Genomic DNA, 56,871 nt, shown 5'->3' on the forward strand with positions numbered 1-56,871 from the left:
GCCGCGTCAAGAACTACATCCTGAAGCATCCGGACTACGTGCGCCTCGACGAACCCTTCGTCGTCTCGCACACGCGCATCTTCACCCGCGCCGACAAGGGCATTACGAGTTGGGCGACGCTGGCGAAAAACGCCAGAACGGTCAGCTACAAGCGAGGCGTCTATCTGTACCAGCAACGGTTGGAGGCGCTGCAGCCGGCGGTCCAGCCGCATGACGTGCAGAGCGAGTCCGCCTGCCTGCAAATGGTGCTGTCCGCGCGCGACGACGCCTGCGTATTCGACGACGGCGGCATCAGTACCGAGGCCAGGCCGCTGCTGGCGCAAGGGCACAGCAGCGCCTCGGTGGAGGACCTGCCGCTGTACATCTACCTTGGGAAGGACAGCGCCGCGTTGGCGCCCGCGCTGTCGGACGCCGCCAGGCGGTTGGCGGCGCGCGGCGTACCGGGCCGGCTGCACCGCAAATTCTACGAGGCGCGCTAGCCTACTTGATGCTGGTGTTGAGTTCCTGGAAGTCCGCCGTCTTCCCCAGCGACTGCCAGGTGGCCAGCAGATTGGCCGGCGGCGCGATCAGCTTGCGGGCCGCCAGATCGAGCCAGCCGCCGGTGCTGGTCACGCGCGCGGCCAGCTTGCCGTCGGCGCGGATGATGTCGGTGCTGAGCGACCAGCGGCTGCCGTCCGCCGACAGGCCGGCCACGCCCAGCGTGACGGTGATCTCTTCGAGCAGCATCACTTCCTTGAAGTAGGCGATTTCGTCCTTCATCACCACCGGGCCGATATTGAGGCGCATGAACTCACTCATGGGGAAGCCGTTCTCCGACAGGAACAGCATGCGCACATCGCCCGCCTTGTCCAGGAAGGCCGTGTTGCGCATATGGCTGTTGAAGTCCATATCGCCCCAGCCGGCCATCATCTTCTTCTCAAACATCTCACTCTCCAAGGAAATCCAGAAGCGTGCATGCTACCACCTTGGTCGCCTTGCGCAGGTCTTCCAGCAGCAGGCGCTCGTCGGCCTTCTTGGCGTTGGACTCGGGCACCGTGCGCGGGCCGGCGCCGTACAACACCGCCGGAATGCCATGTTCGCCGTACAGGCGCGCATCCGCATACAGCGGCGTGCCCTGCGCCGGGATCTTCTCGCCGATGAAGGTTTGCGCGTTCTGCTGCAGGCTCGCCACCAGCTTCTCCGTGCCCGGCTGCTCGCGCAGCGCGTGCGACAGCAGCAGGCGCTTGATCTCGATGCGGATGCCGGGCTGCCCTTCCACCGCCTTTTCGATCAGCGCGCGCACTTGCGCTTCCACCACCACCGGGTCTTCTTCGGGGATCATGCGGCGGTCCATCTTCAGCACCACTTTGCCCGGCACCACGTTGGTGTTGGTGCCGCCGTCGATGCGGCCCACCAGCATGGTCGGCGAATCGATGCCGGGGATTTTCGATTTGACCTTCTTCAGCTCCGGCAGCTGGTCGTAGATCGCGTTCAGGATGCGTGTGGCCGCCTGCAGCGCATCGTGGCCGGTCTCCGGCATCGCGCCGTGGCCGGACTTGCCGTGCACCGTGATCTCCAGCTGCAGGCAGGCGTTGTGCGCGGTGACGATGTTGTAGCTGAAGCCCGCCGCGATGACGAAGTCCGGCTTGGTCAGCTTCTGCTCCAGCAGCCAACCGGGACCCAGCAGGCCGCCGAATTCCTCGTCGTAGGTGAAGTGCAGTTCCAGCCCGCCCTTGAGCGGCACACCCAGCGCCTCCAGCGCGCGCGTGGCGAAGATGTAGGTGGCGAAGTCGCACTTGGAGACAGCCGCCGCGCGGCCGTAGATGTAGCCATTTACCACCACGCCGCCGTATGGCGGATAGGTCCAGTTGTCGCCCGGAGGCACCACGTCGCCGTGGGCGTTGAGCGCCACCGTCGGGCCGCCTTTTTGATAAGGGCGGCGCACGATCAGGTTGGTGATGGTCTCCATGCCATAGTCGTGAACCACCTGCGCCGGCACGGCGTGCTTCTCGGCGGTCCAGCCAAAGGCCTTGACCAGGTCGGCCACCAGGTCCGCATGCGGCGCGTTGTTGCCGGGCGGGGTATCGGTCGGCACGCGCAGCAACTGCTGCAGTACGCCGACTTCCTCATCGAAGTGCGCGTCGATCCATTGCGCCAGTTGTTCCTTGTTCGTCGTCATGGCTGTTCTCTCACTTGGCGCCGGATTCGAACCAGGCCGCGATCTGCGCCCGTTCGGCATCCGTCATATTGGTCAGGTTCGCAAGCGGCATGGCTTTGAGCTGCACCGATTGCTTGTAGATTTTTTCCGCGTTCTGATGCACCTGCTCCGCGCTGTCGAGCATCACGCCAGCGGGCGCCGTCGCAAAGCCGGCCTGCGAAGGATGCGCGGAGTGGCAGGCCACACAGCGCTGGTCGATGACGGTCTTCACCTTGGCGAATTGGGCCGCCGGATCGGCCGCAGCAGCCGTCGCCACAGGACGCGGCGGCGCGATCGCCACCGCCACGCCGATCAGCAGCGCCACGCCGAGCGCCGGATAGCGCCACTCCACGCGGCCCTTGTGGCGCAGGTTGAAGAAGTGGCGAATGAACACGCCAGCCGCCATGATGAAGGCCAGCACCAGCCAGGCGTGGTCGTTCCGGTAGGTCATCGCGTAGTGGTTGCTGATCATGATGAACAGCACCGGCAGCGTGAAGTAGTTATTGTGGACGCTGCGCTGCTTGGCCTTCTGGCCGTGCACAGGATCAGGCAGGCGGCCGGCCGACATGGCCTCCACCATCTTGCGCTGGCCGGGAATAATCAGCATCAGCACATTGCCGACCATGATGGTGCCGATCAGCGCACCGACGTGGATGTAGGCTGCGCGGCCGCTGAGCACATGCGTGAGTCCATACGCGGCGCCGACGATCAGCGCGAACACCACCACGCCGAACCACAGATCGCGCTTGCCCAGCGGGGAGCGGCACAGCAGGTCGTACACGGTCCAGCCGACGACCAGTGTGCCGACGCCGATGCCGATCGCCTGCCAGCTGCCGATATCTGCCACCGATTTATCGATCATCATCGCCTGCGCGTTGAAGTAGTAGGCGATGGTCAGCAGCGCGATGCCGGACATCCAGGTTGTGTAGGCCTCCCATTTGAACCAGTGCAGCTCTTTCGGCAGTTCGGCCGGCGCCACCAGGTATTTTTGCGGGTTGTAGAAACCGCCGCCGTGCACCGCCCACAGTTCGCCGGACACGCCCTTCTTCGCCAGCTCCGAACCGGGAGCGGGCGGACGGATCGAGTTATCCAGCCAGACGAAGTAGAACGAGGCGCCGATCCAGGCGATGCCGGTGATGACGTGCAGCCAGCGCACGATCAGGTTCAGCCACTCAAGGCCGTACGGGATCAGATAGGCGAATAATTCCATGGGTGCTTTCAGGGTAAAGAGTGTGGCTAATTTACAGAAGATAAACGGATTTGGCGCCGACCACATGAACATTAGAGTATATTAAACATATCCGATTCCGTATAACAGAAATACTCACATGGCCGCCCTGCCGCAACACCTGGATCTGCATCTGATCCGCATCCTCTACCTGCTGCTGGTTGAGAAGAACGTCTCACGCGTCGCCCTCAAACTGAATCAGCCGCAGCCCTCGATCTCCGCCTCGCTGCGCAAGCTGCGCGAGCTGACCGGCGATCCGCTGCTGGTGCGCGGCGCGCGCGGCATGGTGCCGACCCAGCACGGCGAGAGCCTGCTGATTCCGGCCAAGCGCATCCTCGACGAAACCGAGAACCTGTTCCTGAAGAAGACGCCCTTCGTGCCGCAGAACGAAGCGCGCACCTTCCACATCGCCGCGCCGGATTACCTGGACAGCCAGTTCCTGCCCAACCTGGTGGCGATGCTGCGGCGCGGATCGCCCAACAGCCGCGTGAAGATCCACAGCCTGGGGCCGGGCGTGGACTACGTGCGCCTGCTGTCGGATGGCGACATGGACCTGGTCATCGCCAACTGGGACGAGCCGCCCGAGCACCTGCACATGTCCAAGCTGTTCGAAGACCCAATCATCTGCGTGATGCGCTCCGACTGCCCATACGCGCTGCGCACCGGCAGCGAGGACATGACGCTGGGCGACTACCTGTCGCTACCCCACGTGGCGCCGACGCAGATCCTGCCCGGCTACCACGGCGTCATCGACGACTTCCTGGAGCGCCAGGGCCTGCAGCGCAACGTCGCCGTGGAATCGGCCTACTTCGGCCTTATCCCCTACATGCTCACGCAGACGGACCTCGTGCTGACCACCGGCCGCCAGTTCGTGCGCTACTACGAGCGCAATATGCCTTTGAAGACGTACACGGTGCCGGTCAAGTTCCCGGCGATGCGCTTCTACCAGCTGTGGCACGAGCGCGTGCACCAAGCGCCGGAGCACAAATGGCTACGCGAGCAGGTCTCGACGGCGGCCAAATCGCTGGGGAAGTAAATGCGGTAAAAGTGATAATATTGGCATTCTTTACATTACAAGGAAAACAAGATGCCCATATCGCGATACGCTTTGCTGCTCGGGGTTTTCGGGCTTTCATATCTCGCGCAAGGCGCGGCACAGGCAAGCACCGACCATCCCGCCCAACTGAGCGACATCCAAGGCCTGACCAACAGCACCTTCCCAGCAACCTACCAGTTCCAGGCTCGCGGCAGCGGCGCCATGAGCTTTGTAACGTATCCCATGGGCGAATCCACCAAGAGCTTCGTTCAGGTTGGCCTGAGCAGTGGCGCCGATCCACAGCAGGCGATGATTGCGCCGTTGTCCGACCCCTACGCCACCGAGCCGATGCGATTTTATGGCTTCAGTATTTTCCTGCCCTCCGACTGGAATTTTGACTCCAGCCCAGTGACGGTCGCGCGTATCGCATCGAACAATCCGGCTCTACCACCGCCGTTGGCTCTGGTTGTCGATGCTCACGATTTGAAGATCGTATTGAACGCCAACCATCGCGATCCAGCGAGCAGCGAACCGCCAACCGCGGCCAACACGCAGACGCGCAGCTTCGTGCTCTCGCCCGCGGTCAAAGGCCAATGGCACTGCGTGGTGATCAAGGCTCGCTGGAGCGGTAATATCCGCGATGGAGAAACCCATATCTGGGTGAATGGCCAGGCAACCGCCGCCTATGACGCAGTGCGGACTCATAACAGCTACCAAGGCGCCGTGTTGATGCCACAAGTCGGGCTGAGTACGGAGGCCAACGCGCAAGCCACGCCGCGCACGGCGGTGGTCGACGCCGTCATTCTCGGCAACAGCACATCCTATCCTGCCTTCCTTCAAAAATACATGCCTTGCCCAATCTCCGCACAATGAGGACACAGACCATGACCACCGCTCGAATCCTCCTGTCCCTGCTGGCACTATCCGCAGCAAGTGCGGCGCACGCCCAGTTCGATACAGTCCTGGGGGGCACCATTGATACCGATGTCTCCAACCCGGCACCGCCGGCCACCATGAAGGACGCGATTACCTACTACTCGACCGCCGGAAATCTACGCCACATCAACGACGTCTACTCGTTCAGCTCAGAAGGCGGCGGGCAGCTCACCTGGACCGATGATTTCGCAGGCAAAGCCCAAGCAGGGCATAAAGTATTCAAACTGCAGGTGTTCCGCCCTGAAGTAACCGTCACGCCGGATGGCAAGGCCGTCGTGTCGCGCGCCGAAGTCGTGCCAAGGTTTGATTATATTAAGACAGGGGTTCGCTGGTACGCCATCAGCGTGTTTGTCCCTCAAGAATGGCAATTCAACGATCTCGAAATGATAGTCGGGCAGCTGCACACCAGCCAGAACCAAGCTATCTTGTCGCCGCCGGCGGCACTGTTCATCCAAGGCAAATACCTGAAGCTGTCATTGCATGCCAGCGAGCTGTCGGATAGTGTGACGGTTCAGCCGCATCTGGAGAAACTCACCTCGTCAGAGCAGACGATCCGCCTCGCGCAAATTGACCAGCCCGAGGCCAGAAACAAGTGGTACTGCTTCGTCATGCGGGCAGACTGGTCGCCAACGCCAGGCGTTGGTGCGTTCAAGCTTTGGATGAACGGGGTTCTGAAATATCAAGCCGAAAACGCGTTCAATTCATACACGACCTGGCTGGGCAATTATCCGAAGGCCGGCCTGTATGTTCCAGGCACAACGGGCATGCCCGATAGTCAAACGATCTATACGGACTATATCTATATGGCGGGCGCCGCGACCTCGGCAAAGTCGGAGCTGGAAGCGAAGACACCATGCGGAGTGACACCGGATTAGCGTAGCCACTGTCTGGTAGCCACCGTTTAGTCCAGTCGCGGTTACACTAAGCGCCATGACTACACTTTCCGAATTAAACAGCTGCGACGCCGCCACCTTCACCGACCGCCTGCGCGGCATCTACGAGCACTCGCCGTGGATACCGGAACGGGCGGCGGCCGGGCGGCCTTTCGCCAACACCACCGCGCTCAAGCTGGCCTTGCAGGCGGTCGTCAGCTCTGCTTCGCTGGACGAGCAACTGGGCCTGATCCGCGCCCACCCCGAGTTGGCCGGCAAGGCCGCCGTCGCGGGACAGTTGACGGCCGAATCCACCAACGAGCAAGCCAAGTCCGGCCTGCACCTGTGCAGCGCCGAGGAATTCGCCATGCTGCACCAGTTGAACGCGGACTACAACGCCAAGTTCGGATTCCCGTTCATCCTCGCCGTCAAAGGCCCGGATGGACAGGGGCTCACGCGCCGCGCCATCATCGCCACCTTCACGCGCCGGCTGAAGAACCAGCGCGCCGACGAAATCGCCGAGTGCCTGCGCCAGATTAAACGCATCGCCGAACTGCGCCTGAACGACCTGCTGGGCGTGACGCTGGACTTCGGCCCCACGATCATGCAGTGGTGCGAGACCATAGCCGCGTGGAGCGACACCGACAACAGCGCCAACGCGGACTTCGACCTGACCTGCGCCTACATGACGCCAGCACACCGCAAGACCGCCGCGCAGCTGCTGGACTGGATGAGCGAAGCGGGCATGGACGCGCACATCGACGCCGTCGGCAACGTCGTCGGCGTCTACCGCTCGGACGCTCCGGGCGCGAAAACGCTGATGACAGGCTCGCACTACGATACGGTGCGCAACGGCGGCAAGTACGACGGCCGCCTGGGCATCCTGCTACCGATCGCCATCGTGCGCCACCTGCATCAGCGCGGCGAAAAGCTGCCCTTCCATTTCGAGATCGTCGGTTTCGCCGAGGAGGAAGGCGTGCGCTTCAAGAGCACTTTCCTGGGCAGTAACGCGGTCACTGGCCGCTTCGACCTGACGCTGCTGGACCAGACCGACGCCGACGGCATCACCATGCGCGACGCGCTGCTGGCCGCCGGCCATGACGTGGCGCGCATTCCCGGCATCGCGCGTGATCCGGCGCAGTTGCTGGGCTTTGTGGAAGTCCATATCGAACAAGGCCCGGTGCTGCTGGAGCGCGACCTGGCGCTGGGCGTGGTGACGGCGATCGCCGGCAGCTCGCGCTACCTGGTCGAGCTGACCGGCCTGGCCAGCCACGCAGGCACCACGCCGATGACGATGCGCAGGGATGCGGCGGCGGCGGCGGCGGAGATCGTGCTGCTGGTCGAACGCCGTTGCGCGCAGGGCGAATCGCTGGTCGGCACGGTGGGCCAGTTGCAGGTTCCCGGCGGCTCGGTCAACGTGATCCCCGGTGCGTGCAAGCTGTCGCTCGATATCCGCGCCGCCGACGACGCGGTGCGGCTGGCGGCGGTGAAGGATGTGTTGGACGGCATCGCGGCGATCTGCGCGCGGCGCCAGGTGGAGGTGAGCTGGCAGCAGATCGTCAACGCCTCGGCCGCGCCATGCGCACCGCGTTTGATGCGGCAGTTCGGCGCCGCCATCGAGCGCGCCGGCTTGCCGCGCTTCGACCTGCTGTCCGGCGCGGGTCACGATGCGATGGCGATGGCCGCGATCACCGACGTGGCCATGCTGTTCACGCGCTGCGGCAACGGCGGCATCAGCCACAATCCGCTGGAGACGATGACGGCGGATGATGCCGACATCGCCGCCCAGGTGCTGCTGGACTTCCTGCGCAGCTACGCCTGATTGCCGGCCGCCGGTGCGCGCCGCCGGCAAAGTTCGGCCAGGGCGGCGGCCACTTCAGCGATCACCGGCGCCCAGCCGCCGCCCTCGGGCTGACGGAACAGGCGCGTGGATGGATACCACTGCGTATCGCTGCGCTCCGTCATCCAACGCCAGTCGCAGCGATAGTCGGGCAGCAGCAGCCAGCACGGCTTGCCCATGGCGCCGGCCAGGTGCGCCACCGCCGTGTCCACGCTGATGACCAGATCGAGGTTGGCAATGACGGCCGCCGTATCGGCGAAGTCGCGCAGCTGGGAGCCGATAGCCTGAAGCGTCATGCCATCAGGTGGGGCTATTGCCTCGTCTTCGCCGGGCCCTTTTTGCAGGCTGACGAAATGCGCTTGCATGGCGGCTAGCGGCGACAGGGTTTGCAAAGACGGCAGCGAACGATCCGCGTCGTTCTCGAAATCCGGATTGCCCTTCCACGCCAGACCGATGCGCAAGCCCTGCGCCGGCAGTTGGGCGGCCCAATGCCGCACCAGATCCGGCTCCGCTGCGAGATAGGGGACCGCCGCAGCGCTGCACTGTGCGGGAAGGCGCATTGGATGCGTCCAGTAGTCCCAGCCATCGGCCGGCACCGCATCATCCAGCGCATACACCTCATCGACGCCGCCCGCCGTGGCGAACAGACGCTTTAACGGCGCGTGGCATATCACGGCGACGCGCGCGGCACCGCGCTCCTTCAGCGCCGGCGCGTAGCGGCAGAAGTGGATCATGTCCCCCTGCCCCGCCTCCAGCATGATCACGATGGACTTGCCCGGCAGCGCCTCGCCCTCCCAGCGTGGACAGGCGAAGGAATGCGTGAAGGAGTCGAACTGCCAGCGCGCCTCCAGCAGCGGCCAGCCTTCTTCAAACCGGCCCTGGCGCAGCAGCACGTAGGCCAGGTTGAAGCGCGTCCGCGCATGGCCGGGGTCCAGCGCAAGCGCGCGGCGGTAGCATTGCTCGGCCTCCCGTTCGCGCTTGACGCAGGCAAGCAGCACGCCCAGCTGGCTCCATGCCGACGGCGAGTCCGGCGCCAGCTCCACCGCCGCGCGCGCAGCCGCTTCCGCTTCACCGAAGCGCTTCGCCCTCAAGAGCAGCACGCCGAGATTCTGGTAGAGTTGCGCATGATCGGGCATCAGCGCCAGCGCCCGTCGATAATGGAACTCTGCCTCCGCGAGCGCACCTTGCCGCTCCTTCAGGTATCCGAGGTTGGCGCGCGCCGCGCCGTGCATGGGTTCCAGCACCAGCGCCTGCAAGTAGCAGTCCTCCGCTGCGGCGAAATCGCCGGCGGCCATGTGGTGGTTTGCATCGAGGTAGGCTTGCTGCGGATCTGAATGCATTAATTTACAGGCTGGCGATTAGCGCCAACAGTTCGGGTTCTGGCAGCGGCTTGCTGAACAAATAGCCTTGATAATACTGGCATCCTTCGGCGATGACAAAATCGAGCTGCTCCCGCGTCTCCACGCCCTCGGCCAGCACCGACATGTTCAGGGCCTTGCCCAGCGAGACGATGATGCGGACGATGGCGGCGCCGCTGTCCTCCCTGGCGGCGCCCCATATGAAAGAACGGTCTATCTTCAGCTGATCCAGCGGCAGCCGGTGCAGATACGACAGCGACGAGTAGCCGGTGCCGAAATCGTCCAGCGCGAAGCTGACGCCGGCGGCGCGCAGGCGCTGCATCTTCTCGACCGTGCCCTCGACATCCTTTAGCAGCAGGCTTTCCGTCAGTTCGAGCCGCAGCCTGTCGGCGCGCGCGCCGGTTTGCGCCAACGTCTCCAGCACATGCTCGACGAAGTCCGTCCGGTGGAACTGCGAGGCGCTGACGTTGACCGCCATCTCCAACCCTGCCGTGCGCGTATCGCCGGCCCAAGACGCCAGCCGCTGGCAGGCCTCAATCATCACCCAACGCCCCAACGGCAGGATCAGGTTCGACTCCTCCGCCACCGGTATGAACTCGGCGGGCGGCACCAGTCCGCGCTGTGGATGCCTCCAGCGTACCAGCGCTTCCGCGCCGGCCATGGCGCCGTCCACGCACATCAACGGCTGGTAGTGCAGCACGAATTCGCCGTTGCCCAGCGCACGCCGCATGTCCGCCTCCAGCACCGCCCGCGCGCTCACTCTGGCCTGCATCGCCGGATCGAAGAAGGCGACGGTGTTGCGTCCCGAAGCCTTGGCCTGGTACATGGCCAGGTCGGCGCGTCTCAGGACGTCGTCCACGCTGCCACTGGCGCCGTTGAAGAGCGTCACGCCGATGCTGGGCGTACTGTATTGGTCCAGGCCCTCGATCCCGAACGGTTCGCCAAACGCGCGGATGATCTTGAGCGCGATTTCCTGCGCGGCGGCGGCGGCGTCGTTCTCGGTTGCGCCCAGATCCTCCAGCAGCACGATGAACTCGTCGCCGCCGAAGCGGGCCACCGTATCGCAGCCGCGCACTGCTGCGCGCAACCGGGCAGCGGCCATCTGCAGCAGCATGTCGCCCTTGTCGTGGCCGCGCGTGTCGTTGATGATCTTGAAGTTATCCAGGTCGATGAAGAGCATCGCACCCAGGTGGCCCAACGACAGCGCGTGGCCGACGCGGTCCAGCAGCAATTGCCGGTTCGGCAAGCCGGTCAGCATGTCGTAGAAGGCCATGCTGTGGATCTGCGCCTCGGCGGCCTTGCGTTCGCTGATGTCGCGGAAGTAGATCGTCAGGCCGTCCTCCGACGGATAGGCGCGGATCTCGGTCCACAGGTCGAGCGGCACATAATGCTCCTCGAACGCAACGGCACTGTTGGTCTCCACCGCCTGGTGGTAGGCGCGGTGGTATGGGCCGTCGACCGCTTCAGGGAATACCAGCCACACGTTCCGGCCCATTACCTCCGGGCGCCGCACCTGCAGCAGGCGCTCCGCATTGCCATTCATGTAGCGGATATTCCAGCTACGGTCCAGCATCAGGACCGCATCGGAGATGCTTTCCAGCGTGACCGCAGGGCAGCCTGACTCCGGCGCCGCCTGGGATTGAGGTGGTTCTAGCATGTTGGAAGCCGGGAGAGCATGACGCGTTCTAGTTGGCTGGATAGCCTGTCACTAGTCAGTATGCTCTCCGGCCGGACGACGGTCAAACGATACGGGCGCGCTCCAGCATCGCATGCAACAGAACGTTGCAGCCAGCCTCCAGATGCTCGGACTTGGCGTCCTCGATTTCGTTATGGCTGATGCCATCCTTGCAAGGCACGAAGATCATGCCCGCTGGCGCCAGGCGCGCCGCGTAGATCGCATCGTGGCCCGCACCGGAGACCACGTCCATGGTCGAATATCCCAGCTTGGCGGTGGCGTTGCGCACCGCATTCACGCACTCCGGGTGGAACGGGCATGGCGGATAGTACGACACGCGCTCGATCGAAATCTTCAAGCCGGTTTCGCTGCGGGTCTTGTCGATAAAGGCCAACATCTCCTCGTGCATGGTGTTGAGCAGTTCATCGTTCACGTTGCGCAGATCGATGCTGAATTTGACTTCGCCCGGTATCACGTTGCGGCTGTTCGGGAACACCTGCACCATGCCCACTGTGCCGCGACCATACGGCGGATAGCGGTTGGCGATGGCCACCACCTCCTGCATGATTTTGGTGGACACCTGCAGCGCGTCCTTGCGCAGGCCCATGGGCGTGGGGCCGGCGTGTGCTTCCATGCCGCTCACCACGCAGTCGTACCAGGACAGGCCCATCACCGCAGGCACCACGCCGATCACCTTGTCGGCGTCTTCCAGCACCGGCCCTTGTTCGATATGGGTTTCGAAGTAGGCGCCGATCGGATGGTCGCCCGGCACCTGGGTGCCCTTGTAGCCGATGCGCGCCAGCTCGTCGCCGACGGTCTTGCCCTCGGTGTCCTTGGCGGCGTAGGCCGTCTCCAGGCTGAAGGCGCCGCAGAACACGCCGGAACCCATCATCACCGGCACGAAGCGCGAGCCTTCCTCGTTGGTCCAGAAGGCGACTTCGATCGGCGCCTCGGTCTTGATCTTCAAATCGTTCAGCGTGCGCACGACTTCCAGGCCGGCCAGCACGCCGTAGTTGCCGTCGAATTTACCGCCGGTGGGCTGGGTGTCGATATGACTGCCGGTCATCACCGGAGGCAGCGCGTTGTTGGTGCCGTCGCGGCGCATGAAGACATTGCCGATCTGATCGACCGTGATCGACATGCCGGCGGCCTTGCCCCAGCCGACCACCAGGTCGCGGCCCTGCTTGTCCAGGTCCGTGAGGGCCAGGCGCTTGACGCCGCCCTTGGCGGTGGCGCCTATTTGTGCCAGTTCCATCAGCGCCGTCCACAGACGGTCGCCATTGATGCGCAATTCGCTCATTACCCTGCTCCTCTTTGATTAACGCGCCGACATCGGCTTGAACGCCGGCCGGTCGATATGACGGCCCGCGCCCTCCACCGCCATCAGCACGCCGCGATGGAACACCACGTTGCCGGCGGCCAGCGTGGTGCTCGGGATGCCGCGCACGGTGCGGCCTTCGAATACGTTAAAGCCGCCCTTGGCGAACTGCGTCAGCGACGATATGGTGCGGCTGCCTTCCGGGTCCCATACCACGATGTCGGCATCGGCGCCGACGGCGATCACGCCCTTGCGCGGATACATATTGAAAATCTGCGCCGCGTTGGTCGACGTCACCTTGACGAATTCCGACGGCGTGAGCAAGCCGGTGTTGACGCCGGCATCCCACACCACGGACATGCGGTCTTCAACGCCGCCGCAGCCGTTGGGGATCTTGGTGAAATCGTCCTTGCCTGCGGCCTTCTGCTCGGCGCAGAAGGTGCAGTGGTCGGTCGCGGTGGTGTGCAGGTTGCCGCCTTGCAGACCATGCCACAACGCGGCCTGATGGTGCTTGCTGCGGAACGGAGGGCTCATCACATGGCCCGCCGCGTAATCCAGGTCCTCGCTCTGGTACACGCTGTCGTCGATGACCAGGTGGCCGGCCAGCGCCTCGCCATACACGCGCTGCCCGTTGGCGCGCGCGCGGGTGATGGCCTCCAGCGATTCAGCGCAGGAGACGTGGACAATGTACACCGGAGTGTTGAGCACATTGGCGATCGCGATGGCGCGGTTGGCCGCCTCCGCTTCCACTGCCGGTGGGCGCGACAACGGATGTGAACTTGGACCAGTCATGCCCTTCTTCAGCAAGTCCTGCTGCAGCTGATAAACCAGTTCGCCGTTCTCCGCATGCACGGTCGGAATCGCGCCCAGTTCCAGCGAGCGGCGGAAGCTTTTCACCAGCGTCTCGTCGTCGGCCATGATGGCGTTCTTGTACGCCATGAAGTGCTTGAAGCTGTTGACGCCATGATCGCGCACCAGGATGCCCATGTCGCGGTGCACCGTCTCGTCCCACCAGGTGATCGCCACGTGGAAGGTGTAGTCGCCGGCCGCCTTCTGCGCCCAGCCGCGCCACTGGTGATAGGCGTCGAGCAGGTTCTGTCTCGGCGCCGGTATCACAAAGTCCATGATGGTGGTGGTGCCACCAGCCAGGCCGGCGGCGGTGCCGGTATAGAAGTCGTCCTGCGTCACGGTGCCCATGAAGGGCAGGTTCATGTGGGTGTGCGTGTCTATCCCGCCCGGCATCACGTACTGGCCGCTGGCGTCGATCACCTTGGCCGATGCCGGCGCTTCCAGATTGTCGCCGACGGCGACGATCTTGTCGCCAAAGCACAGCACATCGGCACGAAAAGCGCGATCGGCATTAACGACGGTGCCGCCGCGGATGATAGTTGTCATAGACGTCTCCTGAATCTTCTTTAGGGATGAGCGGCCCGTATCGCAGGCACTGCCTTGCCCTTCATCATAACCCCATACACCAGCGCGGAAATAGCGATTCCGACAAACCAGGCGTAGGTGTAAATCGTTTTGAACCCGGACGCCACATCCTGGAAGGATGCAGGGAATGCGGCGTTGAGGAAGCCAGGAATATTGGGCAGCACGCCGGCCACGAAGGCCACCAGCGCAGCCATGTTCCAGCCATTGCCATATGAGTACTGGCCATCCTCGCGATACAGCTCGCCGACATTGAGCTCGGTCTTGCGCACCAGGTAGTAGTCGACGATCAGGATGCCGGCGATGGGGCCCAACAGCGCCGAGTATCCGATCAGCCACGTGAAGATGTAGCCCTGCGTCGACTCAAGTATCTTCCAGGGCATCATCAGGATCGCGATGGCGGCGGTGATGTAGCCGCCCACCTTGTACGAAATCTGCTTCGGCGCCAGCGAAGAAAAATCGTAGGCCGGGCCGACCAGGTTCGCGGCCAGGTTGACGGAGACGGTGTCGATCAACAGGATCAGCAACGCGATCAGCACGGCGGCGCCGGTCATGCGGGCGGACAGGTCGACCGGATCCCAGATCGCCTTGCCGTACAAGACCACCGTTGCCGAGGTGACGATCACCGCCATCATCGCCAGCAAGCCCATAGGCACCGGCAGGCCGACCGACTGGCCCAGCACCTGGTCGCGCTGCGATTTGGCGAAGCGGGTAAAGTCCGGAATGTTCAGCGCCAGCGTGGCCCAGAAGCCGACCATCGCCGTCAGCGAAGGCCAGAAGGTGGACCAGAACTGGCCGGCCTTCTTGCCGCCTTCAACGAACTGCGACGGCGCCGACAGCAGGTCACCAAAGCCGCCGGCCTTGTTGTAGACCCATCCCAGCAACACGAAGCAGATCAGGATCTTCAGCGGCGCGGTATAGGTTTCCAGCTTGCGGATCGCATCCATGCCATGCACGATATACCAGAACTGCACGCCCCAGAAAGCCAAAAAGCACAGCAGCTGCGCGCCGTTGATGCCCAGGCCCGCGATCTTGGCGCCGCCGATTTCGCCGCCCATCATCACGCCGAGCAGCGTGTAGATCATCTGCCCGCCGAACCAGGTCTGGATGCCGTACCAGCCGCAGGCGACGATGGCGCGCATCAGCGCCGGCAGACGCGCGCCGGCGGTGCCGAACGACGAGCGGGCCAGCACCGCGTACGGAATGCCGTACTTGGTGCCGGCATGGCCGATCAACAGCATCGGCAGCAAAACGATAGCGTTCGCGAGGAACACCGTGAGCACGGCCTGGTAGCCGGACATGCCCCCTTCAATCAAACTGGCGGACAGCGTGTAGGCCGGTATGCACATCACCATGCCGACCCACAGGGCGGCGAAGTGATACCAGCGCCAGGTACGTTGCGCCGCCGTGGTCGGGGCCAGGTCTTCGTTCCAGAGTTGCGTGCTGCCAGAGAGTTCTTTGCTCACGGGGCTTTCTCCAAAGGGTTATGTATCCTTCTATCGCTGCAAGTTCCGTACCCAATACCGTTTATACTGTTTCCGCCGCCTTGACGTTCTCCGCGCGCGGGTTGCGCGGGTCCTGAGTCCAGTTCATGTATGGCTTGCCTGTCTTCTGCGGCACCATCGTGATGCAGCCCTGCACCGGGCAGGTGATTTCACACAGGTTGCAGCCCACGCATTCCTCCTTGATCACCTCATACGTGCGCGTGCCGGTGGCCGCGTCGATCAGCTGCGCGATCGACTGGTGCGAGGTATCCTCGCAGGCCACGTAGCAACGGCCGCACTTGATGCAGTCGTCCTGGTTGATCTGCGCGATCACCTGATAGTTCATGTCCAGGTACTTCCAGTCCGTCGTATTCGGCACCGCCTTGCCGACGAATTCGCTGATGCTCTTGTAGCCCTTCTCGTCCATCCAGCGCGACAGGCCGTCCTTCATCTCTTCGACAATGCGGAAGCCATGCAGCATGGCCGCGGTGCAGACCTGCACGCAGCCCGAACCCAGCGCCATGAACTCGGCCGCGTCGCGCCAGTTGCCGATGCCGCCGATGCCGGAAATCGGCAAGCCCCTGGTCTGCGGATCGCGCGCGATCTCGGCCACCATGTTCAGCGCGATCGGCTTGACCGCCGAACCGCAGTAACCACCATGGGTGCTGGCGCCGCCCACGATGGGGAAGGCCACCATCTGGTCCAGGTCCAGGTGCGTGATTGAGTTGATGGTATTGATCAGCGAGACCGCATCCGCGCCGCCCGCCTTGGCCGCGCGCGCCGGTGCGCGCACATCGGTGATGTTTGGTGTGAGCTTGACGATGACCGGCAGCTTGGAGTGCGTCTTGCACCAGCGCGTGACCATCTCCACGTATTCCGGCACCTGGCCCACGGCCGCGCCCATGCCGCGTTCCGGCATGCCGTGCGGGCAGCCGAAATTGAGCTCGATGCCGTCGGCGCCGGTGGCTTCCACTTTCGGCAGGATGTCGGCCCACAGTTTTTCTTCGCACGGCAGCATCAGCGAAACGATGATCACGCGATCCGGCCAGTCCTTCTTCACCTGCGTGATTTCGGTCAGGTTGATTTCCAGCGAGCGGTCGGTAATCAGCTCGATGTTGTTGAAGCCGATGACTTCGCGGTTCTTGCCATAGTGCGCGGAGTAGCGCGACGACACGTTGACGGCGGCAGGGTCCTCGCCCAGCGTTTTCCACACCACGCCGCCCCAACCCGCCTCGAATGCGCGCACCACGTTGTAGGCCTTGTCGGTCGGCGGCGCGGAGGCCAGCCAGAACGGGTTGATGGACTTGATGCCGCAGAATTCTATGCTCAGGTCAGCCATTATGCAGCCTCCTTCAGACCGTTGATATCTTGGTGAATGGCGTGTGCCGCCAGTTTTCCGTGCTGTACCGCCTGCACGGTCAGGTCCTGTCCGGGCGCCACACAGTCGCCGCCGGCGTAGATGCGCGGCAGGACTGTGCGGAACTGATCATCGACGTGGATTTTGTCGCCGTCGCGTTTCAGCGTTTTCGCCAGTGGATCACTGATGCTCTTTTCGTCCAGGCCCTGACCGATGGCTTTGAAGATCGCGTCGGCCGCGATCTCGAAAGTCTCGCCGGTGCCGGCCAGACGGCCGTTGACGATCGCGGTTTTCTCGAAGCGCATGCCGCGCACGCGGCCCGCATCGTCCAGCAGCACCTGCTGCGGCTGGGCCCAGGTGCGCATGCGGACCTGATTTTCCTTCGCGATGTGTTGTTCGTGTTCGGTGGCGCTCATCGCGTCGAAGCCGCGCCGGTACACCAGCGTGACCTCGTCCGCGCCCAGGCGTTGGATCTGCACCGCCATGTCGATGGCGGTATTGCCGGCGCCGATGACAATGGCGCGCGCAGGCAGCGGCAGCTTGCTCAAGTCATCGGCCTGGCGCAGCGCGGCGATGTAGTCGACGGCGGCCAGCAGACCGGGGGCGTCCTCGCCGGTCAGGCCAAGCTGCTTGCTGGCGCCCAGGCCCAGGCCGAGGAACACGGCGTCGTACTGCGCGTGCAGGTCCTTCAGCTGCAGGTTGCCGCCCAGTGTCTGCCCATGTTTGATCTCGATGCCGCCGATTTGCAGCAGGAAGTCGACTTCCTTCTGCGCGAAGTTATCGGTCAGCTTGTACTTGGCGATGCCGTATTCATTCAGACCGCCGGATTTTTCCTTGGCTTCGTAGATCACCACGTCGTTGCCCAGCATCGCCAGGCGGTGCGCGCACGACAGGCCGGCGGGGCCCGCGCCGACCACGGCGATCTTCTTGCCGGTGGAGGCGGCGCGCTTGAACGGATGCTCGGTGATGGTCATGTTGTCGATGGCGTAGCGCTGCAGCAGGCCGATTTTCACCGGCTGGCCTTCTGCGTCGTGGTTGCGCACGCAGGCGTCTTCGCACAGGATCTCGGTGGGGCAGACGCGCGAGCAGCTGCCGCCCAGGATGTTCTGCTTCAGGATGCCGACGGCGGCGCCGTTGATGTTCTCATCGTGGATATTGCGGATGAAACTGGCGACGTCGATTTCGGACGGGCAGATGCGCGTGCACGGCGCGTCGTAGCAATACAGGCAGCGCGAGCTTTCGATCGCGGCCTGGCGCGCGTTCAGCGCGGGTGCCAGGTCGGTGAAGTGTTCCGCCAGTGCGGCATTGGCTTCCTTCGGCTGGGGCATGTATTTGAGAGATTCGATCATCATACGATTTCCTGGCTAACGTGGTGGCGATTACTTCATCTGAGGGAATGCAAATTCTGCGCCAGCGCTTGCGGTGTTCGGCCAGCGCTGCATCACCGCCTTGTGGCGCGTGTAGAAGCGCACACCCTCGGGACCATATGCGTGATGGTCGCCGAACAGGCTGCGCTTCCATCCGCCGAAACTGTTGAAGGCCATCGGCACCGGCAACGGCACGTTCACACCCACCATGCCGACCTGTATCTGCCGCACGAACTCGCGCGCCACGCCGCCGTCGCGCGTGTAGATCGCCACGCCGTTGCCGTACTCGTTACGGTTGATCAGCTCCACCGCGCTGCCCACATCGGGCGAGCGCAGCATGCACAGCACGGGGCCGAAAATCTCTTCCTTGTAGATCGTCATATCCGGCGTGACGTGATCGAACAACGTGCCGCCGATGAAGAAGCCGTTCTCGCGTCCCGCCACGACATGGTTGCGGCCATCGACCACCAGTTTCGCGCCCTGCTCCACGCCCTCGCCGATCAAGCGCTCTATACGCTGCTTGGCCGCGCTGGAAACGACCGGCCCCATTTCCGCATCCGAAGCCATACCGTCGCGCACTTTCAGTGCGGCGGTGCGCTTTGCCAGTGCGTCGACGATCTTGTCGCCCGCGTCGCCGACCGCCACCACCACGGAGATCGCCATGCAGCGCTCACCGGCCGAGCCATAGGCCGCGCCCATCAGCGCATCGACGGTCATCTCCATGTCCGCATCCGGCATGACGACCATGTGATTCTTGGCGCCGCCCAAGGCCTGCACGCGCTTGCCCGCCGCGCAGCCGCGCGCGTAGATGTATTCTGCGATCGGCGTCGAGCCGACGAAGCTTACCGCTTGCACCACCGGATGGTCGAGCAGCGCGTCGACGGTGACCTTGTCGCCCTGGATGACGTTGAACACGCCGTCCGGCAAACCGGCCTCCTTCAGCAGCCGCGCATGCAGCAGCGACGGCGACGGATCGCGCTCGGAAGGCTTGAGAACAAAGGTATTCCCGCATGCCAGCGCGACGGGGAACATCCACATCGGCACCATCACCGGGAAGTTGAACGGCGTGATGCCGGCCACCACGCCCAGCGCCTGGCGCATCGACCACGCGTCGATGCCGCGTGAAATCTGGTCGGTGAATTCGCCCTTCAGCATCTGCGGAATGCCGACCGCGAATTCCACCATCTCGATGCCGCGCGCCACTTCGCCCTGCGCGTCGGCAAAGGTCTTGCCGTGTTCACGCGTCAGCATCGCCGCGAATTCGTCGGTGTGCTGCTGGCACAGTTGCAGGTATTTGAACAGAACACGGGCGCGCGTCAGCGGCGGCGTGGCGGACCACGCCGGAAAAGCTTTTTCCGCCGCGCGCACGGCGGCATCGACTTCCTCCGTCGTCCCCAGGGCAACCCTGGCCACCGGCTCGCCCAGCGCGGGATTGAACACGTCCGCATAGCGGCCGCTTTGCGTATCGACTTTACTGCCGTTGATGTAGTGGGTGATGGTGTCCAGGTCGCTCATGATCTTCTTTCAAATTTCGGGATCAGCCCAGCAGGCTGTCCGCGTCAACATAGGTATAGCCAAGGCCGTGCGCCACCGCTTCGTAGGTGACGTGGCCGAGACAGACATTCAAACCGTTCTTCAAATGCGGATTGGCTTTCAGCGCTTTCTGCCAGCCCTTGTCGGCCAGCGCCAGCGCGTGGCCGATGGTTGCGTTGTTCAGCGCGAAGGTCGATGTGCGGGCGACCGCGCCCGGCATGTTGGCCACGCAGTAGTGGATCACGCCATCGACCACGTAGGTCGGCTTTTCATGTGTGGTGGCGTGCGAGGTTTCGAAGCATCCGCCCTGGTCGATGGCCACGTCCACCACCACCGCGCCAGGCTTCATGCGCGCTATCATTTCCTTGGTCACCAGCTTGGGCGCTGCCGCGCCGGGCACCAGCACGCCGCCGATCACCAGGTCCGCGTCCAGCACCGCTTCCTCGATCGAGTGCGCGTTCGAATACATGGTCGAGATGCGGTTGCCGTAGATGAGGTCCAGCTGGCGCAGACGGTCGATGTTCTTGTCCAAAATCGTCACGCGCGCGCCGATGCCGACCGCCATCTGCAAGGCATTGGTGCCGACCACACCGGCGCCGATGATGGCGATGTGGCCGGGCGCCACGCCAGGCACGCCGCCCAGCAGCAGTCCCATGCCGCCCTTGGATTTTTCAAGATGCGCGGCGCCGGCCTGTATCGACATGCGCCCCGCCACTTCGCTCATCGGCGCCAGCAGCGGCAAGCCGCCGTTGGCGCCGGTGATGGTTTCGTAGGCGATGCACACCGCGCCCGATTCCACCAGTGCCTTGGTCTGCTCCGGGTCCGGCGCCAGGTGCAGATAGGTGTACAGGATCTGGCCCTTGCGCAGCATCGCGCATTCTTCCGGCTGCGGCTCCTTCACCTTGACGATCATCTCGGCGCGGGCGAATATTTCGGCCGCCGCTTCGACGATGGTGGCGCCGGCGCCTTCATACATCGCATCGCTCAAGCCGATGGCGACACCGGCGTTTTTTTGTACAAGTACTTGATGACCACGCAATACGAGTTCCTTCACGCTGGCCGGGGTAAGGCCAACGCGGGACTCCTGGTTCTTGATCTCTTTTGGGACGCCTACCAGCATGGTGTTCTCCTCGTTAGTTTAAGTTTTTAAGTACCGTCGTCAGCTTTCCAAAAAGTTCGTCGATGTGTTTTTTCTCCAGCACCAGCGGTGGCGACAGAGCAATGATGTCGCCGGTGGTGCGTATCAGGATGCCGTCAGCAAAGGCCTGCTTGAACGCGGCGAAGGCGCGCGCGCCCGGCTTGCCGGCGATGGGCGCCAGCTCGATGCCGGCGATCAGGCCGATGGTGCGGATGTCGATCACGTGCGGCAGGCCCTTGAGCGAGTGCACCGCGTCGGCCCAGTACTCGGCCATGCCGGCGGCGTGTTCGAGGATCTTCTGTTCCTTGAACACTTCCAGCGTCGCCAGCGAGGCGGCACAAGCCACCGGGTGGCCCGAGTAGGTGTAGCCGTGGAACAGTTCAATGCCGGCCGGCGCTTCCATGAAGGCGTCGTAGATGAACTTCTTGCTGAACACCGCGCCCATCGGGATCACGCCGTTGGTCAGTCCTTTGGCGGTGGTCATCATGTCCGGCTCGACGTCGAAGTAGTCGGCCGCGAACGGCGTGGTCAAACGGCCGAAGCCCGTGATCACTTCGTCGAAGATCAGCAGGATGCCGTGCTTGGTGCACAGCTCGCGCAAGCGCTTGAGGTAACCCTTGGGCGGTATCAGCACGCCGGTGGAGCCGGCCACCGGCTCGACGATGACGGCGGCGATGGTCGACGCGTCATGCAGCGCGACGATGCGTTCCAGTTCGTCGGCCAGCTCGGTGCCATATTCCGGCTCGCCGCGCGTGTAGGCGTTCTTCTCCAGGTTGTGCGTGTGCGGCAGGTGATCGACACCAGGCAGCATCACGCCGTACGGCTTGCGGTTGCCGGCGATGCCGCCCACCGAGATGCCGCCGAAGCCCACGCCGTGGTAGCCGCGCTCGCGGCCGATCAGGCGCGTGCGGCTCGCCTCCCCGCGCGCCTTGTGGTACGCCAGCGCGATCTTCAGCGCGGTGTCCACCGCCTCGGAACCGGAGTTGGTGTAGAACACCTGGCCGAATTTGTGGTTGGTGTACTCCATCAGTTTTTCGGCCAGGTCGAAGGCGGCCGGATGGCCCATCTGGAAGGTCGGCGCGAAATCGAGCTGGCCCACCATCTCGCGCACGGCGGCGACGATCTTGGGCTGGGCGTGGCCGCACGGCACGCACCACAGGCCGGCGGTGCCGTCGAGGATGGTGTTGCCGTCCACGTCCTTGTAGTACATGCCTTCCGCCGACACCAGCAGGCGCGGATGGGCCTTGAAATCACGGTTGTTGGTAAATGGCATCCAGAAGGACGCCATCGATTCAGGTCTGGACTCGTTCATGCACATCTCCTAGGAACTGACTTGCGGATTTTTTTTGACGAACCGTAAAAAAATTTACCAGTTGGCAAAATGATGATGCAATAATAGACAGCGCAACAACTATGGCACAGATACACAAATATCAAAACTGTCCAACCGTACTGGCAACAAAAACACTACAGTTTTGCTTTCCGCAGCAAATGGAGTCAAGGATGGAACCAGCGATTTCTGTGATCGATCAAACCGACTGCGCGCCCGAAGCGGCGGGCTGGCCGGCGCTCGCCATAGAGCGCAGCAAGAAAGGCAGCCTGGTCGAGCAGATTGTCGCGGCCATCAGCGCCATGGTGGGACGCAGGGAGTTGCGTGTAGGAACGAAAATGCCGTCGGTGCGGCAATTCGCGAAGTGTAATGGCATCAGCACCTTTACAGTTGTCGAGTCCTATGACCGGCTGGTGACGCTGGGACTGTTGTCATCGCGCCGCGGTTCCGGCTATTTCGTGGCCCGCCAGGACGTGCCGGCCACGCTGCTGCCGTCCATGCTGCAGGCCACGCCGACCGCCATCGACGCCCTCACCCCCGACCTGTACTCCGGCACCTCCGAGGCGCTGGCCGTGGGCGCGGGCTGGCTGCCGCCGGAGTGGTACGGCGAAGACACCATCCTCGACGCCGTGCGCCAGGCGATGCGCATCCCTGCCACGCGGCTGCGCGGCTACGGCCACCCGCTGGGCTTTCCCTCGCTGCGGCAGCAGCTGTCTGCCACGCTGAGCGACGAGCTGTTCCCGGTCGAACCGGAACAGGTGCTGCTGACCCACGGCGCCACCCATGCCTTCGACCTGATCCTGCGCACTCTGACCAAGCCGGGCGACACCGTGTTTGTCGAGGACCCCGGCTACAGCAACCTGCTGTCGCTGATACGCCACCACGGCTGCGTGCCGGTCGGCATACCGCGCGGCGAGCATGGCCTGGATTTCGACACGCTGGCCAGGCAGGCCGCGCAAACCCAGCCCAAGCTCATGTTCGTCAACACGGTGCTGCAAAACCCGCTGGGCACCTCGCTCAGCGCGGCGCAGGCGCACCGCCTGCTGGGTCTCGCCGAGCAGTTCGATTTCTGGCTGGTGGAGGACGACATCTACCGCGAGCTGGCGCCGCGCGGCGAGGCCTCGCTGGCGGCCATGGACGGCCTGCGGCGCGTGATCCGCGTCGGCAGCTTCTCCAAGACGCTGTCGCCGGTGCTGCGGGTGGGTTCGATCTGCGCCTCGGCCTCGCTGATCCCCGAGCTGCTGCGGGTGAAGATGCTGGCCGGCCTGACCACCTCCGAGATCAACGAGCGCGCCGTCTACCACGCCATCACTGCGCGGCCCTACAAGCGCATGGTGGACAAGCTGGCCGCGCAGCTGGAGGCCGGCCGCGAACGCGCCATCGACAGCCTGCGCAGCGTCGGCATGGAGCCGCTGGCGCGTCCGCGCGGCGGCATGTTCGTCAGCGCCGGCTGGAACCAGGCGCCGAGCGCCGAATGGAACGGCAAGATCATCGCCGACCTGGCGCTCAAGTCCGGCATCCTGTTGTCGCCGTGCGATTTCTTCATGCTGCGCGCACCGGAATCGATCTGGTTCCGCTTCAACGTCGCCTACACCGACCACCCACAACTCCTGACCTTCCTGAGACTCACATGCCGACAGCAAAACTGAATGCCGAGCCAGCGCCGAAGATCAAACGGCGCGTTCTCAATCGCGACAAACTGGAAGCCGACATCGCCGCCGAGGCGGTGCGGGTGTTCGCCGAATGCGGCTACGAGGGCACGTCGATCGCCACCGTGGCGGAGAACGCCGGCCTGTCGAAGCAGAACCTGATGTACTACTTCCCCACCAAGCAGGCGCTGTACCAGCGCGTGCTGGACGAGGTGCTGGACGACTGGCTGGAACGGATGGAGAACCTGGCCTCCGGCGACCAGGACCCGCGCGACGTGCTGCGCACCTACGTGCAGGCCAAGCTGAAGTTCTCGCGCGAGCAGCCGTGGGCCTCGCGCGTGTACGCGATGGAGGTGATCAGCGGCGCGCAGCTGTACGGCGCGCAGATCCAGAACCGCGTGGTGCCGCTGGTGCGCAAGGATATCGAGGTGTTCGAGAAGTGGATCAGCGAAGGCAAGATCGCGCCGATCAACGCGACCCATCTGCTGTTCGCCATCTGGGCGATGACGCAGTCCTATGCGGACTTTTCGGCGCAGATGGCGCTGGTGTTGAACCGCAAGCAGCTGACCAAGAAAGACTTCGACGATGCCGAGAAGGTCATCGTCGATATGGTGCTGTCGGCGATCAGCGTGCCGCAGCCTGCTTGCGGCGGTGCGCCATGAAGCCCACCAGGCCCAGGCCTGCCAGCATCATCGCGTAGGTTTCCGGTTCCGGCACGGCGGTGGTGTAACCCTGCACGTCGACCACCTTGAAGAAGTGGTCGGCGTTGATCTGCACCGACGAGCTCCACGAATTGACAATCACACTGCCGTCGATCACGCCGCTGCCGCCATCCACGGTGGCCAGTGGCGCCAGGATGTTGCCGGTCACGCCGGTATGGACGCCCAGGTCGGTCGCCTGGTAGAAGTTGAACAGCACGTTGTAGTTCTCGAAGCCCTGGTAGCCGCCGTTGAAGCTGCCCTTGTCGCCGCTGATGTTGAGGATCAGCGTGGAGCCGGCGTTCAGGTTGCTGAAGTTGAAGTACGAGACTTTCGACAGCGTCTTGGCGTCGATGTCGATCACTTCCACGCCCTTGTTGCTGCCGGCGATATTCAGGCCGCCCCACTGCTCGGTGGCGGTGCCGGTGGTCGACAGCTTGGACAGCGAGGACGAGGTGGCCGTCAGCTGGCCGGCCAGCGCGCCCATGTTGACGGGCGCGGTGCCGGTCTTGATCTTCGAATACAGGTCGACGCTCTGGGTCAGGCTGGCCTTGCCGCCGACGAAGGTGTCGCCGTTCTTGATCGAGCCGCTGGTGAATTTCAGGTCGCGGCCGGCGATCAGCGAATAGCTGCCGAAGGCGTCTACGTTGTTGGCATTGACGGAGTAATTGGCCAGCTGCACATCGCGGCCGGCCATGATGGCGCCTTCGACGTCGGCGCTGGGCGCCTTGAAGTCGGTGAACGCGAACACATTGGCGCCGTGCAGCCCCAGATCCAGCACGGCAGCCTGCGCGCTTCCCAGGGAAGCGATGGCAAGAACGACAGCGGAAACAGCGGTTTTCGTGACAGCGACCATGAATAGTTCCTTGATAGCAATTTAAATTACCTCAAGGATACCATAAATTATTCGCGAGTAAACACTTCAGCCCTGTTTTTTGCGGCGGCGCAGCATCGTTCCCATCACGCCCAGGCCGGCCAGCAGCATGGCGTAGGACTCCGGTTCCGGCACCGGCGCGGACGGCACCGTGCCGGTAAAACTCTGCAGGTGGATCTCGCCGAACTGGTTCAGCGTGCGCGCGAACACGCCGCCTTCGACGTTGGCGCCGCCGACGTTGCTGAAGGTGCCGTCCGCCACCAGCACCTGGCCGCCGAAGGTGCGGCCGACGGTGACGCTGTTGTCGTGGCCGGCAAAGTTCCAGATCAGCTTACTACCCAGCGCCTGCGCCTGGTTGAAATTGGCGTTCAGGCTCAGGTTGCTGTCGTCGGTGTTGAAGATCACCGTGCTGGCGCCGCCCAGGTCGAACGAAATGTCGGTCACCTTGTTCGAGAAGATCTTGCTGTCCTCGTGGGTCAGGTCGAACACCAGCACGCCGTTGACGGCGGTGCCGCTCAGCAGCACGTTGCTGTCGTTGTTGCTGTAGGTGACCTTGGTGCCGGCCGTCGCGTGCAGCGCGGACAGCTGGCTCGACAGGCCGGTCATCACCGCGCCGAAATTGGTCGAGGTCGAAGCGGCCAGCGTGCTGTTCATGACGCCGGTCGGCGCGGCCAGCACGTTGTTGTGGTTGGTGTTGACGTAGCTGCCCGCGTGCGCGCCGCCGTTGAAATTGACGCTGCTGGCGGTGCCGGCCACCCAGGCGTCGCCGTTGAAGCTGGAGCCGCTCGCGGAGCCGCCCACGTAGGACGAGCCGCTGTTGACGTTGATGCCGTTGGCGTCGCCGCCGGTCACCAGGCCCAGGCCGTTCACGTGCACGTTGCCGCTCAGGGTGCCGCCCACGGTCAGGCCGGCGTACGCCGAGGCTGGCGTGTCGTGCACGTGCTGCACGTAATCGCCGCCGTTGGCGTTCAAGCCCACGTAGCTGCGGCCGTCGACGTGGGAAGTGGAGGTCAGGTTGCCGCTCACCACTACGTTGAACTGTTGCAGCATCTGGTTGGCGGTCAACGGCGCCGCGCCGGCGGTTCCGGACAACAGGGTTGCGGCGGCTACGGCGATGCAGGTGCGAGCGATCATGGGGCTGTCCTCGGGAGATGTTAGAAGGTTAATATATATTATTTTAATTGTATCATTATTTTCCTACCATCAGTATTATGAAAATCACCAACGGGCGTATGAAATCCGCTAAGCTGGCAAGCCGTCCCCCAAAAAAAGATCGAGTATGACCAGCTTCGACCCCTTCCAGTTGCACACCGCCCGCCTGACCCTGCGCTTCGTCGAGACCGGCGACGCCGACGCCCTGTTCCGCCTGTTCTCCGATCCGGTGGCGCTGCGCTACTGGAGCAGCGGCCCCTGGCTGCACCCCGCCCAGGCCGCCGACAACATCGAACAAACCCTCAAGGGTTACCAGGACGGCAGCGCGCTGCGCCTGGCGATGGTGCTGCCGGACGGCGAACTGATCGGCACCGTCACGCTGTACGCCTTCGACCGCCGCAACCACCGCTGCGACATCGGCTACATGCTGGCGCGGCCGCACTGGGGGCAGCGCTACATGCAGGAAGCGCTGGCCGCGCTGATCGCCTACGGCTTCGGCCCGCTGGAATTGCACCGCATCGAGGCCGATATCCATCCCGACAACATTGCCTCCGGCCGCATCCTGGAGGGCCTGCACTTCCAGCGCGAAGGCCTGTTGCGCGAGCGCTGGTTCGTCGGCGGCGAAATCTCGGACAGCGTGATCTACGGCCTGCTGCGCAGCGACTGGAACGCGGCAACAAGCGTTACGCAGCAGCACTGAATCACCCGCCGCTTATCCTCTGGAATAGCCGGCCATCCCGCTCAAACCGCAGTTGATCGGAATCCGCAACAGCGCGCCGCCAGGCTTTGCTACAGTGATTTCATCGCAACGATTTTGATGGAGCCTCAAATGAGTAAATTGAACAGCCAGGCCGTGATGGATCTGATGGAAGAAATCTTCCACGCCTTCGCGCAGACCGTGCGCTACGGCGTGCGGCTGGTGCGGCGCATGTCGCCGCCGGCGCTGCTGGGCGCCGCGCTGATCCTGGCCTTCATCCTCAGCATCCTGCCGCTGGCGCTGGTGCTGTTCGCCTTCTTCATGCTGCTGAAGATCGCCGTCGGCGTGTGCGTGGTCGGCGGCCGGCGCCAGCGCCGCCGCCAGGAGCGCCAGCAATGAAAAAGCGGGGGCTGGCCAAGGCCGGCTACGACAACGCCAAGAGCCTGCTCGACATCGTCCGCGAGATCGGCGAAACCGCCACCAGCATGTGGTGGCGCTTCTTCGACTGGCTGGCGCAGGTGGAATGGCGCAAGCTGATGATGGTGTGGCTGCTGTTGCTGCTGTTCGGCCTGACGCCGTTCGGCCTGCCCAAGCAGACCGCCGCCTTCATCGCGCTGTCGCTGGGCCTGAAGGTGCTGGCCGGCGGCAAGCGCAAGGCCGAGCTCGAGGCGCGCGACGCTACCAGCCACGCCGACGAGGAAGGCATGGAGCGGCGCGTGGTCGAGGCGCGCATGGCGGCCCTGCAGGCGCAGGTCGAGCCGCACTTTCTGTTCAACACGCTCGCGCTGATCGGCCAGCTGATCGAGACCGATCCGCCGCAGGCCGCGCGCATCCACCAGAACCTGATCGACTACCTGCGCGCCACCTTGCCGCAGATGCGCGCCAAGGGCAGCGGCACGCTGGGCCGGCAGATCGAGATGTCGCGCGCCTACCTGGCCATCATGCAGGCGCGCATGGGGGCACGGCTGGCGGTGTCGGTCGACGTGCCACCGGAAATGCTGAGCGCCACCTTCCCGGTGATGATGCTGCAGATCCTGATCGAGAACGCCATCAAGCACGGACTGGAGCCGAAGATCGAGGGCGGCCGCATCGACATCCGCGCCAGCGTCGACGGCGCCATGCTGCAGGTGGACGTGCTGGACGACGGCATCGGTTTCAATCTGCACGCCGGCGACGGCATCGGCTTGGCCAATGTGCGCGAGCGCTTGCGCATCCTGTACGGCAACCGCGCGCAGCTGGTGATCGAAGCGCCGCTGACCGGCGGCACGCGCGCCAGCATCCGCATCCCGTATGCACCGGATATTTTCGCTGGGAGCACCAAATGAATATCGCCACACCGGGCGGCCAGCGCCGCGCCACCGCGCTGATCGCCGACGACGAGGAACCGATGCGCCGCCAGCTGCGCGCGCGGCTGCTGGAGGCGTGGCCGGGGCTGGAGATCGTCGCCGAAGCGGCCAACGGCATCGAGGCCGTGGCGCTGGCCGGGCAGTATCAGCCGGACATCGTGTTCCTCGACATCCGCATGCCCGGCCTGTCCGGCATCGAGGCGGCGCGCATGCTGTTCAACCGCTGCCACCTGGTGTTCGTGACGGCCTACGACCAGTATGCGATCGAGGCCTTCGAACAGGGCGCGCTCGATTACCTGCTCAAGCCGGCCGGCGGCGAACGCTTGAAGACCACCTGCGCGCGGCTGCAAACGCTGATCGGCCAGCAGCCGTCCAACATCGAACGGCAACTGAGCCAGCTGCTGTCGGCCCAGAGCAAGCCGGCCGCCAAGCCGGAATACCTGCGCTGGATACAGGCGGTGGTCGGCAACAACCTGCGCATGATCAGCACGCGCGAAGTGCTGTTCTTCCGCGCCGACGAAAAGTACACGCGGGTGCAGACCGCGCAGGCCGAGGTGTTGATACGCAAAACGCTGAAGGAGCTGGCCGACGAACTGGACCCGGACGAATTCTGGCGCATCCACCGCTCGACACTGGTGCGTGTCGACGCCATCGAAGAAGTCACGCGCGACTTGCGCGGACGGCAGATGGTCAAGATCCGCAACTTCAGCGAGCAGCTGGAAGTCAGCCGGGGCAATACCCATTTATTCCAGCAAATGTAATCTCCGTCTGATCGTTATCAATATATACTTTGTCGCGTCGTCCGGCCGCACTAGTCCGACGAACGAATGGAGTTATTGGTGATCGAATCTGTTCCATACCACGACAGGGAGATAGCAATGTCCAGCATACCCAAGCAAACCCGCTGCAACGTCATTCCATGCATGCGCTACCGCGACGCGCCAGCCGCCATCGACTGGCTGTGCACGACTTTCGGCTTTGAAGCGACGCTGGTGGTGCCGAACGAAGACGGCAGCATCGCGCACGCGCAACTCAGTTTCGGCAACAGCATGATCATGCTCGGATCGGTGTTCGACACCGAGTTCGGGCGCCTGATGAAACAGCCGTCCGAGATCGGCCAGTTCAACACGCAAAGCTCCTACCTGGTGGTCAACAACGCCGATCAGGTGTACGACCGCGTGAAGCAGGCCGGCGGCGATATCCTGCTCGATATCAAAGACGAAGAATACGGCGGCCGCGGCTTCACCTGCCGCGACCCCGAGGGCCACATCTGGAGCATCGGCACCTACGATCCGGAAGATTAGGCCAGCGCGGCGATCAGGTCCTGATCGGCCACCTGGGTAGGCCGGATGCGGATGATGTTGCGGTACAGCGGCGGCATGGCGGCACACAGCGAGGCCAGTTCGGCTTCCGGCATGCCCGGCAGTACGTACTGGAACTGCGCCGGATTTTTCAACGGCAGCGGGCCTTCCATCGTCGAGCCGTAGGCGCCCAGGTTCATGAAGCTGATCGCGCTGCTGTCCGGCCCTCTGGCGAAGACGAAGGTGCCGTCCTTCGGATGGCCGAGATACTGGCGCACCTCCTCCTGCTGCGCCGGCGTGGCGCCGGCCATCAGCTTGTAGCGCAGCTGCGCATAGGCGCGCGTGGTTTCCATGAAGGCGCTGCGTATGCCCGACTGCGACATCCGCCCCGGCATGCACAGCAGCAGGTTGCCGAACGAATCCAGCAAGGCCACCGCGTCCCCTGCCCCGCCGTGTTCGCGGTCGCGCGCCATCGCTTGCAGCAGGAAGGGCGCCAGGCCGGCGTCCGGCTGCTGCGGCGTGCAGCGGTAGGCCAGCGCATCCGGATACAGCTGGCGCAGGGCATGCACGATGGCGTGATCGGGCGCCAGCGTCAGCGGGCATTTCAATTGTTGTTGCGGCAGGTCGGTGTTGAACAACTCGATCACCTCGCCCGACGTGGCCTCGAACACCAATGAGCATAAGGCCTGCGTCGGTTCGGAGATGGTTTTGCCGATGAAGAAGGACTTCGGCGCGGCACCCGTCGCGGCGCGCGCGTACAGCGAGGAGCCGAGGATGGCCGGATAGCTGAACGTCGCTTCGGCCTGCGGCCGCAACGCTTCCGGCAGCGCGTCGAAGGTGGCGCTGGTGTCGTAGTTGAGTCCTGCGCTTTTGTCCGGCGCGGCCACCACCACGTTGAAGCCGCCCGCCAGTATCGCGCCGCTGCACATGCAGCACGGGTCGAGCGAGGTGACGATGGTGATGTCCTGCGGCTCCGGCAGCTCGCGGCCCTTGGCGCGTTCGGCGTAGTACCAGTCGATCAACTGGCGTTCGCCGTGCGCGGTCGGATCGAAGATCAGGCCCTGCTTGATGACGTTGTTGTGCAGCGATTGCAGCACGTTGCCGTGCTGGTCGAGCATCAAGCCGCCGACGCCGAAGGTGCCCTGCGTTTTGGCGGCGATAGCCTCCGCCGCCGCGATCGCGACGGCGGCCTGCACGTCGATTGTCTTCTTGAAGGCCAAGTCTTATTTCTTCTTCAGGTCAGCGCCGCCGAAGGCGTTCGGCAGTTGTTCGGCTGCCGTGGTTTCGTAGATGTCGCCTTTGAGGTTGGTCAGCAGCACCGGCAGCTCGTTGCCGCCCAACTCCAGCACCACCTGGCGGCAGGCGCCGCACGGTGCGATAGGGCCGTCGGTTTCGCCGATGACCACCAGCTGCGAGAAGTCGCCCGGTTTGTAGCCGTGCGCGAAAGCGCTGAAGAAGGCGGTGCGTTCGGCGCAGTTGCACAAGCCGTAGGATGCGTTTTCCACGTTACAGCCGTGGAAGACCTTGCCGTCGTTGGTCAGCAGCGCGGCGCCGACCTTGAAGTTGGAGTACGGCGTGTAAGCCTTCAGGCGCGCGGCTGCGGCTTCGGCGATCAGTTCTTGCTTGTTCATTGCGTGCTCCAGGATCAAGGACGGATGGTGCGGTAGATGACCGGATTCGCGGCCGGTGCGGCGGCTGCGATCTGGTAGGCTGCCTGGATTTCGCGGATCGCCTGCTCGGCAGCTTCCTGCGTGCGCGCGTGAACCATCGCCAGCGGTTGGCCGGCTTCGATCTTGTCGCCCAGGCCAATCAGGTCGGTCAAGCCGACAGCGTAGTCGATCGGATCGGCCGCGCGGCGACGGCCGCCGCCCAAGCTCACCACGGCCAGGCCGATGTCGCGGCAGTTGGCGGTGGCGGCGTAGCCGGAAACCAGCGCAGGCGCCGGCACGACGATAGGCGAACGCTCCAGGTACTTGTCCGGATTTTCCATCAGGTCGGCCGGGCCTCCCAGCGCCACCACCATGCGCGAGAAGCGCTCTGCCGCTTCGCCGCTGTCCAGCGATGCCTGCAGCTTGGTGCGCGCCTCTTCTTCGGTGGCGGCCAGTTTGCCCAGCACCAGCATCTCGGCGCACAGCGCCATCGTCACTTCGTGCAGGCGCGCGGGGCGCGATTTTCCGCTCAGGTAGTCCAGCGCGCCGCGTACCTCCAGCGCGTTGCCGGCGTATGGCGCCAGCGATTCGTTCATGTCGGTCAGGATGGCCGACGTCATCATGCCGGCGCCGTTGCCGACCTTGACGATGCTGTCCGCCAGTTCGACCGATTTTTCGTAGGTCGGCATGAAGGCGCCGCTGCCCACCTTGACGTCCATCGCCAGCGCGTCCAGGCCCGCCGACAGCTTCTTCGACAGGATGGAGCCGGTGATCATGGCCACCGATTCCACGGTGGCGGTGACGTCGCGCACGCCGTAGAATATCTTGTCCGACGGCGCCAGCGACGAGGTCTGGCCGATGATGGCGACGCCGACTTCCTTGACCACTTTGCGGAACAGTTCATTGGTCGGCACGGTGCTGTAGCCGGGGATGGAGTCGAACTTGTCCAGCGTGCCGCCGGTGTGGCCCAAGCCACGGCCGGAGATCATCGGCACGAAGCCGCCGCAGGCCGCGACCATGGGGCCGAGCAGCAGCGAGACCACGTCGCCCACGCCGCCGGTGGAGTGCTTGTCGACCACCGGGCCTGGCAGATCCAGCGAGCGCCAGTCCAGCACTTCACCGGAATCGCGCATCGCCAGCGTGAAGGCGACGCGTTCGTCCATGGTCATGTCGTTGAAGTAGACCGCCATCGCCAGCGCGGCGATCTGGCCTTCGGTGACGCGGTTCGAGGTGATGCCGCCGACGAAGAACTGGATCTCTTCGGCGGACAGGACGCCGCCGTCACGCTTCTTGCGAATGATCTCTTGAGGTAAGAACATGGAATTCTCCGCTTTGAATTATTGGGTGTTGAAAGCACAAGGGCGGGTCCGCAGACCCGCCCGTAGTACCTGATGTCTAATTAAACGCCGTATGGAATCCAGACGTTCTTGACTTGCGATACATGCGCCAGAACTGCGCGGCCGCCGGATTGCGCGGTGCTGTACCAGTCGCGCCCTTTCGCGCCGCCGACCCAGGTGCGCTTGAGCGAAGCGGCCGACAGGCGCTCCACTTCAGCACAACCTTCGGCCGAACCGTCATGGCGCCATACCGCGTCGATGTCCGAGTGCGTCGCCAGCGTGCGCGCCAGTTCGTCGGCGGAACCGGTGATGATGTTGATCACACCATCCGGCAGGTCCGACGTATCGAGCACCTGATACAGATCGGTGGCCGACAGCGGATGCGCTTCCGAAGGCACCACCACCACGCGGTTGCCCAGCGCGATAGCCGGCGCCACCAGCGAGATGAAGCCCAGCAGCGGCGCTTCGTTCGGGCACACGATGCCGATCACGCCGACCGGTTCGTTCAGCGCCACGGTGATGCCGTGCATCGGCGGCTGGTGCGCCAGGCCGTCGTACTTGTCGGCCCATGCCGCGTAGTAGAACAGGCGCTCGATCGAAGCCTGCACTTCCTTCTCCGCGTTCTTGGAGCCGGTCATCGCGGCGATGCGGGCAGCGAATTCTTCGCCGCGCGCGGCCAGGTTTTCGGCGATGTAGTACAGCACCTGCGCGCGGTTGTGCGACGTGGCTTTCGCCCAGCCGCCGGCCTTGTGCGCCGCTTCCACCGCGTTGCGGATGTCCTTGCGATTGCCTTCGCCGACTTCGGCGATGAATGCACCGTCGGCGCCATGGATGGCGCGGCTGTAGGCGCCGTCAGGGCGGGCCTGCTTGCCGCCGATGTACAACTTGGCCGTGCGGTCGATGGCGAACGCGCCACCTGCCGCCGGCGCGGCCGCCTTGGCCTTGGCCTTGGCTTCAACAACCGGCGTCGCTGGACGCGCATCTTCCGATTTTGCGGTCAGGTATTCGTACATGCCTTCACGGCCACCCTCGCGGCCGAAGCCGGATTCGCGGTAGCCGCCGAAGCCGCAAGCGGCGTCGAACTGGTTGGCGGTGTTAATCCATACCACGCCAGCCTTGATCTGCGGCGCGACGTCCAGCGCCAGCGAGATGTTCTCGCTCCAGACGCAGGCGGCCAGGCCGTAGACGGTGTTGTTCGCCAGTTGCACGGCTTCCGGCGGAGTGCGGAAGCTCATCGCCACCAGCACTGGTCCGAAGATTTCGGCCTGCGCCACGGCGGCGGAAGTCGACGCGCCGGTGATCAGCGTCGGCGGGAACCACGAGCCGTTGGCCGGGATTTCGCATGCAGGCTGATAGACCTCGCAACCTTCGGCGCGGGCCGATTCCACCAGGCCGGCGATGCGCTGCTGCTGCACCGGATCGACCAGCGCGCCGATGTCCATCGACTTGTCCAGCGGCGAGCCGAGGGTCAGCTTGTCCATGCGGGCGCGCAGCTTGGCCAGGAATTTGTCCTGCACCGATTCCTGCACCAGCAGGCGAGAACCCGCGCAGCATACCTGCCCTTGATTGAACCAGATCGAATCGACCAGGCCTTCAACGGCGGCGTCCAGGTCCGCATCATCGAAGACGATGAACGGCGACTTGCCGCCCAGTTCCAGCGACAGCTTCTTGCCGCTGCCGGCGGTGGCGATGCGAATCAGGCGGCCCACTTCGGTCGAACCGGTGAAGGCCAGCTTGTCGATGCCAGGATGGTTGACGATGGCTTCGCCCACGCGGCCATCGCCGGTGACGATGTTCACCACGCCGGCAGGCACGCCGGCCTGCACGCATATCTCGGCGAACAGCATCGCGGTCAGCGACGTGAATTCGGCCGGCTTGAAGACGATGGTGTTACCGGCGGCCATGGCCGGCGCGATTTTCCACGACAGCATCAGCAGCGGGAAATTCCACGGCACGATCTGGCCAACCACGCCGACGGCGCGGTAGTCCGCGAATTCCTCGGCCTGCAGTTGCGCCCAACCGGCGTGGTAGTAGAAGTGGCGCGCCACCAGCGGCAAATCGACGTCGCGGGTTTCGCGGATGGTCTTGCCGTTGTCCAGCGTCTCCAGCACGGCGAACAGGCGCGCGTGCTTCTGCATCAGGCGCGCCAGCGAGTACATGACCTTTGCGCGGCCATGGCCGCCCAGTGCCTGCCAGCCCGGCTGCGCTGCGCGCGCTGCCGCCACGGCGCGATCGACGTCGCTGCCGGTGGCCTGGGTCAGGTCGGCCAGCTTGGCCGCATCGGCTGGATTGGTCGAGGCGAACAGTTCGCCCGGCTCGCTCCACTGGTTGTCGATGAACAGGCCGAAGGTGCGGCCATGCTGCTCCAGCCACGCTTGCGCTTCTTTCGTGCTTTCCGGTGCTGGGCCGTATTCCATGGTATTCAGGATCTCTTTAATTGATGGCATGACGTGTCCGTATTCTTATGGTTGCGCGTGGCGATGTGCGGCGGAGTAGTTGCCGGTCACATAGTGCTCAAGCTGACGCTCGATGTCGGTCAGCAGGCTGGATGCGCCGATGCGGAACAGGTGCGGCTCCAGCCACTCGTTGCCCAGTTCTTCCTTCATCAGCGACAGGTACTGCAGCGCGGCCTTGGCCGTGCCCACGCCGCCCGCAGGCTTGTAGCCGATCTTGAAGCCGGTCTGCTCGTGGTAGTCGCGGATCGCGCGCACCATCGTCAGCGATACCGGGATCGTCGCGTTGACCGGCTCTTTGCCGGTGGAGGTCTTGATGAAGTCCGCGCCGGCCATCATGCAGACCCACGAGGCCTTGGCCACGTTTTCCAGCGTGACCAGTTCACCGGTCGCCAGGATCGCCTTGACGTGCGCTTCGCCGCAGGCCTTGCGATAGGCCAGCATCTCGTCGTACAGCGCTTGCCAGTTGCCCGTCAAAACGTGCTGGCGGGTGATGACGATATCGATCTCGGTCGCGCCGGCGGCCACCGACAATTCGATCTCGCGCACCTTGGTTTCCATGCTGGTCAGGCCAGCCGGGAAGCCGGTCGACACGGCGGCGATGGGCAGGCGGCCTTGCAGCACCTGCACCGCAGGCTTGATCATCTCGTGGTACACGCAGACGGCGCCGGTGGTCAGCTTGTAGTCCTGCAGACCCATGGCCTCGACCAGGTCCGAACGCAGCGGACGCATGGCCTTCATGCACAGGCGCTCGACGCGGCCCGGAGTATCGTCGCCAGACAGCGTGGTCAGGTCGATCAGGCCGATGGCCTTGACCAGCCATGCGGCCTGGTATTCCTTCTTCACCGTGCGGCGGTTCGCCAGACTGGCGGCGCGGCGGTCGGCCGCGCTCTTGTTGATGTGGATGTGATTGATCCAGCCCAGGTCCAGTGGGACCGCTTCGTTGCGTTTGAAGTCGGTAATGATGGTCATAACAGATTGCTTCCGTGGGAAAGTGGTTTGACGCCGAGGTGATGGGCCAGCGTCTGGCCGATATCGGAGAAGGTTTCGGAGATGGGCAGCTTCTGCGCCTTCACGCCCGGGCCGAAGAAGATCATCGGGATATGCTCGCGGGTATGGTCGGAGCCAGGCCAGGTCGGATCGCAGCCATGGTCTGCGGTGATCACCACCAGGTCGCCCTCTTTCAGCTTGGCGATGAACTCGGGCAGGCGCGCATCCATCTCGTGCAGCGCGTTCGAGTAGCCGGTGACGTCGCGGCGGTGGCCGAAGGCCTGGTCGAAGTCGACGAAGTTCACGAAGGTCAGCGACTTGTCGCCGGCTTCCTCTTCCACCTTCATCAGCGCGTCGAACAGCGCCATGTTGTCCTTGCCCTTGACCAGGCGCGATACGCCCTGGGTCGCGAAGATGTCGCTGATCTTACCGAGGGCGATGACTTCGCCGCCGTCGTTCTTCACGTGGTCCAGCAGCGTAGGCGCCGGCGGTGCGACCGCGTAGTCGTGGCGGTTGGTGGTGCGGGTGTAGTTGCCGTTGGCGCCGACGAACGGACGCGCGATCACGCGGCCGATGTTGTATGGCTCGACCAACTTAAAGGCGATCTCGCAGATTTCATACAGGCGCTCCAGGCCGAACGATTCCTCGTGCGCGGCGATCTGCAGCACCGAATCGGCGGAGGTGTAGATGATAGGCTTACCGCTGGCGACATGTTCGTCGCCGTGCTTGTTGATGATCTCCGTGCCCGAAGCGTGGCAGTCGCCCAGGAAGCCCGGCACACCGGCCAGCTGCTGCAGCTTGGCGGTCAGCTCGGCCGGGAACGACGGCACGGTTTTCGGGAAGTAGCCCCAATCGAATTCCACCGGCACGCCGGCGATTTCCCAGTGGCCGGACTGCGTGTCCTTGCCGGTCGAACGTTCGCGCGCGGCGCCGTAGGCGGCGGTAAAGCCTTCGCGCTGTTCGAAGCCTGCGGCCCACTGGCCGCTGGCGGTATGGGCGGCTGCGGCCAGGCCCAGTTTTTCCATGGTCGGCAGCGACATCGGCTTGCCGCTTTTGGCGGCCCACTCGGCGATGTGGCCGAAGGTGTTGGCGCCGACGTCGTTGTACTTCGCGGCATCGGGCGTGGCGCCCAGACCGAACGAATCGAGCAAGAGGATAAATGCGCGTTTCATAATTTCGAACTCCTATAAAGCAGAAGGGGCGGACCAGCCGCCCCCTCGGGAATCTTACGCCTGCGGCGTTTTGGCCACGTTGGCCAGGAAGCCCAGGATCACTTCAATCAGCGAGGTCGCCGCGACGGCCGCGTATTTCAGCGTCTGCTCGTGCGACAGCGGGAACGGCGACAGGCCTTCGGCCAGGTTGGTGATGGCCGACACGCCGACCACTTTCAAACCGCAGTGACGGGCCGACACCACTTCCGGCACCACCGACATGCCGACCATGTCCGCACCCAGCGTCTTGAAGGCGCGGATTTCGGCAGGGGTCTCGAAGTTAGGACCGGCGTAGGCGATGTACACGCCGTCGTGCAGGGTGATGTTCTTCTCTTTGGCCGAAGTGTGCAGCAGCGCGCGCAGGTCGGCGTCGTAGGCGTTGGCCATGCTGAAGAAGCGCGGGCCGAAGCGCTCGTCGTTCGGGCCCATCATCGGGGTGCCCGGCAGGTAGTTGATATGGTCGGTCAGCGCCACCAGCGAGCCGGCGTCGACTTCGGTGCGCAGCGAACCTGCGGCGTTGGTCACGAACAGCATCTCGCAGCCCAGCAGCTTCATGGTGCGCACGGCGCTGGTCATCACGCCCAGGCCGTAGCCCTCGTAGACGTGGCCGCGGCCCTTCATGCACACCACCGACACGCCCGACAGGGTGCCGATCACCAGTTCGCCGGCGTGGCCGTGCACGGTGCTGATCGGGAAGCCTGGCAGCTCGTTGAAGCTGATGGTGACCGCGTCGGTCATTTTTTCCGCCAGCACGCCGAGGCCGGAACCCAGAATCATGGCGATGCGCGGCTTGAAGCCCGCAGGGACACGGGCGCGAATGATGTCAGCGGCCTGGAATGGGGAATTATTAGACATGGTTATCCTCTGTTTTTCTGTTGTGGCTGGGGAAGCTGACACTATGCATCATCGTCCATATGTATGGCAAATACCATTTTTCTTCAGCATTTATACTAAAGCGATATAAATCGGAGGTATTATAAATCAAGGCAAACTTAGCCGCAGTGCGCGATTGACTTGATTTGGACAAATGTTTACCATTATGGACAAATGTTTTAGCGAGTATCCTGTGACCGATTCCTCCAAAAAGGACCAGCTCTATGCGCTGATCCGCGCCAACCCCTTCATCTCCCAGCAGGATCTGGCGGTGGAACTGCGCCTGTCGCGCTCCGCCGTGGCCGGCCACATCGCCGGCCTGATCCGCGAACGGCGCCTGCTGGGCCGCGCCTACGTGCTGCCGGACAAGCGTCCGGTGATGTGCATAGGCGCCGCCAACCTGGACCGCAAGCTGCGCACCATCGCCCCCATGCAGCTGGGCACCTCCAATCCCGCCACCGCCGAGGAAGTGTTCGGCGGCGTGGCGCGCAACATCGCCGAAAACCTGTCGCGCCTGAACCTGCCGACCGCGCTGCTGACCGCCGTGGGCGACGACGTGGCCGGCCGCAGCCTGCAGGACCACGCCGAAAACGCCGGCATCGACACGCGCGGCACGCTCAAGCTGCCCGACACGCAGACCGGCACCTACACCGCCATCCTCGACGACGCCGGCGAGCTGGTGGTGGCGCTGGCCGACATGGCGCTGTACGACCGCATCTCCCCGGACTATCTGGCCAGCCGCCAGCCGCAGCGCTCCGCCGCCGCGATGACGGTGGTCGACCTGAACCTGCCGGCCGACAGCATCGCCCTGCTGCTGGCCAGCGCCCGCGCCGACAACGTGCCGCTGGTGATCGTGGCGGTGTCGCAGCCGAAGATGGCGCGCCTGCCGGCCGACCTGCGCGGCCTGCGCCTGCTGATCCTCAACCGCGGCGAGCTGGAAACCCGCGCCGGCCGCGCGCTGCCGACCGAGGCCGACGTGCGCGCCGCCTGCCGCGAGGTGCAGGCCGAGGGCGCGCAGGACGTCATCGTCACCTGCGGCAGCCAGGGCGTGTTCCACACCCGCGACGGCGAGCTGGTTTGGCTGGCCGCGCACCAGGTGGAGGTGGTCGACGTGACCGGTGCCGGCGACGCCTTCTCGGCCGCCGTCTGCTGGTCGCTGTACCAGGGCAGCCAGGATCTGACGCTGGCCTGCCGCCGCGGCCTGAAGGTGGCCGCGATGACGCTCGAATCCCAGGAGACGGTGTCGCCCATGCTGGCCGCCGATGTCCTCGACGAGATCCACGACTTCGACCTGTCGGCGGAATACAACCCGCCGCTGTTCCCCAACAAGGCTTAAGGAACCACACCATGCACCAATACCTGCTGTTTTCGCCCGAAGTGGCGGCCGCCCGCGCCGCCGGCAAACCCATCGTCGCGCTGGAGTCGACCATCATCTCGCACGGCATGCCGTATCCGCAGAACGTGCAGATGGCGCGTGAGGTGGAACAGATCATCCGCGACGGCGGCGCCGTGCCGGCCACCATCGCCATCATCGGCGGCAAGATCTGCGTCGGCCTGTCGGAAGCGCAGCTGGAACTGCTGGGCACCTCGCCCGACGCCATGAAGGTCAGCCGACGCGACCTGCCCTACGTGCTGGCGCAATCGAAGCTGGGCGCCACCACCGTGGCGGCGACCATGATCTGCGCCGAACTGGCGGGCATCTCCGTGTTCGTCACCGGCGGCATCGGCGGCGTGCATCGCGGCGCCGAGACCAGCTTCGACATCTCGGCCGACCTGCAGGAGCTGGCGCGGACGTCGGTGGCGGTGGTGTGCGCCGGCGTCAAGTCCATCCTCGACATCGGCCTGACGCTGGAATACCTGGAGACGCACGGCGTGCCGGTGGTCAGCGTGGGTCAGCGCGGCTTCCCCGCCTTCTTCACGCGCGAGAGCGGCTTCAACGCCGACTTCCAGCTCGACACGCCGGCCGAGCAGGCGGCCTTCATCCACGCCAAGTGGCAGCTGGGCCTCAAGGGCGGCGTGGTGGTCAGCAATCCGGTGCCGGCCGACGAAGCGATGCCGAAGGCGGAGATCGACGCCATCACCGCGCAAGCCTTGCAGGAGGCCGATGCGCAAGGCGTCACCGGCAAGAACGTCACGCCCTTCCTGCTCAGCCGCATCAAGCAGCTGACCGAGGGCCGCAGCCTGGCGACCAATATCGCGCTGGTGAAGAACAACGCCCGCTGCGGCGCCGCGCTGGCCCTGGCCATGCACGCACACTGACATCGTCCCACATCGCCCAAAGAACGCCATGTCCATCGATCTGAAACAACTAAAGTACTTCCTCGCCGTCGCAGAAGAAAAGAGTTTCAGCCGCGCCGCCGAGCGCCTGCACATTTCGCAGCCGCCTTTGAGCCAGCAGATCATGAAGCTGGAAAGTGAACTGGGCGTGAAGCTGTTCGCCCGCACCACCCGCACCTTCGAGCTGACGGTGGCCGGCAAGGCGCTGATGGGCGAAGCGTCCGACCTGCTGGGCAAGATGCGCATGACCATCGACACCATCCGCCAGATCGACCGCGGCGAAGTGGGCCGGCTGCGGGTGGGCATCGTCGGCTCGGCGATGTGGGGGCCGATACCGAGTTTGCTGGAAGAGTTCCAGACCAAGTTCCCGCGCGTGAGCTGGACCCTGCACGAACTGGGTCCGACGCTGCAGCACGAGGCGCTGCGCGCCAAGCAGATCGACGTGGGTTTCTGGCGCGAGCCGAAGCTGGACGAGGACGACCTGAAAAACGACAACCTGCGCCAGGAGCTGTGCTTCCGGGAGGACGTGTGCGTGGCCATCAACGAGCATCATCCGCTGGCCAAGCAGGAGGCGATCGAACTGACCGACATCGCCGACGAACCGATGCTCACGCTGGCGCTGGACAAGTCGTCCTTCCCGCGCTACCTGATTCAATGCTGTGTGAAGGCCGGCTTCCAGCCGACCATATTCCAGGAGGCGTCCGAGCCGCAGACGCTGCTGGCGATGGTGGGTGCGGGCCTGGGTGTGGCGCTGCTGCCGGAGACCACCAGCCGTATCGGCTGGCCGGGCGTGGTGTTCCTGCCGATCCGTACCAATCCGCCGTCGGCGAACCTGTACATCACCTACACCACGCTGGACGACGCGCCGGTGGTGCGGGCTTTCCTCAATATCCTCAACCCCGTCAAGCCTGGCGCTTAGTGGGTGACGCCGCCCGCTTCGCGCATGTCCACATCGTGGGCCATCGTGGTGCGGATGGCGATGCGCAGGCCTTCGATCATATCCTCCAGCTTCATGCTGGCCGCCCCCGGATGCGCCGCCGCCTGTTGCGGCAGATACGGAATGTGGATAAAGCCGGCGCGCATGGTCGTGCCCCATTCGTGCGCCTGATGCATCAGGCTATAGAACACGTGGTTGCACACATACGTGCCTGCCGACTGCGACACCGACGACGGCAGCCCCGCCTCGCGCAGCGCATGCACGATGGCCTTGATCGGCAGCGTGGCAAAGTAGGCCGCCGGGCCGTTGGTGACGATGGGCTGGTCGACGATCTGCCGCTTCTGGTTGTCGGCGATGGGCGCGTCGTCGATGTTGATGGCGATGCGCTCCACCGACAGATCGACCCGGCCGCCGGCCTGCCCGACCGCGATCACGATGCTGGGTTGTAGTTCTTCCACCGCCTGGTGCAGCATCTTGCTGGCATGCCCGAAAACACAGGGCAGCTGGCGCGCGTGGACCACGAAGTCGCCTTCGTGCCATTCCGAGAGAGCCCGCACCGCTTCCCACGAAGGGTTGATGGTCTCCTTGTTAAACGGCTCGAAACCGGTCAACAATATTATCTTTTTCATCTACATAGACTCCAATTGCAGCGCTTGTTTGTGCGCTACTCTACCCCAAGTCACATGTCCGTCACATGTTCATTAGAAAATAAAGAAGTGCTATATTAGCAATCAATAGAGGCAACGCGGTACCCACTTGTATCTTCACGACGGCGTTCTTGTCGGGCAGTTCCAACAGCGCGGCGGGCACGATGTTGAAGTTCGCCGCCATCGGCGTCATCAAGGTGCCGCAGTAGGCGCTGAACATGCCGATGGCCGCCATCACCGCCGGATTGGCGTGGTACACGCCGACCAGCACCGGGATGCCGACCCCGCCCGCTATCACCGGAAACGCCGCGAAGCCGTTGCCCATGATGACCGTGAACAGCGCCATGCCGATGCAGTACACCGCCACCGCCACCAGCCGCACGTCGAGGTTGATGTAGGACGTGACCACGTGCGCCACCGCCTTGCCCATGCCTGCCTCGGTGAACAGCAGGCCAAGCACCGCCAGCATGTGCGGCAGCACCACCGCCCAGCCCAGATGGTCGATCAGGCGGCGCGATTCGCGCATCGCCTGCATCGGCGTGGCGCGCGTCAGCCAGCACGCGGTGGCCACCGCGAACAGCGAACCGCACCCCAGGCTGGCCAAGGTGGCGTTCTTCGGATCGAGCAGCAGCAGGCCGCCCAGGTGCACGTCCTTGAGCAGCGTCGAGCCGACCACCGTGGTGGCGGGGATGATCAGCGCCGGTATCAGCAAACGATGGCCGAGCCGCTGCGCGCTGCCCTTGCGCTCTTCCGGCGTGCGCTCGCCGTAGCGTCCCAGCGCCACGCCGCCGAAGCCGGCGATCAGCGCCATCACCACCATCAGCACGCCCGCCGCCACCGGCGGCAGCAGGTCGCCGGCCAGATAGATCACGGCGTACAAGAACCAGAACAAAGCGCTCGACCAGCGCTTGGGATTATGCCGGTCGGTCAGCGACATGTACGCGACCAGCAGCAGCATCGCGCCCAGCACATAGAAGAAGTATTCGAGCTTGAGGATCATGCCGGCTCCTTCACCGCCAGCATGGCGCGGGCGATCTGCGCGTCGAGCCGGTGCAGGCGCCAGGAGTGGATGAGGAAGGCCGTCACCGCAGTCGGTATGCCCCACAGCGCCATGTGCAGCGGATCGACCTCCAACCCTTCGCCACGCAGGATGGTCTGCATCAGCAGGATGGCGCCGAAGGCCACGAACACGTCCTCGCCGAAGAACAGGCCGACGTTGTCGGTGGCGGCGGACATGGCGCGGATGCGGTGCCGCAGCTCCTCGGTCAGCGCCGGGTAGCGCACTTCGGCGGCGCCCTCCGCCATCGGCGCGATCAGTGGACGCACCATGTTCGGATGGCCGCCGATGCTGGTCAGGCCGAAGGCGGCGCTGATCTCGCGGATCGCCAGGTAGACGATCAGCAGGCGGCCGGTGGTGGCGGACTTGATGCGGGCGATCGACGCCTGCGCGTGCTCCTTCAGCCCGAAGCGCTCCAGCAGGCCGATGGCCGCCAGCGGCAGCAGCAGGATCAATGGCAGGTTGCGGGTCTTGATGAAGGCCGTGCCCAGGGTGGCGAGCAGGTGCTCGACCGGCATGGCGGCGGCCAAGCCGGTGACGGCGCAAGCCACGATCACCACCAGCACCGGATGCGCGCGCAGGGCGAAGCCCAGAATAATGACGGCCACGCCGAGCAGCGGCCACAAATTAACGACGGTATGATTCACGAATCAGGCTCCATCAATAAAAAAAATCCCCGCACATCTTACGATGCGCGGGGATTTTCACATAGCGGTCAATTCTTTAGAAATTAACCTTGAAGGTGCCGCCCCAGGTGCGCGGCTCGTTCAGCATGCCGGTCAGGTTGTCGAAGTCGATGGCGCCGATGACCACGCGCTTGTCGGTGATGTTGCGGCCGAACAGCGCTGCTTCGTATTTGCCGTTGCCCCACTTGTAGCCTGCGCGTACGCCGCCTTCAACCAGCGACTTGGCCTTGTATTCAGGCGCCTCGTACAGGAAGAAGTTGTAGCTGCTGCGGTAGGTCCAGTCGGTGTAGGCATAGAACTCGCCGTTGCCGATGTCCTTGCTGTACTTCAGGGTGAAGTTCAGCTGGGTCTTCGGCGCGCGCGGCAGCGGGTTGCCGTTGATGCGCGATACGCCGGCGATGTTCGGATCCATATTGGTCGGGGAGCAGCCGCTGGCGTGGGTCGGATTGTTGCCATAGTTGCCGCAGTACTGCACGAACAGGTTAGGATCCTTGATTTCGGTGTCGTTGTAGCTGCCGCCCAGGGTCATGCTGAACTCGTCGCTCAGGTTGGCCTGGAAGTCCACTTCAACGCCCTGGCCGGTCACTTTCTCAGCGTTGATCAGCTGGTTCATGTTGACCGAGCCGCTACCGGCGGTCAGCTGCTTGTCCTTGACGCGGTACTGGAACACCGACGCGCTCAGGCGGGCGCGCTTGTCGAACAAGTCCTGCTTGATGCCGGCTTCATACGACAGCGCTTTTTCGGCGCCGGCGAACGATGGCTTGTCGCCCAGGCCGTTCAGGCGGCCCTGCATCGACGGCGCGCGGTAGCCGGTGGCCACGCGGGCGAACAGGTTGGTGGTCTTGTTCAGCTCATAGGTGCCGCTCAAGTCCCAGCTCAGGTTGTGCGAGGTGTTGTCGATCTCGAACGGGCCGGACATCAGAGGCGGTTCGTAGCGCACGGCCGAGAAGTCCTTCTTGTCGGTGGTGTAGCGCAGGCCGCCGCGTACCTTCAGCTTGTCGCTGACGGTGTAGTTCAGCGAACCGAAGGCAGCCCACGATTTGGCGTGCTGGAACTGCTGCGCGTAGGCGGCGTTCTGCGGATTGCTTGGCGCGAAGGAGTTGAAGCTGATCGAATCGATCTGGATGTCTTCGTTGAAGAAGAACAGGCCGCCGATCCACTGCAGCGGACCCTTGTAGTTCGACTCGGCGCGGAACTCCTGCGAGAACTGCTTGTGGTTAGGCAGCAGGTCGGCGGTCTCGACCGGGAACGGAATCGCGCCAGGACCGGCCGGCAGCACCTGGCAGCCGCCGATGTTGCAGCCGTAGCCCCCGTCCACGTCGGCGCGGCTGTTGAACTTCAGCGTTTCGTAGCCGGTGATCGAGTGCAGCGTGATGTCGTCCAGGTTGTACTTCAGGCGGATGTTGCCGCCCTTGGTGGTCAGCTTCTGGTAGTTGACGCCGTCGGTCGGGTAGGAGCTGTAGTCGAAGCCGTCCACCAGGTCGTTGGTGCCCTTCTTGATGATGTTGGCGCGGAACAGCGTGGCGCTGCCGTGGTAATCACGCTCGTGGTAGTTGAACAGCGCGCTGAAGTCCTTGCTCGGCTTGACCAGCGCCTGCAGGCGGAAGGCGTTGTCGCCGTAGCCTTCGAAGTCCTGGGTGCCCTTGTTCGGGGTTGGATTGGTGTTGTGCACACGGTCGCCACGGTGCTGGCTGGTGCCGGAGAAGCGCAGTGCGACCACATCGTTGACCGGGATGTTGAACATGCCTTCGGCGGTCTTGGACGAGTAGTTGCCCACGCCCAGGGTCAGGTAGCCCTCTTGTTTGAAGACCGGCTTGGCCGAGTCGAACTTGATCACGCCGGCCGGCGAGTTGCGGCCGAACAGCGTGCCCTGCGGGCCGCGCAGCACTTCGACCTGGTCCACGTCGAACACCGGGAAGCCTTTCAGCATGGCGTTTTCCTGGACGATGTCATCCATCACCAGGCCGACCGGCTGGGAAGCGTTCAGGTCGAAGTCGGTGTTGCCCAGGCCGCGGATGTAGAAGCGCGGGAAGGTGCGGCCGTAGTCCGATTCCACGTTGACGGACGGCGAGCGGCCGGCCAGGAAGCGGATGTCGGCGGCGCCCGAGGTCAGCACGTCGAGCTTGTCGCCCTTGAGCGTGGCGATCGACATCGGCACGTCCTTGATGTTTTCCGCGCGGCGCTGGGCGGTCACGATCACGGTTTCCAGTTGGCCTTTGGTGGCGGTGTCCGGGGCGTCGGCCGCCGGCTGGCCCGCTGCGACTGCGGCCTCCGCTTCGGCGGCCATCGCCGCGTGCAGAGGGAATGCGCTTGCAACAGCCAGCGCGATCAGCGATCGCACTGCGTAACCACTACTTTTTTTGCTCATGAGTCCTGCTCCCTATTGTGTAGGCAAGGTTGAAATATCAATCCAGAAGCTCGCCTTCGCCGCTGACCGCAGCGGGCGATGTCTTTGTTTTAATTGGTAAAAATGTATCGGAACTACGGTGTTTCGCATAAGAATATGCAAACTACCAACCATGCTAGCATGGAAAAAAATGGCAGAAACTCACTTTTCTACGGATTCGATTCATATCAATTTTATATAAATAGCTAAATAAAATCGAATTTGTCGTACATATCGACGCTGATGCATAGTAGTGGACGGCCCGCCGAATGGGCCGTTTAGTAAGCGGAAACGCCCCTGCGCACAGGTAAATGATTGATTTCCAAGACCAGGCCGGTTGCCCTGAAAGCCCCGAGCCATGCGGGAAGTTATTTATCCAACAAGCAGGAAATTTTTCCAAACGGACAAAAAAGCAACAGCACAACAATATTTAATTCGGCCTTAACTGTTGCGGCAGTGCGACATGATTCCTGGCAATAGTCGCCGGGACACAATCTTGGACGGTGGATGTAGATGAATAACATGCTTGAACACAGCCGGCTGCGCGCGGTCGGCACGCTGGGACAACAAATCTGGCTCGACAACCTGAGCCGCAACCTGCTCGCCTCCGGCCAGCTGGCGCAGCTGATCGCCGCCGACGGCATCCAGGGCCTGACGTCCAACCCCGCCATCTTCCACCACGCCATCCGGCACGACGCCGCCTACCAGGCCGCCCTGCCGCAGCTGCGCACCTCGCTGGCCACGCCGGAGGCGCGCTTCGAGGCGCTGGTGCTGCCCGACGTGCAGCGCGCCTGCGACCTGTTCGCGCCGCTGTACCGCGAGTCCGACGGCCGCGCCGGCTTCGTCAGCTTCGAAGTGTCGCCGCGCCTGAGCCACGACATCGGCGGCACCATCGCCGCCGCCAAGCGCCTGTGGGCCGCCATCGACCGGCCCAACGCCATGATCAAGATCCCGGCCACGCCGGCCGGCATCGCCGCGCTGGAGGAAGTGATCTACGCCGGCATCAACGTCAACATGACGCTGATCTTCACCGCCAGCCAGATCCAGGCCGTGCGCGCCGCCCACCGCCGCGGCCTGGCGCGCCGCCTGCAGGACACCTCCTCGGTGCAGCGCATCGCCAGCGTGGCCAGCGTCTTCATCAGCCGGATCGACGTCGCGGTCGACGCCCTGCTGGACAACTCGGCCGACGAGACTGCGGTCGCCCTGCGCGGCCGCGCTGCCATGGCTGCCGCCCGCATCGCCTACCACGACTGGAAGAACGACGGCGGCTTCGCCGTGTTCGCCGCCTTCGGCGCCACGCCGCAATGGCTGCTGTGGGCCAGCACCGGCACCAAGGACCCGCAGCAGCGCGACGTGCGCTACGTCGAGGGCCTGATCGGCCCGCACACCATCAACACCGTGCCCGACGCCACGCTGGCCGCCTTCCGCGACCACGGCGAGGCGGCGGCCACGCTGCTCGACACCGACATCGACGCCGACCGCGCCGTGATGGCGCAACTGGCACGCCACGGCATCGATCTGGAAACGGTGGGCCAGCAGTTGCTGTCGGCCGGCCTGCTGCAATTTGAACAAGCTTTTGACCAACTGCTGGCGCTGACGGCGTAAAACGGCGGCCATCTCCGAGGCAAACCTCTAAAAATCAGGGATTTGCCGCGATAAAGCGGCCTCGAATTACATGTTTCGTCCAATAAAAATATACAATATCGATCTTCCAGGAGCCTATTCATGAAACTTTCACAACTTAGTTTGACGGTTGCAGCACTGTTCATCGCTGCCAGCGCGTCCGCGGCTGACCCAAAGCTGGGCATCGTGTATGACGCAGGCGGCAAGTTCGACAAGTCGTTCAACCAGTCCGCTTTTGAAGGCGCCTCGCGCTTCAAGAAGGAAACCAACATCAATTTCATCGAGGTGCAAGCCTCCAGCGACACCCAGGCGGAGCAAGTGCTGCGCGGCCTGGCCCGCAAGAACCTGGACATGATCGCCTCGATCGGCTTCGCCCAGCAGGCGGCCGTGCAGAAGGTCGCCAAGGAATTCCCGAAAGTGCGCTTCGTGCTGATCGACGGCGTGGCGCAAGGCGCCAACATCAACTCGATCACCTTCAAGGAAGAAGAAGGCTCGTACCTGGCCGGCGTGGCTGCGGCCATGGCGTCGAAATCGAAAAAGCTGGGCTTCATCGGCGGCGTCGACATCCCGCTGATCCGCACCTTCGCCTGCGGCTACGCCCAGGGCGCCAAGGCGGTCAACCCGAAGATCGAAATGAACTCCAACATGGTCGGCACCACTTCCGATTCGTGGAACAACCCGGCCAAGGGCGGCGAGCTGGCACGCTCGCAGTTCGACCGTGGCGTGGACGTGGTGTTCGCCGTGGCCGGTGGTTCGGGCCTGGGCACGCTGCAGACGGCCAAGGAAAAAGGCAAGCTGGCGATCGGCGTCGATTCGAACCAGAACGGCCTCTATCCCGGCACCATCCTGACCTCGATGGTCAAGCACGTCGACGTGGCCGTGTATGACGCCTTCATGCAGATGAAGAACGGCACCTGGAAGGCCGGCGTCACCGCCAAGGGCCTGAAGGAAGGCGGCGTCGATTGGGCGCTGGACGAGAACAATCGCAAGCTGATCACGCCGGAAATCGAAAAGCGCGTCATCGGTGCCCGCAAGGACATCATCGACGGCAAAGTCAAAGTCATCGACATCCGTTCGGGCGCAGCCTGCCCGGCCTGACCCATGTTTGAACATTGAGCGCGCCGCCGGGGACACTCCCCGTGCGGCGCGTTTAACATTTTCACTTAACCCCGCACCGAAAACGATCCTATGCAGCCAGCAGTAGAATTTCGCGGCATCTCCAAGCATTTCGGAGCCGTCAAAGCGAACACGGACGTCAGCTTCACCATCGCCAAGGGTTCCATCCATGGCCTGGTGGGCGAAAACGGCGCCGGCAAATCGACCCTGATGAGCATCCTGTACGGATACTACCGCGCCGACGGCGGGGAGATCCTGCTCGATGGCCAGGCGCGCCGCATCCACAACAGCCAGGAAGCCATTGAGCTGGGCATCGGCATGGTGCACCAGCACTTCATGCTGGTCGAGAACATGACCGTGCTCGATAACGTGATGCTGGGCAGCGAGGGCGGTTTCAAGCTCAAGTCCAAGCGCGCCGCCGTCGAGGCGCAGCTGCGCGAGATCTGCACCCGCTACCGCCTGGACGTCGATCCGCTGGCCACCATCCACGACCTGTCCGTGGGCGCGCAGCAGCGCGTGGAGATCCTCAAGCAGATCTACCGCAGCGCCAACATCCTGATCCTTGACGAGCCGACCGCCGTGCTGACCGCGCAGGAGACCGAGTCGCTGTTCGAGATCCTGCGCCTGTTCAAGGAACAGGGAAAGACCATCATCCTGATCACGCACAAGCTGCAGGAGATCCTCGACATCACCGACACCGTCACCGTGATGCGCGGCGGCCGCGTGATCGGCGCCGTGCCGACCGCCGGCACCACCAAGGAAGACCTGGCCAACATGATGGTCGGCCGTCCGATTGAAAACAACCTGCCGCGCGCGCCCTACAATCCAGGCGCGCCGGTACTGCAGGTGGAAAACCTGCAGCTGCAGGACGAACAGCAGGTCAAGCTGCTGGCCGATATCGGCTTCACGCTGCGCGCCGGCGAGATCGTCGCGATTGCCGGCGTATCCGGCAACGGCCAGAGCGAGTTGATGGAGATCCTGTCGGGCATGCGCCTGCCGACCTCCGGCAAGCTGGAGTTCCTCGGCAAGGCGCTGCCCTTCGCCGGCCGCTCGGACGCCGACGGCCTGCCGCGCACCTTCCGCGACCTGGGCATCGCCCACATTCCGGAAGACCGCCTGCGCGACGGCGTGGTGAAGGCCTTCTCGGTCATGCACAACACCATCCTCGGCTACCAGGACAAGCTGAAAAACCGCTGGGGCCTGTTCGACTTCAAGGCCATCGCCGCGCGCTGCGCGGAGCTGATGAAGAACTTCGACGTCCGCCCCAACAACCATGACCTGCGTATCGGCCTGCTCTCCGGCGGCAACCAGCAAAAGGTGGTGATCGCCCGCGAAGTGCTGGCGCAGCCAAAGCTGATGCTGGTCGGCCAGCCGACGCGCGGCGTCGACATCGGCACCATCGAAAGCATCCACAAGCAGCTGCTCGCGCTGCGCGATTCCGGCGTGGCGATTTTGCTGGTGTCCGTGGAGCTGGAAGAAGTGCGCGCTCTGGCTGACCGTATCCTGGTCATGTGCGGCGGCCGCATCACCGGCGAACTGAAAATTGAAGAATTCGACACGACCCGTATCGGCTTGCTGATGGGCGGGATGCACAAATCATGAATAACCACGACCTGCCACGCTGGGCTACCGCGTTTGTAATGCCCGTCCTGAACCTGTTGTCGGCCCTGTTGGTGGCCGCGCTGGTGATCTACCTGCTGGGCGAAAGCCCGGTCGAATCGATGGGCATCCTGATCAACAGCGCCGTCGTCAATCCCGAGGGCTTGAGCTACACGCTGTTCTACGCCTCCACCTTCATCTTCACCGGCCTGGCGGTTTCGATCGCCATGCAGGCCGGCTTGTTCAACATCGGCGCCGAGGGCCAGATGTACTTCGCGGGCCTGGGCCTGACCTTGGCCATGCTAGCCTTCGACAGCTCGCTGCCGATGTGGATACTGATCCCGGCCGGGATGATAGGCGCGGCCTTGTTCGGCGCGCTGTGGGCCTTCCTGCCCGGCTACCTGCAAGCGAAACGCGGCAGCCATGTGGTGGTCACTACCATCATGTTCAACTACATCGCCGGCGCGTTAATGAACACCGTGATCGTCAAATACCTGGTGCCTGCGGGCGAGCAGAATCCGGCCAGCCGCGCCTTCAGCGCCGCCGCCGAAATGCCGCGCCTGAACCAGTGGTTCCCGGTGCTGGGCGAGACGCCGCTCAACATCAGCTTCTTCCTGGCGATCATCGCGCTGGTGATCTACGGCGTGATGGTGTCGCGTTCCTCGTGGGGCTTCAAGCTGCGCGCCACGGGCCTGAACAAGCACGCCGCGCACTACGCGGGCGTCCGCATCAGCAAGATGATCATCACCGTGATGCTGATCTCCGGCGCGCTGGCCGGCCTGGGTTCGGTCAACTCCATCATGGGTTCGACCCACTACCTGTCGCTGAACTTCGTCGGCGGCGCGGGCTTCGTCGGCATCGCGATCGCGCTGATGGGGCGCCAGCATCCGGTGGGGATCTTCCTGTCGGCCGTGCTGTTCGGCGCGCTGATCCAGGGCGGCTTCGACCTGTCGCTGGAAAAGCAGAATATCCCGCCCGAGACCTTCATCTTCATCCAGGGCTTGATCATCCTGTTCTGCGGCGCGATGGAGAACTTCTACGCCCCCGCCATCGCCGCCCTGATCAAACGGAAAAAGTGAGACCGTCATGACTTTTGAAGACCTCCAAATCGGCAGCATCCTGGTATCGACCGTGCGCAATGCGCCGGTGCTGATTTTCGCCGGCATGGCCGGCCTGTTCGCCGAGCGTTCGGGCGTGATCGACATCGGCCTGGAAGGCAAGATTCTGGCGTCGGCCTTCGTGTCGGCGGCCGTGGCCTTCGCCACGCAGAACCCTTGGTACGGCGTCGCCGCCGGCATGCTGGTGTCGGTGCTGCTGGCGACGCTGCAAGCCTACGTCGCGATCACGCAGAAGGGCAACCAGCTGGTGGCCGGCATCGCGATCAACATCGCCATGAGCGGCCTGACCTTCGTGGTCGCGCAGTTCTTCTTCCAGCAGGGCGGACGTACGCCGGACCTGGGCCAGGCGCGCCTGTTCGACGTGGTGCTGCCGGGCAGCGCCGCCGTCGAGGGCATACCGTTCATCGGCTGGCTGTACGCGCATCTGATCGGCGGCCATTCGGTGCTGGTGTACCTGGCGTTCGCGCTGGTGCCGCTGGTGCACTGGGTGCTGTACCACACGCGCTTCGGCCTGCGCCTGCGCGCCTGCGGCGAGAACCCGCATGCGGCCGATGCGGCCGGCGTCAGCGTCGAGCGCCAACGTTATGTGGCGATGCTGATCGCGGGCGTCCTGTGCTCGTTCTCGGGCGCCTATCTGGCGATCGTGCAGAGCGGCTTCTTCCTGCGCGACATGTCGGCCGGCGCCGGCTATCTGGCGCTGACGGCGATGGTGTTCGGTAACTGGCGTCCGGTGTACACCTTCCTCGGCTGCCTGATGTTCGGCTTCTTCGGCGCGGTGCAGATCCAGATCGAAGGCGTGGACCTGCCGCTGGTGGGCCGCCTGCCAGGTTCGCTGATCCAGATGGTGCCGTACGTGGTCACCGTGATCGTGCTGGCCGGCCTGATGGCCAAGTCGGTGGCGCCGAAGGCGCTGGGTACGCCGTTCGTCAAATCGCGCTGATCAACGCAGCGTGCGCAAATAGGACAGCAGGTCGGCGACCTGCTGTTCATCCTTGATCCCCCAAAAACGCATGCTGGTCCCCGGTACCACGTCGTGTGGCGCGCGCAGGAACGCGGCCAGCGTTTTCTCGTCCCACACCAGTCCCGACTTCTTCATCGCGTCCGAGTACTTGTAGTCCCTGGTCGACGCCGCGCGCCGGCCGACGATGGCGTTCAGCTGCGGCCCGAAGCCGCCCTGCGCGTAAGTCCCGACCTGATGACAGGAAGCGCAGCGCTTGAACAGCGCCTCGCCCACCTTGGCATCGCCCGCCGCAGAAGCCTGGCCGGTGGTCAGAAGTAGCGCTAAAAAATATGCTCTCATGTGGCGATGGTAGCGCTTTTCAGGAACAGCGTGGGAGGCACGCCGAACAAGCCTGCCAGTTTTTCCGCCAACGCCACATCGATCTTGCGCTGCCCGGCAAGCACCGCATCCAGCTCGCCCTGATCCAGTATCCCGCGAAAATCGTCCGCAGTCCGCTCGCCCTGTTCGATTAGAAAAGCCAGCATTTCATGAGGCTCCGACGTGCCGAGTGAATAGTGGATTTTTTCATAGTCGCTAACCATGCTCGCGAGAAGTCCGAGCAGACTACCTAGCGGATGTTGACCATCCTCGCCAACCAAGTCCCAGATTCTCGCCAACAAGGCTCTGGCATGCTGGTAATCAGCCTCGCTATCAAGCGGACGCAAGTGCGCAATATTGTCGAAGGCATGCCATGTGTCCTGTAAAGCGGTCATGTCAACGTCATGCTGGCCATCGGTCAATGTGTTCATCGTTTGACCTTTCCTTGAAGGTACTGTTTGCACCATTTGTCATATTCCGGATGGGTGAGTATCCAAAGAACGTGCACGCTGTTTTCCGCAAAATTGATCATCGTAACGATTCGATACTGGTTGCCACCAATATTGAAAATCGTAAACGGCGACACATAATCAGCGCTACGGAAGAACTGACGCAAATGACTGTAGTTCGAAAAGGCGGTGCTACGCATTACCTCTTCCCAATGCTTGAGCGCCGCCCGCGCCGATGGATGGCGCTTGCAAAACTCAAGGAATTTTTGATCGGCGAAAAGGTGCATACGCCACTGTATGACTGTAGTCCATTTGCCGATTGAGCGCACACAAAGAGTGTGGCCGGGGCCGCGGATTTTTGCGGCCCAGCTCGGCTCAGGACGCGGGTAGCAGGTGCAGCGCGGCGTATTGCAGCAGCATGATGGTCTTGCCGTCGGCGATGCGGCCGTCGGCCATCATCTGCATCGCCTGCTCCATCGTCAGCTCCAGCACTTCGATGTCCTCGCCCTCCTCCTCGATGCCGCCGCCGCTGCCGATGCGCGACGCCGGCTCGTACTCGGCCACGAAGAAGTACAGCCGCTCCGTCACCGAGCCGGGACTCATGAAGGCTTCGAACACCTTGCGCACCTCGCCCACGCGGTAGCCGGTTTCCTCCTCCACCTCGGCCTTGATGCGCTCCTCCGGACTGGCACGGTCCAGCAGTCCGGCCGCCGCTTCGATCAGGAAGCCGTCATGGCCGTTGCCGTAGGTCGGAAAGCGGAACTGCCGCACCAGCACCACCGTGCGCCGCTCGCAGTTGTACAGCAGGATGGTGGCGCCGTGGCCACGGTCGTAGGTCTCGCGCGTCTGACGCTGCCAGCTGCCGTCGTTGCGGCGGTAGTCGAAGGTGGTCTTTTGCAGCAGGAACCAATCGTCGGACAGGGTTTCCACTTTGTGGATGCGGATGCGGTCTTCGGGCATGTCGATCTCCTTGATCAAGGTTGCGTTTTTTTACGATATCATGCAATATCGTGCAACATCAAGAAAATTCATGCATATGCTGACACGCCAACGCAAGGAACTGCTGATCGCCCGCCTGAAACAGGACGGCCAGATCGTCGCCAAATCCCTCAGCGAGGAGCTGGGACTATCGGAGGACACCATCCGCCGCGACCTGCGCGAGCTGGCGGCGGAAGGCCTGCTGCAACGGGTGCACGGCGGCGCGCTGCCGCTCGACCTGCCCGCCTCGCCGGCGATGGGCAATTTCACCCAGCGCCAGCAGCTCTCCAGCGACGCCAAGCCCGCCATCGCGCGCGCTGCGGCGGCCATGATCGCGCCGGGACAAGTGGTGTTCATCGACGGCGGCACCACCGCCGTCCAGCTGGCGCGCGCGCTGCCGCCTACTCTGCGCTGCACCGTCGTCACGCACAGCCCGAGCATCGCGGTGGAGCTGGCCGAACATCCGCTGATCGAAGTGATCCTGATCGGCGGCCGCCTGTTCAAGCACTCCATCGTGGCGATGGGACCGTCCGCGCTGGAAGCGATCGCGCAGATCCGCGCCGACATCTTCTTCATGGGCGTATGCAGCCTGCATCCGCTGCAGGGCATCAGCACCGGCGACTACGACGAGGCGGGCATCAAGCGCGCCATCGCGGCGGCATCGGTCAAGACGGTGGTGCTGGCGTCGCCGGAAAAACTCGATACCGCGTCGCCGTTCCAGATCGCGCCGCTGGAGCGCATCGGCGCGATCGTGGTCAATGCCGGCGTGCCTGCCGCGCTGCTGACGCCCTACCGGGAACTGGGCATCGAGGTAGTGCTGGCGCCTTGATGCGGCCAGTACGCCGAAAAATTTGGTGCAGCGCCGCCCGTCGTGGCACACTAGCCTTTTCAAAGAGTACAAGCAGTATGAAGCGGACCATAGGCTATGAATTGCGGGGAGCGTGGCGCGTGTTGCTGCTGGCGTCCTGCATGATTGCGGCCTCGTGCCAGGCAGCGACCCACCTCACCTACCCGCTCACCAGCGAGGGCATCGACAGCCGCTACGACTACGATTGGGCGGTGCTGAACGCCGCGCTGGAAAAAACCACAGCGCGCTACGGCGTATTTGAACAGCACCAGTCCGACGTGGCGATGTCGCCGCCGCGCATCGTGCAGGAAATGACGTCGCCGTCGGGGCGCATCAACATCTTCGTGCGCGCCACCTCGCCCGAACTGGAGCGCCAGTTCCTGCCGGTGCGGCTGCCGGTCGACCGCGGCCTGCTGGGCTACCGCCTGCTACTGATACGCGGCGCCGACCAGCAGCGCTTCTCCAAGGTCAAGACCGTCGCCGACTTGCGCCATCTGCGCGCAGGCCTGGGCCTGGGCTGGGCCGATGTTCCCGTCTTTGAAAAAGCCGGCGTGAAGGTGGTGGAAGGCAGCAGCTACGAAGGCCTGTTCGCCATGCTGGAAGCCGACCGCTTCGATTTCTATTCGCGTTCGGCCGACGAGGCGCTGCGCGAATTCCAGGAACGCCACGAGGCCCACCCGCAGATGGCGGTGGAACAAACGCTGTTGCTGCATTATCCGCTGCCGCGCTACTTCTTCGTACGGCGCGACGCCGAAGGCAAACTGCTGGCCAGGCGCATCGAGACCGGCATGGAAATGATGATCAAGGACGGCACGCTGAACACGCTGTTCCAACGCTACAAGGGCGACTTGATCAAGAGTACGGAGATGCACAAGCGCCGTGTCATCCACCTCGCCAATCCAAACCTGACGCCACAGACGCCGCTGGCACGCGGCGAACTGTGGTTCAATCCCCTCACCGGCAAATAAAGCGCCTTACTGCCAGATCGCCTTGAGCACGGCGGCCAGGTTGTAGCCGCCCTGGATCAGCTGCGCCTTGGCGGCGGCCGAACTTGGGACCGGATAATCGTCCGGCACCGTCAGCGACCAGACGTTGAATACTTCGCCGTTCTTGCCGGTCTGCTGGCCTATGGCGCCGGCCGTCACGCCGGTATGCGCCAGCTTGGCCACGGCCAGCGATTGATCGGCCCAGGCGTAAGGCCAGGCGATCGGATCGCCGGTGTAGACATCCACCGCCGGCCTGGATGCGATCGCCAACTGCGCAAACTCCTGCGGCGAACGCGCGCCCACGCGGCGGAACACGTAGTTGACCACCGTGGTGTCCCAATACGAATGGAAGGGACGCGTGGTCTGCGGCGCGCGCGGCGGCGTGCCTGGCGCCGCAGCCTGCGCGGCCGGCTTGGCCTCCACCGGTGCGGCAGGTATCAGTTGCGCGCTGATGGCGCTCATCTTGATATCGTCCAGCAGCAGGTCGTTGCCGCCGCGCGCATCGTACATGTGGACCGCGTCGATCTGCGCCTGCTTC

Annotated in this window: 52 protein-coding genes and 2 pseudogenes (2 of these 54 only partly in view); 22 read left to right on the plus strand and 32 right to left on the minus strand. The window is 63.9% G+C overall.

Going from position 1 to position 56,871, the window contains the following annotated elements; all coding sequences use genetic code 11:
- On the plus strand, nt 1-479 hold the 3' portion of the coding sequence (locus AC07WS_RS16540; RefSeq protein ID WP_494730141.1) for a substrate-binding periplasmic protein. 247 nt of this gene lie to the left of the window's left edge; 479 of the gene's 726 nt are visible here — the last part of the coding sequence; the start codon falls outside the window, past its left edge; the stop codon is at nt 477-479.
- Between the two features lies 1 nt (nt 480).
- On the opposite strand, the gene AC07WS_RS16545 is transcribed toward AC07WS_RS16540, so the two are convergent.
- From AC07WS_RS16545 to AC07WS_RS16555, 3 genes are read right to left on the minus strand one after another with little or no spacing between them, the layout of a single operon-like run.
- Nucleotides 481-924: a thioesterase family protein gene (locus AC07WS_RS16545; protein ID WP_161095504.1), complete on the minus strand. Its 444-nt coding sequence runs from the start codon at nt 922-924 to the stop codon at nt 481-483.
- Between the two features lies 1 nt (nt 925).
- A complete protein-coding gene (locus AC07WS_RS16550) occupies nt 926-2,158 on the minus strand; it encodes a M20/M25/M40 family metallo-hydrolase (protein WP_494730142.1) in 1,233 nt (410 codons plus the stop codon).
- A gap of 10 nt (nt 2,159-2,168) precedes the next feature.
- Entirely contained in the window at nt 2,169-3,386 is a 1,218-nt protein-coding gene (locus AC07WS_RS16555) for a urate hydroxylase PuuD (protein WP_494730143.1), read from the minus strand.
- Between the two features lie 118 nt (nt 3,387-3,504).
- Between AC07WS_RS16555 and AC07WS_RS16560 the strand changes: the two genes are divergently transcribed.
- Genes AC07WS_RS16560 through AC07WS_RS16575 form a run of 4 tightly spaced genes read left to right on the plus strand, consistent with a single transcriptional unit; the run spans nt 3,505 to nt 8,070 of the window.
- Nucleotides 3,505-4,440, plus strand: a complete 936-nt coding sequence (locus tag AC07WS_RS16560) for a LysR substrate-binding domain-containing protein (RefSeq protein ID WP_494730144.1) — start codon at nt 3,505-3,507, stop codon at nt 4,438-4,440.
- Nucleotides 4,441-4,491: 51 nt separating this feature from the next.
- Nucleotides 4,492-5,313, plus strand: coding sequence for a heparin lyase I family protein (locus AC07WS_RS16565; RefSeq protein WP_494730145.1), 822 nt, complete (start codon nt 4,492-4,494; stop codon nt 5,311-5,313).
- 11 nt (nt 5,314-5,324) lie between these two features.
- Entirely contained in the window at nt 5,325-6,251 is a 927-nt protein-coding gene (locus AC07WS_RS16570) for a heparin lyase I family protein (RefSeq protein WP_494730146.1), read from the plus strand.
- Between the two features lie 55 nt (nt 6,252-6,306).
- Entirely contained in the window at nt 6,307-8,070 is a 1,764-nt protein-coding gene (locus AC07WS_RS16575; protein ID WP_494730147.1) for an allantoate amidohydrolase, read from the plus strand.
- Here the strand turns inward: AC07WS_RS16575 and AC07WS_RS16580 are convergent.
- From AC07WS_RS16580 to aptA, 10 genes are all read right to left on the minus strand, one after another.
- Complete coding sequence (locus tag AC07WS_RS16580) at nt 8,061-9,428, minus strand: tetratricopeptide repeat protein (RefSeq protein WP_494730148.1); 1,368 nt, start codon at nt 9,426-9,428, stop codon at nt 8,061-8,063. The genes AC07WS_RS16575 and AC07WS_RS16580 overlap by 10 nt on opposite strands.
- Before the next feature lie 4 nt (nt 9,429-9,432).
- Nucleotides 9,433-11,103 (minus strand): putative bifunctional diguanylate cyclase/phosphodiesterase, encoded by a 1,671-nt coding sequence (locus AC07WS_RS16585; RefSeq protein WP_494730149.1) that lies wholly within the window; start codon nt 11,101-11,103, stop codon nt 9,433-9,435.
- A gap of 82 nt (nt 11,104-11,185) precedes the next feature.
- Complete coding sequence (locus AC07WS_RS16590; protein WP_494730150.1) at nt 11,186-12,421, minus strand: Zn-dependent hydrolase; 1,236 nt, start codon at nt 12,419-12,421, stop codon at nt 11,186-11,188.
- Between the two features lie 18 nt (nt 12,422-12,439).
- Nucleotides 12,440-13,834 carry a dihydropyrimidinase gene (hydA, locus tag AC07WS_RS16595; RefSeq protein WP_494730151.1) on the minus strand — a complete coding sequence of 465 codons (1,395 nt, stop codon included), beginning with the start codon at nt 13,832-13,834 and terminating at the stop codon, nt 12,440-12,442.
- 20 nt (nt 13,835-13,854) lie between these two features.
- Entirely contained in the window at nt 13,855-15,336 is a 1,482-nt protein-coding gene (locus AC07WS_RS16600; RefSeq protein WP_494730152.1) for an NCS1 family nucleobase:cation symporter-1, read from the minus strand.
- Nucleotides 15,337-15,397: 61 nt separating this feature from the next.
- Nucleotides 15,398-16,693, minus strand: a complete 1,296-nt coding sequence (gene preA / locus AC07WS_RS16605; protein WP_494730153.1) for an NAD-dependent dihydropyrimidine dehydrogenase subunit PreA — start codon at nt 16,691-16,693, stop codon at nt 15,398-15,400.
- Entirely contained in the window at nt 16,693-18,063 is a 1,371-nt protein-coding gene (locus AC07WS_RS16610) for an NAD(P)-dependent oxidoreductase (RefSeq protein WP_494730154.1), read from the minus strand. Before AC07WS_RS16610 ends, preA begins: the two co-directional genes overlap by 1 nt.
- A 27-nt stretch (nt 18,064-18,090) precedes the next feature.
- Entirely contained in the window at nt 18,091-19,593 is a 1,503-nt protein-coding gene (locus AC07WS_RS16615) for a CoA-acylating methylmalonate-semialdehyde dehydrogenase (RefSeq protein ID WP_494730155.1), read from the minus strand.
- 22 nt (nt 19,594-19,615) lie between these two features.
- Nucleotides 19,616-20,731, minus strand: a complete 1,116-nt coding sequence (gene ald / locus AC07WS_RS16620) for an alanine dehydrogenase (protein WP_494730156.1) — start codon at nt 20,729-20,731, stop codon at nt 19,616-19,618.
- 13 nt (nt 20,732-20,744) lie between these two features.
- Nucleotides 20,745-22,061, minus strand: coding sequence for an omega-aminotransferase AptA (gene aptA / locus AC07WS_RS16625; RefSeq protein WP_494730157.1), 1,317 nt, complete (start codon nt 22,059-22,061; stop codon nt 20,745-20,747).
- 191 nt (nt 22,062-22,252) lie between these two features.
- On the opposite strand from aptA, the gene AC07WS_RS16630 reads away from it, so the two are divergent.
- Together AC07WS_RS16630 and AC07WS_RS16635 are read left to right on the plus strand one after the other, a co-directional pair.
- On the plus strand, nt 22,253-23,728 hold the full coding sequence (locus AC07WS_RS16630) for an aminotransferase-like domain-containing protein (protein WP_494730158.1): 1,476 nt from the start codon (nt 22,253-22,255) through the stop codon (nt 23,726-23,728).
- Nucleotides 23,710-24,390 (plus strand): TetR family transcriptional regulator C-terminal domain-containing protein, encoded by a 681-nt coding sequence (locus AC07WS_RS16635; protein WP_494730159.1) that lies wholly within the window; start codon nt 23,710-23,712, stop codon nt 24,388-24,390. The genes AC07WS_RS16630 and AC07WS_RS16635 overlap by 19 nt, the downstream gene beginning before the upstream one ends.
- Here AC07WS_RS16635 and AC07WS_RS16640 read toward each other — a convergent pair.
- From AC07WS_RS16640 to AC07WS_RS16650, 3 genes and pseudogenes are all read right to left on the minus strand, one after another.
- A pseudogene (locus tag AC07WS_RS16640) lies at nt 24,353-24,454 on the minus strand (FxDxF family PEP-CTERM protein); the annotation flags it as partial. The gene AC07WS_RS16635 and the pseudogene AC07WS_RS16640 overlap by 38 nt on opposite strands.
- 39 nt (nt 24,455-24,493) lie before the next feature.
- Nucleotides 24,494-25,282 (minus strand): annotated as a pseudogene (locus tag AC07WS_RS16645) (choice-of-anchor A family protein); the annotation flags it as partial.
- Nucleotides 25,283-25,348: 66 nt separating this feature from the next.
- A complete protein-coding gene (locus AC07WS_RS16650; protein WP_494730160.1) occupies nt 25,349-26,434 on the minus strand; it encodes a collagen-binding domain-containing protein in 1,086 nt (361 codons plus the stop codon).
- A gap of 145 nt (nt 26,435-26,579) precedes the next feature.
- On the opposite strand from AC07WS_RS16650, the gene AC07WS_RS16655 reads away from it, so the two are divergent.
- From AC07WS_RS16655 to AC07WS_RS16675, 5 genes are all read left to right on the plus strand, one after another.
- On the plus strand, nt 26,580-27,152 hold the full coding sequence (locus tag AC07WS_RS16655) for a GNAT family N-acetyltransferase (RefSeq protein ID WP_494730161.1): 573 nt from the start codon (nt 26,580-26,582) through the stop codon (nt 27,150-27,152).
- Between the two features lie 129 nt (nt 27,153-27,281).
- The gene (locus AC07WS_RS16660) at nt 27,282-27,548 is read left to right on the plus strand and encodes a hypothetical protein (protein WP_494730162.1); all 267 of its coding nucleotides are present in this window, start codon (nt 27,282-27,284) and stop codon (nt 27,546-27,548) included.
- On the plus strand, nt 27,545-28,474 hold the full coding sequence (locus AC07WS_RS16665) for a sensor histidine kinase (protein WP_494730163.1): 930 nt from the start codon (nt 27,545-27,547) through the stop codon (nt 28,472-28,474). The genes AC07WS_RS16660 and AC07WS_RS16665 overlap by 4 nt, the downstream gene beginning before the upstream one ends.
- Nucleotides 28,471-29,256, plus strand: coding sequence for a LytR/AlgR family response regulator transcription factor (locus AC07WS_RS16670; RefSeq protein ID WP_494730164.1), 786 nt, complete (start codon nt 28,471-28,473; stop codon nt 29,254-29,256). The genes AC07WS_RS16665 and AC07WS_RS16670 overlap by 4 nt, the downstream gene beginning before the upstream one ends.
- A gap of 117 nt (nt 29,257-29,373) precedes the next feature.
- Nucleotides 29,374-29,799, plus strand: a complete 426-nt coding sequence (locus tag AC07WS_RS16675; protein ID WP_494730165.1) for a VOC family protein — start codon at nt 29,374-29,376, stop codon at nt 29,797-29,799.
- Here AC07WS_RS16675 and AC07WS_RS16680 read toward each other — a convergent pair.
- The 7 genes from AC07WS_RS16680 to xapA all read right to left on the minus strand — a co-directional run bounded on the left by AC07WS_RS16680 (nt 29,796) and on the right by xapA (nt 38,291).
- Entirely contained in the window at nt 29,796-31,016 is a 1,221-nt protein-coding gene (locus AC07WS_RS16680; protein ID WP_494730166.1) for a nucleoside deaminase, read from the minus strand. The two genes, AC07WS_RS16675 and AC07WS_RS16680, sit on opposite strands and share 4 nt — an antisense overlap.
- Before the next feature lie 3 nt (nt 31,017-31,019).
- Nucleotides 31,020-31,427 carry a cytidine deaminase gene (locus tag AC07WS_RS16685; protein WP_486066391.1) on the minus strand — a complete coding sequence of 136 codons (408 nt, stop codon included), beginning with the start codon at nt 31,425-31,427 and terminating at the stop codon, nt 31,020-31,022.
- 14 nt (nt 31,428-31,441) lie between these two features.
- Complete coding sequence (deoA, locus tag AC07WS_RS16690) at nt 31,442-32,764, minus strand: thymidine phosphorylase (protein ID WP_494730167.1); 1,323 nt, start codon at nt 32,762-32,764, stop codon at nt 31,442-31,444.
- Nucleotides 32,765-32,844: 80 nt separating this feature from the next.
- Nucleotides 32,845-35,229, minus strand: coding sequence for an aldehyde dehydrogenase family protein (locus AC07WS_RS16695; protein ID WP_494730168.1), 2,385 nt, complete (start codon nt 35,227-35,229; stop codon nt 32,845-32,847).
- 15 nt (nt 35,230-35,244) lie between these two features.
- Nucleotides 35,245-36,207: a deoxyribose-phosphate aldolase gene (gene deoC / locus AC07WS_RS16700; protein WP_494730169.1), complete on the minus strand. Its 963-nt coding sequence runs from the start codon at nt 36,205-36,207 to the stop codon at nt 35,245-35,247.
- Nucleotides 36,204-37,397 carry a phosphopentomutase gene (locus tag AC07WS_RS16705; protein WP_494730170.1) on the minus strand — a complete coding sequence of 398 codons (1,194 nt, stop codon included), beginning with the start codon at nt 37,395-37,397 and terminating at the stop codon, nt 36,204-36,206. Before AC07WS_RS16705 ends, deoC begins: the two co-directional genes overlap by 4 nt.
- 54 nt (nt 37,398-37,451) lie before the next feature.
- Nucleotides 37,452-38,291 (minus strand): xanthosine phosphorylase, encoded by an 840-nt coding sequence (gene xapA / locus AC07WS_RS16710; RefSeq protein WP_494730171.1) that lies wholly within the window; start codon nt 38,289-38,291, stop codon nt 37,452-37,454.
- Between the two features lie 211 nt (nt 38,292-38,502).
- Between xapA and AC07WS_RS16715 the strand changes: the two genes are divergently transcribed.
- From AC07WS_RS16715 to AC07WS_RS16725, 3 genes are read left to right on the plus strand one after another with little or no spacing between them, the layout of a single operon-like run.
- Nucleotides 38,503-39,645: a carbohydrate kinase gene (locus tag AC07WS_RS16715; RefSeq protein WP_494730172.1), complete on the plus strand. Its 1,143-nt coding sequence runs from the start codon at nt 38,503-38,505 to the stop codon at nt 39,643-39,645.
- Between the two features lie 11 nt (nt 39,646-39,656).
- Nucleotides 39,657-40,568, plus strand: coding sequence for a pseudouridine-5'-phosphate glycosidase (locus tag AC07WS_RS16720; protein WP_494730173.1), 912 nt, complete (start codon nt 39,657-39,659; stop codon nt 40,566-40,568).
- 28 nt (nt 40,569-40,596) lie between these two features.
- Complete coding sequence (locus tag AC07WS_RS16725; protein WP_494730174.1) at nt 40,597-41,505, plus strand: LysR family transcriptional regulator; 909 nt, start codon at nt 40,597-40,599, stop codon at nt 41,503-41,505.
- Here the strand turns inward: AC07WS_RS16725 and pcp are convergent.
- The 4 genes from pcp to AC07WS_RS16745 all read right to left on the minus strand — a co-directional run bounded on the left by pcp (nt 41,502) and on the right by AC07WS_RS16745 (nt 46,281).
- A complete protein-coding gene (gene pcp / locus AC07WS_RS16730) occupies nt 41,502-42,152 on the minus strand; it encodes a pyroglutamyl-peptidase I (protein ID WP_494730175.1) in 651 nt (216 codons plus the stop codon). The genes AC07WS_RS16725 and pcp overlap by 4 nt on opposite strands.
- Nucleotides 42,153-42,213: 61 nt before the next feature.
- On the minus strand, nt 42,214-43,170 hold the full coding sequence (locus AC07WS_RS16735; protein ID WP_494730176.1) for a DUF979 domain-containing protein: 957 nt from the start codon (nt 43,168-43,170) through the stop codon (nt 42,214-42,216).
- A complete protein-coding gene (locus AC07WS_RS16740) occupies nt 43,167-43,874 on the minus strand; it encodes a DUF969 domain-containing protein (RefSeq protein ID WP_494730177.1) in 708 nt (235 codons plus the stop codon). Before AC07WS_RS16740 ends, AC07WS_RS16735 begins: the two co-directional genes overlap by 4 nt.
- A 76-nt stretch (nt 43,875-43,950) precedes the next feature.
- Nucleotides 43,951-46,281, minus strand: coding sequence for a TonB-dependent receptor (locus tag AC07WS_RS16745; RefSeq protein WP_494730178.1), 2,331 nt, complete (start codon nt 46,279-46,281; stop codon nt 43,951-43,953).
- 531 nt (nt 46,282-46,812) lie between these two features.
- On the opposite strand from AC07WS_RS16745, the gene tal reads away from it, so the two are divergent.
- From tal to AC07WS_RS16770, 5 genes are all read left to right on the plus strand, one after another.
- The gene (gene tal, locus AC07WS_RS16750) at nt 46,813-47,904 is read left to right on the plus strand and encodes a transaldolase (RefSeq protein WP_494730179.1); all 1,092 of its coding nucleotides are present in this window, start codon (nt 46,813-46,815) and stop codon (nt 47,902-47,904) included.
- A 120-nt stretch (nt 47,905-48,024) separates the two neighbouring features.
- A complete protein-coding gene (locus tag AC07WS_RS16755) occupies nt 48,025-49,020 on the plus strand; it encodes a BMP family lipoprotein (RefSeq protein WP_494730180.1) in 996 nt (331 codons plus the stop codon).
- A 90-nt stretch (nt 49,021-49,110) separates the two neighbouring features.
- Nucleotides 49,111-50,640 (plus strand): ABC transporter ATP-binding protein, encoded by a 1,530-nt coding sequence (locus tag AC07WS_RS16760; RefSeq protein WP_494730181.1) that lies wholly within the window; start codon nt 49,111-49,113, stop codon nt 50,638-50,640.
- A complete protein-coding gene (locus tag AC07WS_RS16765) occupies nt 50,637-51,716 on the plus strand; it encodes an ABC transporter permease (protein WP_494730182.1) in 1,080 nt (359 codons plus the stop codon). Before AC07WS_RS16760 ends, AC07WS_RS16765 begins: the two co-directional genes overlap by 4 nt.
- A 7-nt stretch (nt 51,717-51,723) precedes the next feature.
- Nucleotides 51,724-52,695: an ABC transporter permease gene (locus tag AC07WS_RS16770; protein ID WP_494730183.1), complete on the plus strand. Its 972-nt coding sequence runs from the start codon at nt 51,724-51,726 to the stop codon at nt 52,693-52,695.
- Here the strand turns inward: AC07WS_RS16770 and AC07WS_RS16775 are convergent, their stop codons facing one another.
- From AC07WS_RS16775 to AC07WS_RS16790, 4 genes are all read right to left on the minus strand, one after another.
- The gene (locus tag AC07WS_RS16775) at nt 52,696-53,055 is read right to left on the minus strand and encodes a c-type cytochrome (RefSeq protein ID WP_494730184.1); all 360 of its coding nucleotides are present in this window, start codon (nt 53,053-53,055) and stop codon (nt 52,696-52,698) included.
- Nucleotides 53,052-53,504, minus strand: a complete 453-nt coding sequence (locus AC07WS_RS16780; protein ID WP_494730185.1) for a helix-turn-helix domain-containing protein — start codon at nt 53,502-53,504, stop codon at nt 53,052-53,054. Before AC07WS_RS16780 ends, AC07WS_RS16775 begins: the two co-directional genes overlap by 4 nt.
- Nucleotides 53,501-53,809, minus strand: coding sequence for a type II toxin-antitoxin system HigB family toxin (locus AC07WS_RS16785; protein ID WP_494730186.1), 309 nt, complete (start codon nt 53,807-53,809; stop codon nt 53,501-53,503). The genes AC07WS_RS16780 and AC07WS_RS16785 overlap by 4 nt, the downstream gene beginning before the upstream one ends.
- Before the next feature lie 88 nt (nt 53,810-53,897).
- Complete coding sequence (locus AC07WS_RS16790) at nt 53,898-54,482, minus strand: NUDIX domain-containing protein (RefSeq protein WP_494730187.1); 585 nt, start codon at nt 54,480-54,482, stop codon at nt 53,898-53,900.
- 76 nt (nt 54,483-54,558) lie between these two features.
- Between AC07WS_RS16790 and AC07WS_RS16795 the strand changes: the two genes are divergently transcribed.
- Together AC07WS_RS16795 and AC07WS_RS16800 are read left to right on the plus strand one after the other, a co-directional pair.
- Nucleotides 54,559-55,329 carry a DeoR/GlpR family DNA-binding transcription regulator gene (locus tag AC07WS_RS16795; protein WP_494730338.1) on the plus strand — a complete coding sequence of 257 codons (771 nt, stop codon included), beginning with the start codon at nt 54,559-54,561 and terminating at the stop codon, nt 55,327-55,329.
- Between the two features lie 77 nt (nt 55,330-55,406).
- Nucleotides 55,407-56,315, plus strand: a complete 909-nt coding sequence (locus tag AC07WS_RS16800) for a hypothetical protein (RefSeq protein WP_494730188.1) — start codon at nt 55,407-55,409, stop codon at nt 56,313-56,315.
- Nucleotides 56,316-56,321: 6 nt separating this feature from the next.
- Here AC07WS_RS16800 and AC07WS_RS16805 read toward each other — a convergent pair whose 3' ends face one another.
- Nucleotides 56,322-56,871: the 3' portion of a S1/P1 nuclease gene (locus AC07WS_RS16805; protein WP_494730189.1), read on the minus strand. The gene runs 530 nt beyond the window's last position; only the last 550 of its 1,080 coding nucleotides appear in the window; its start codon lies beyond the right edge, outside the window; the stop codon is at nt 56,322-56,324.

Source organism: Duganella sp. GW821-FHT01E12 (assembly GCF_059422325.1).

Coding starts and splice junctions, on each gene's coding strand:
- AC07WS_RS16560 (WP_494730144.1), top strand. CDS start 3,505: ATGGCCGCCCTGCCGCAACACCTGGATCTGCATCTGATCCGCATCCTC.
- aptA (WP_494730157.1), bottom strand. CDS start 22,061: ATGAACGAGTCCAGACCTGAATCGATGGCGTCCTTCTGGATGCCATTT.
- AC07WS_RS16695 (WP_494730168.1), bottom strand. CDS start 35,229: ATGCCATCAATTAAAGAGATCCTGAATACCATGGAATACGGCCCAGCA.
- deoA (WP_494730167.1), bottom strand. CDS start 32,764: ATGTTCTTACCTCAAGAGATCATTCGCAAGAAGCGTGACGGCGGCGTC.
- AC07WS_RS16670 (WP_494730164.1), top strand. CDS start 28,471: ATGAATATCGCCACACCGGGCGGCCAGCGCCGCGCCACCGCGCTGATC.
- AC07WS_RS16800 (WP_494730188.1), top strand. CDS start 55,407: ATGAAGCGGACCATAGGCTATGAATTGCGGGGAGCGTGGCGCGTGTTG.
- AC07WS_RS16635 (WP_494730159.1), top strand. CDS start 23,710: ATGCCGACAGCAAAACTGAATGCCGAGCCAGCGCCGAAGATCAAACGG.
- preA (WP_494730153.1), bottom strand. CDS start 16,693: ATGGCTGACCTGAGCATAGAATTCTGCGGCATCAAGTCCATCAACCCG.
- AC07WS_RS16775 (WP_494730184.1), bottom strand. CDS start 53,055: ATGAGAGCATATTTTTTAGCGCTACTTCTGACCACCGGCCAGGCTTCT.
- AC07WS_RS16630 (WP_494730158.1), top strand. CDS start 22,253: ATGGAACCAGCGATTTCTGTGATCGATCAAACCGACTGCGCGCCCGAA.
- AC07WS_RS16580 (WP_494730148.1), bottom strand. CDS start 9,428: ATGCATTCAGATCCGCAGCAAGCCTACCTCGATGCAAACCACCACATG.
- AC07WS_RS16685 (WP_486066391.1), bottom strand. CDS start 31,427: ATGAACAAGCAAGAACTGATCGCCGAAGCCGCAGCCGCGCGCCTGAAG.
- ald (WP_494730156.1), bottom strand. CDS start 20,731: ATGCTGGTAGGCGTCCCAAAAGAGATCAAGAACCAGGAGTCCCGCGTT.
- AC07WS_RS16705 (WP_494730170.1), bottom strand. CDS start 37,397: ATGAAACGCGCATTTATCCTCTTGCTCGATTCGTTCGGTCTGGGCGCC.
- AC07WS_RS16565 (WP_494730145.1), top strand. CDS start 4,492: ATGCCCATATCGCGATACGCTTTGCTGCTCGGGGTTTTCGGGCTTTCA.
- AC07WS_RS16785 (WP_494730186.1), bottom strand. CDS start 53,809: ATGCACCTTTTCGCCGATCAAAAATTCCTTGAGTTTTGCAAGCGCCAT.
- AC07WS_RS16575 (WP_494730147.1), top strand. CDS start 6,307: ATGACTACACTTTCCGAATTAAACAGCTGCGACGCCGCCACCTTCACC.
- AC07WS_RS16660 (WP_494730162.1), top strand. CDS start 27,282: ATGAGTAAATTGAACAGCCAGGCCGTGATGGATCTGATGGAAGAAATC.
- AC07WS_RS16725 (WP_494730174.1), top strand. CDS start 40,597: ATGTCCATCGATCTGAAACAACTAAAGTACTTCCTCGCCGTCGCAGAA.
- AC07WS_RS16555 (WP_494730143.1), bottom strand. CDS start 3,386: ATGGAATTATTCGCCTATCTGATCCCGTACGGCCTTGAGTGGCTGAAC.
- pcp (WP_494730175.1), bottom strand. CDS start 42,152: ATGAAAAAGATAATATTGTTGACCGGTTTCGAGCCGTTTAACAAGGAG.
- hydA (WP_494730151.1), bottom strand. CDS start 13,834: ATGACAACTATCATCCGCGGCGGCACCGTCGTTAATGCCGATCGCGCT.
- AC07WS_RS16780 (WP_494730185.1), bottom strand. CDS start 53,504: ATGAACACATTGACCGATGGCCAGCATGACGTTGACATGACCGCTTTA.
- AC07WS_RS16545 (WP_161095504.1), bottom strand. CDS start 924: ATGTTTGAGAAGAAGATGATGGCCGGCTGGGGCGATATGGACTTCAAC.
- AC07WS_RS16615 (WP_494730155.1), bottom strand. CDS start 19,593: ATGAGCGACCTGGACACCATCACCCACTACATCAACGGCAGTAAAGTC.
- AC07WS_RS16745 (WP_494730178.1), bottom strand. CDS start 46,281: ATGAGCAAAAAAAGTAGTGGTTACGCAGTGCGATCGCTGATCGCGCTG.
- AC07WS_RS16610 (WP_494730154.1), bottom strand. CDS start 18,063: ATGATGATCGAATCTCTCAAATACATGCCCCAGCCGAAGGAAGCCAAT.
- deoC (WP_494730169.1), bottom strand. CDS start 36,207: ATGACCATCATTACCGACTTCAAACGCAACGAAGCGGTCCCACTGGAC.
- AC07WS_RS16765 (WP_494730182.1), top strand. CDS start 50,637: ATGAATAACCACGACCTGCCACGCTGGGCTACCGCGTTTGTAATGCCC.
- AC07WS_RS16570 (WP_494730146.1), top strand. CDS start 5,325: ATGACCACCGCTCGAATCCTCCTGTCCCTGCTGGCACTATCCGCAGCA.
- AC07WS_RS16795 (WP_494730338.1), top strand. CDS start 54,559: ATGCTGACACGCCAACGCAAGGAACTGCTGATCGCCCGCCTGAAACAG.
- AC07WS_RS16675 (WP_494730165.1), top strand. CDS start 29,374: ATGTCCAGCATACCCAAGCAAACCCGCTGCAACGTCATTCCATGCATG.
- AC07WS_RS16755 (WP_494730180.1), top strand. CDS start 48,025: ATGAAACTTTCACAACTTAGTTTGACGGTTGCAGCACTGTTCATCGCT.
- AC07WS_RS16790 (WP_494730187.1), bottom strand. CDS start 54,482: ATGCCCGAAGACCGCATCCGCATCCACAAAGTGGAAACCCTGTCCGAC.
- AC07WS_RS16585 (WP_494730149.1), bottom strand. CDS start 11,103: ATGCTAGAACCACCTCAATCCCAGGCGGCGCCGGAGTCAGGCTGCCCT.
- AC07WS_RS16665 (WP_494730163.1), top strand. CDS start 27,545: ATGAAAAAGCGGGGGCTGGCCAAGGCCGGCTACGACAACGCCAAGAGC.
- AC07WS_RS16655 (WP_494730161.1), top strand. CDS start 26,580: ATGACCAGCTTCGACCCCTTCCAGTTGCACACCGCCCGCCTGACCCTG.
- AC07WS_RS16720 (WP_494730173.1), top strand. CDS start 39,657: ATGCACCAATACCTGCTGTTTTCGCCCGAAGTGGCGGCCGCCCGCGCC.
- AC07WS_RS16735 (WP_494730176.1), bottom strand. CDS start 43,170: ATGATCCTCAAGCTCGAATACTTCTTCTATGTGCTGGGCGCGATGCTG.
- xapA (WP_494730171.1), bottom strand. CDS start 38,291: ATGTCTAATAATTCCCCATTCCAGGCCGCTGACATCATTCGCGCCCGT.
- tal (WP_494730179.1), top strand. CDS start 46,813: ATGAATAACATGCTTGAACACAGCCGGCTGCGCGCGGTCGGCACGCTG.
- AC07WS_RS16650 (WP_494730160.1), bottom strand. CDS start 26,434: ATGATCGCTCGCACCTGCATCGCCGTAGCCGCCGCAACCCTGTTGTCC.
- AC07WS_RS16590 (WP_494730150.1), bottom strand. CDS start 12,421: ATGAGCGAATTGCGCATCAATGGCGACCGTCTGTGGACGGCGCTGATG.
- AC07WS_RS16760 (WP_494730181.1), top strand. CDS start 49,111: ATGCAGCCAGCAGTAGAATTTCGCGGCATCTCCAAGCATTTCGGAGCC.
- AC07WS_RS16770 (WP_494730183.1), top strand. CDS start 51,724: ATGACTTTTGAAGACCTCCAAATCGGCAGCATCCTGGTATCGACCGTG.
- AC07WS_RS16550 (WP_494730142.1), bottom strand. CDS start 2,158: ATGACGACGAACAAGGAACAACTGGCGCAATGGATCGACGCGCACTTC.